The organism is Aeromonas sp. 97A (assembly GCF_051919185.1).
Classification (GTDB): Bacteria; Pseudomonadota; Gammaproteobacteria; order Enterobacterales; family Aeromonadaceae; genus Aeromonas; species Aeromonas veronii.
Genome location: NZ_JBQBFF010000001.1, coordinates 1209812 through 1267482, shown reverse-complemented (window position 1 = coordinate 1267482; position 57671 = coordinate 1209812). Strand labels below are relative to the sequence as shown.

The window sequence follows — 57671 nt, the reverse complement described above, 5'->3', positions numbered from 1 at the left end:
AGCGATGCCAATGCCCGCGCATCCGGCACCTGCGCCACCGCTGCAAGCCAGCGGGCCAGTCGCCTCGACAACAGGGGCACGCGACAGGCCGATTTGTGGGTATTACCCGTGCTGGCAGGCAGCTTGCCAAAACGCTCGGCGTAGACCTGAGCATCCCGCAGCGCCGAAAGCCGCCCGACCGAGCGCAGCAGACGCCGCTCCAGCTCGGGATGATAGGCGAGTGGTCGCCACAGGGCGAGCAGTGCCAGCAAGCGGCGCGCCGCGATACGGTAGCCATGCACGGCCGGTTCGCTGGCCTCTTCGCGCACCGCCCGCGCCGCCTCCTGATAACGGGCGACCCAGCTTGTTGCCTGAGTCAGCAACAGACCTTCCTTGTCCGCGTCCATCTCGTCTCCGCCCCTTCAGTTGGTGTGAAAGCCCTGACCGGTGGGCGGCAGCGCCTCTTCATACTCCATCCGGGTCACCCTAGCGGTGCGCGGGCCATGCTCCAGCCAGCCCAGCATCATCTGCACCCCCTGCGCGGGGCCGCTAATGAGGATCTCCACCGAGCCATCCTCCAGGTTGTAGGCATGGCCCCGCAAACCCAGTTGCAGCGCCCGCTCACGGGTGAAATAGCGAAATCCCACCCCCTGCACCTGCCCCCACACCCGAATGACAAACGATTGCTCTCCCATTTCTCACACCTTCTGCTTAAGAAAAAAATTCCCGAGACGATAATGTGCGCGACACTCTATATCTCTGCAGGATGCAGCTCCATTATGAAAGAAGTTAAATTCCGGTGGGTTGACCGCTATCTCATTCACCTCACCATCAGTGAAAAATTCCATATCGCGTTCTGGTTACCTCTCTTCATCATCGCCTTTCTCAGCTGGTATATGCTGGCGGCCAGCCATCAGCAGGAGATCTCCCTGCGGGTAGCACAGTTGCAGCAACGGGTCGAGACCACGGCGCAGCTGGTCAGCCAGCAGCCAACTCTGGTGTTGCCTGCTGATCTGCGTCTGACTCGACAAGGCAGCAGCGGGTTGCAGCAGCAAGGAGATCACTACCTCTTTAGCGCGCCAGCGGGTCAGGCAGGCTACGTCACCGGTGATCTCGACACCGGCAACCTCTCCATGTGGGAGGGTCAGGGCTCGACCCTGCTCCTGATCGGCGCGCTGGCCGCCCTGATGGCACTGGTGATCCACTACATGATGACCTTTGTCTCCGGAGCGCTCTACTCCACCAACAAGGCGCTGCAAACCGTGGCGGACGGCGATCTCACCTTCCGTCTCAACTTCTTCCCGGTGCGGGACGAGTTCTCCACCCTGGCGGGCAGCATCGACCGCTTTACCGACCGCCAGCACCAGATCGTCAAACTGGTGGAGGAGTCTGCAGAAGCGTTGACCATGGCAGCCGATGAGTTTCGTGACCATGCCCGCGAAGGCGAAAGCATGGCGCGGTCCCAGCGCCAGCACATGGATTCGCTGCCACCGCCATGGAACAGATGTCAGCTGCCATTCGCGAAGTGGCGCGCAATGCTAACGACACCCTGCAGCAGACCCGTCAATCGAGCGAAGAGGCGGCCAATGGCGCCAACCGGGTGGCTCGTACCATAGAGGCGATCCGCACTCTGGCCGACGAGATTGGCAATGCCTCCGGCGCGGTAGAGCGCCTGACCCACAATGCCAACCGCATCAACGAGGTGGTAAGCGTCATCAACGCCATCTCCCAGCAGACCAACCTCTTGGCCCTTAACGCCGCCATCGAAGCTGCCCGCGCCGGTGAGCAGGGACGCGGCTTTGCGGTGGTGGCCGACGAAGTGCGTACCCTCGCCAGCCGCACCCAGCAGGCAACGGTCGAGATCCAGAAGATGATCGAAGAGCTGCAAGCCGGCACCGGGGCGCTGAACGACATCATGGAGAAAACTGTGGGTCGCGCGGCCAGCAGCCAGCAACTCATCAGCGAGGTGGGGCTCGATATCGAGAAGCTGAGCAATCACAGCGATGCGGTGCTGGAGATGAGTACCCAGATCGCCACCTCGAGCGAAGAGCAGAGCTCGGTGGCCGCCGAGATCACCCACAATCTGGATCAGGTACGCCATGAAGCAGCGCAGGTGGAGGAGTCTGCCAGCGCCTCGGTGGCTGGCACGCAGGGGCTGAAAGCCACCGCCAGCGAGCTGACCCTGGCACTCAAGGGGATCCGGATCTGATCTGTCAGTCACATCCGGTTCGGGCACGCTGATGCACCGGGCCGTTTGAGTTTTACCTGCGGGCCACATAGAATGTGGCCCCTTTTCTTTTGACCATCTGGCAAACATCCATGAGCGCTTCCATCTATCTCGTCAAAGGCCGCGAAAAATCCCTGCTGCGTCGCCACCCCTGGATCTTCTCCAAAGGGATCGAGCGGGTTCAGGGCAACCCCATTGACGGCGATACCGTCGAGATCCTCACCCATGACGGCAAATGGCTCGCTCGTGGCGCCTGGTCGGGCAGCTCCCAGATCCGTGCCCGGGTCTGGACCTTCGACAAGGATGAGACCGTCGATCTCGACTTCTTTATCCGTCGTCTCAAATACGCACAAGAGTCCCGCGACGGGCTCATCAAGCGTCAGGGCCTCACCGGTTATCGCCTCTGCGCTGCCGAATCCGATGGTCTGCCGGGTCTGACCATCGACCGCTACGCCGATTTTCTGGTATGCCAAATTCTCTCCGCCGGTGCCGAGTTCCAGCGCGAGCTGATAACGCAGGCGCTGCGTACCCTCTACCCCGAGTGCAGCATCTATGAGCGCTCCGATGTGGCAGTGCGCAAGAAGGAAGGGCTGAAAGAGCGCACCGGCGTTATCTATGGCGAGACCCCGAACGAGCCGGTGGTCATCGAGGAGAATGGCGGCGTCAAGATCCTGGTGGATATTCGCAACGGCCACAAAACCGGTTTCTATCTGGATCAGCGGGACAACCGTCAGGCTGCCGCCAAGTACACCGAAGGCAAGCGGGTGCTCAACTGCTTCTGCTACACCGGTGGTTTTGGCGTCTATGCCCTCAAGGGCGGCGCCAAGGAAGTGGTCAACGTCGATCTCTCCCAGAATGCGCTGGATATTGCCCGCCAGAATGCCGAGCTGAACGGGCTGGATACCAGCAACACCCAGTTCGTCCGTCATGACGTGTTCAAGCTGCTGCGTGAATATCGCGAGAAGGGCGAGAAGTTCGACGTCATCGTGCTGGATCCACCCAAGTTCGCCGAGAGCAAGGCACAGCTGCTGGGTGCCTGCCGTGGCTACAAGGACATCAACATGCTGGCGTTCCAGCTGCTGGCGCCGGGTGGCGTGCTCTTGACCTACTCCTGCTCCGGCCTGATGGAGCAGAGCCTGTTCCAGAAGATCGTTGCCGATGCGGCGCTCGATGCCGGTCGCGATGCCCAGATCCTGGAGCTGCTCTCCCAGGCCTCCGATCACCCCATCGGTACCGCCTATCCGGAAGGCTTCTACCTCAAGGGTCTGGTGGTTCGCGCCCGCTGATCGGCAACCACCCTCCCCTTGTGATCAATCAGGCCCCTTGCGGGCCTGATTGTTTTGCCCGCGCCGTATAGGACTGAGCCTGACGCTCGCCCCGATGACCACCCTCTCTGCTTTATTCGCATTCCTTCTCCTCCTCTTTTGCTGCCAGCGCCCCACTTCTTCTCTGTTTAAATTACTTTGCACAATAACTGCACATTTATGATTTAAATCACATCCGTATGACTCTCTTTTCCGTAGTGTGATCCCGCCTGCAGCAGCCGAGCCGGGGCAACCGTCCCGTCAGGATTGATGGGCGGCACAACAACTAAATAGATGTCAGGCCAAGCTGAACATCACAAGGGATCCCGTTATGAATCAATCATTGCCGCTGTTAACGCCGCTGCGGGGCATCGCTGCCCTGATGGTGGTGCTGTTCCATGCCCGCTTGCTGCTCTTTCCCCAGTGGATGGAGTCGATCGCAGGCCACACCCAACTCATCGAGAACGGCTACCTCTGGGTCGACCTGTTCTTTATTTTGAGCGGCGTGGTGCTGGCCCATGTCTATGGGGAGGGTTTCACCCGCACTCCCCGCACTATCGGTTATAGCCGCTTTCTCTGGCTGCGGCTGACCCGCGTCTACCCCCTCTATCTGGTGACCCTGCTGCTGCTGGTCGGCTGGGAGCTTTACAAGGCGCAGCACGGGGTGGGTTTCTACGCCGGCCCCCTGTTCAAGATGTGGGAGTGGGAAGGGATGCCCCCCTTCGGCTCCCCCTTCACCCCGGCCGAGGCGTTGCCGAGCGCCTTTCTGCTGCTGCAGGTGGTGACCGATCACGGGCTGACCTGGAACTTCGCCGCCTGGTCCCTCAGCGTGGAGTGGATCAGCTACCTGCTGTTCCCGCTGCTGATTCCGCTCGCAGTCACCCGCAGTCGCTGGAGCCATCTCGCCCCCCTGCTGGCGCTGACGGTGCTGGCCTTTATCGTGCACAGTCGCGGCACCCTGGATGTCACCAGCGGCACGCTGGCGGTGGGGCGCGGGGTGAGTGAATTTGTGCTCGGCCTCTGGCTGCTGCCGAGGGTCAAGGCCGCGCAAGGCTTGCCCATGATGAAGCGAGATCTGCCGCTGCTGGTCGCCTTTGTGCTGCCCTTCGCGCTGATGCAGTTCACCATGACGCCACCACTGACACTGCTGCTGATCGGCTCCTACGTGCTTCTGATCTGGATTGCCGCCTGCCAGGGCAATCGCCAAAGCCCGCTGCTGCGCTTCCTGGATAACCGCTTCACCAACTGGCTGGGGGATCTCTCCTACTCTATCTACCTGCTCCACGCGCTGGTGCTGCTCACCGGCTGCGAGCTCATCCACTATCTGGCGCCGGGGATCACCGAGTGGTGGTATGGCCAGACCAACCCGCTGCTGGGGGTAGTGGCAACCTTGCTGATGCTGGCGGTGCTGATCGGATTCTCGGCGCTGAGCTACAACCTGCTGGAGCGGCCACTGCAACGGCGCCTGCGCCGCTGGGGCAAGGCTCGCCAGCCGGTGCTGGAGCAAGCCGGCTAACCCGTTTTCGCCAACTGATAGCCCCGCTGAGGTTAAACCAATCTCAGCGGGGCAAGTCCGCGAGTTCTCTTCACCCCTGCCGATAATTGAGTGGCTCAAGCCAGAGCCCTCCTCCCTAACCCTCCACCCGCCAATCCCCTTCGCTTTGTGTGAATTCCTGTTCGAACCGGAGGGGGCATTTGTGGCATAATGCCCTGTCCTGTGGCCCTTGGCGGGGCTGTGTTGGCGCATCTGTCGCCTCTTCTTCCCCGTCCTACCCGGCAGCCCTGCGTGACTGCCTGACATCACTGCTTCCAGAAGCAGCCAAGGCCACCTATTTTTGCGGCTCTTTACATGACGGTAGATGGCCGCGCATTGACCAAGATGGCTCCCACAGAGCCTCTGCACACGGTGCACAAACAAGGGGTAAGTATGTCTTCCATTCGTCTGACCCAATACAGCCACGGCGCTGGCTGTGGCTGCAAAATCTCTCCCAAGGTGCTCGACACCATTCTCAAGAGCCAGATCCCGGGCTTCAACGACCCGACCCTGATCGTTGGCAACAGCAGCAAGGATGACGCGGCCGTGGTCGATATCGGCAACGGTCAGGGCATTGTCTCCACCACCGATTTCTTCATGCCCATCGTCGATGACCCCTTCACCTTTGGCCGCATCGCCGCCACCAACGCCATCAGCGATATCTACGCCATGGGCGGCAAGCCCATCGTTGCCATCGCCATCCTCGGCTGGCCCATCAATACCCTGGCACCGGAAGTAGCCCAGCAGGTGATCGACGGCGGCCGTCAGGTGTGCCACGAAGCGGGGATTTCGCTGGCCGGTGGTCACAGTATCGATGCCCCCGAGCCCATCTTCGGCCTCGCGGTCACCGGTATCGTGCCTCTCGACGCCATCAAGCAGAACGACACCGCCAAGGTGGGTGACACCCTCTATCTGACCAAGCCCCTCGGTATCGGCATCCTCACCACCGCCCAGAAGAAGGGCAAGCTGAAGCCTGAACACGAGCAGCTGGCCCCCAATGCCATGTGCACCCTCAACAAGATCGGCCAGCGCTTTGCCGAGCTACCGGGTGTCCACGCCATGACCGACGTGACCGGTTTTGGTCTGGCGGGCCATCTGCTGGAGATGTGCGAAGGATCCAATGTCAGCGCCCGCCTCGACTTCAAGGCGCTGCCACTGCTGGACGAGGTGGATTACTACCTCGCCGAGGGCTGCGTCCCGGGCGGGACCCTGCGCAACCACGACTCCTACGGACACAAGCTCGATGCCATGGACGATCGCACCCGCAACATCATGTGCGACCCGCAAACCAGTGGCGGCCTGCTGGTCGCCGTGGGGAAAGAGAGCGAAGCCGAGCTGCTCGCCATCGCGCGCGAAGCTGGCCTTGCGCTCTCGCCCATCGGCCAGATCAAGCCCCTTGATGGCTCCCGCTTTATCGAGATTGTCCAATGAGTGAATTGCCACTGGCCACGGACTACGCCCAACTCTTTTTGGACGATGTGCCGTTGATTGATGTGCGCGCCCCCATCGAGTTCAAGGAGGGGGCCTTCCCCTGCTCGACCAATCTGCCCTTGATGACAGACGATGAGCGCGCCCAGGTGGGGACCTGCTTCAAGAAGCAGGGTCAGGCCGCCGCCATTGAGCTTGGACACAAGCTGGTGGGGGGAGCAGTACGTGCCGAGCGACTCGAAGGCTGGCTGGCGCAGTTGCGCCAGCAGCCCGATGCCGTGCTCTACTGCTTTCGCGGCGGCCTGCGCTCGCAAACCGTACAACAGTGGCTGGCTGATGCGGGGGTGACTCGCCCCCGCGTCGCCGGTGGCTACAAGGAGCTGCGCCGTTTTCTGATTGACACCCAGGACAAGGCCTCTGCCGAGTGTCACTGGAGTGTGCTGACCGGCATGACCGGCTCCGGCAAGACCCACATGCTCGATCAGGTGACCCAGGCGGTGGATCTGGAGGGGCATGCCCATCACAGGGGCTCCTCCTTCGGTCAGCTGCCCGGCGGCCAACCCAGCAACATCAACTTTGAAAACAACCTCGCCATCGAGCTGCTCAAGCGCCGCCATCGCGGCGAGCAGACCTTCGTGGTCGAGGATGAAAGCCGCCTGATCGGCCGCTGCTGCCTGCCCCTCTCCCTCCATGAGGCCATGAGTCAGGCACCGCTGGTGGTGGTGGATGTTCCGCAAATCGATCGGGCCGAGCAGATCCGTGAAGATTACGTGCACGATCTCTGGCTGCGCTATCAAGCCATGTATGGTCAGGAAGCCGGTTGGCCGCTGTTTGCCGCCTACCTCACCGATGCGCTGGCCCGCCTCAAGCGCCGTCTCGGCGATCAGGCCCACCGTGAGCTGGATGCCCTGATGCAAACCGCCCTCACCGAGCAGGAAAAGAGCGGCGATACCGCGCTGCATCTGGCCTGGATCACGTTGCTGCTGACCCGCTACTACGACCCCATGTATCTCTATCAGCTTGGCAACAAGCAGGAGCGCATCGTGTTTCGCGGTGACAAGCAGGCCTGCCTCGACTATTTCGCCGAGCAGCATGCCAGCGCGCTGCGCGGCTGACCCATCCCAAGCGAGGAACTCTATGTTGAAATTCGAGGTGATCCCGGTCACCCAGTTCGCCCAGAACTGCTCCCTCATCTGGTGTGACGAGACCCATCAGGCGGCCCTGATCGATCCGGGCGGCGAAGCGGACAAACTGCTGGCGGCCATCGCCAAGCGCGGCCTGACCCTGACCCACATCCTGCTGACCCACGGTCATCTGGATCATGTGGGTGCCGCCGCCGAGCTGCGGGAAAAAACCGGCGTCGCCATTACCGGCCCCCACAAGGAGGACGCCTTCTGGCTCGACATGCTGCCCCAGCAGAGCCAGATGTTCGGCTTCGCCCATACCCCCGCCTTCACGCCGGATCGCTGGCTTGAGCAGGGCGACAAGGTGCAGCTTGGCCAGTGCGAGCTGGATGTCTACTTCTGCCCCGGCCACACCCCGGGCCATATCGTGCTGCTCTCCCAAGCCGAGCAGCTCGCCTGGGTTGGCGACGTGCTCTTTGCCGGTAGCATCGGCCGCACCGACTTCCCCCGTGGCGATCACGGCACGCTTATCAAGTCGATCACCGAGACCCTGCTGCCGCTGGGTGACGAGATCGTCTTTATCCCGGGCCATGGCCCCAGCTCCACCTTCGGCCGCGAGAAGGCGAGCAACCCCTACCTGACCCAGCCGATCTGGTGATCAAAAAAGGCAGCGGTGTTCCGCTGCCTTTTCCTTTTTTCTGAAGTCCTCATTGCTATAGGTACAAGCGAGTCTTTATAATTCACCATGATTTGTCTCTGACCATCAAAACTTGGGAACAAAAATGTATCTTGCTTTAGCTATTGCCATATTGTTATTTATTTTTTTCCTGAAGAAGTCACGAGCCAGATATAGAATCAGAGATTACAAACGCCCAACAATCATTCATGGGATAATAATACTACTCGTTAATATTGCATTTGAAATAATATATAGAGCTGAGTTTGTCCCCATTCAGGCCAGTTACAGCAGCTTACTAACCTATGTACTGCCTCAAGTTATATACTACTTATTGTTGATCACCATTTTTTTAGTTATGGCATATAAATATGGTTTTTTCATATGGCCAGATGATAGAAATGCAATAAATAGACAGCATACAATCAATATCCCTATGTGCTTCTTGTTGACTACTTTTATAGTATGCCCATCTGCCATGCGAAATGGAATTATTGAAGCATCACCATATCTGCATGTTTGCAGTATTATTGGTAGCGGACTTACCTCTATCTATCTTGTAAGAATTTTCACTATTAAGTTCAATAAGACAATTAATGATATATAACTTTTTATTGCCATCACAGTCATGGAAAATAAGCGCGTTTATTTCTACCTCTTGTTCTTGAGCCACAATTATTTGATAAGCGACCGCAAGATATTCTGACATTTTAAATCATAAATATCCCCTGAAAATAAAAAATCCCCACCCGAGGGTGAGGATTGATTTATAGGTGCAACCGTCTGGTGGCTTATTGTGCCAGCAGGTGACCGACCAGCTCATGACGCCACCCTTGCAGCAGCATCGGCTTGTCGCTGCGGGCCCGCTCTTCGTCGTTCATCCGCCAGCTCCAGGTGAAGTACTGGTGAATGATCTTCTTGCTGGCGATCAGCTCGGGCGGGATATTGTTCGCCTTGGCCTTCTCTTCCACCATGGCCTTGATGCGCTTGAGCTCGGCCTTGTACTGGGGGAAGTCCACCAGTCGACGAATGGGCTCGGGCCAGCTGTCAGGATCGCTCTGCTGCGCGCGGGCGACGATATCGAGCATCCGCTTGCCATGGATCTTGATCTCGATAGGCGAGAGGCCGAGCTCGTTGAGATCCCGCAGGGAGGCAGGACGACGCTCCGCCACCTTGAACAGGTGCAGCTCTTTCACCACAAAATTGAGGGCCAGATCGCGGCGCACCGCCTCTTGCTGGCGCCAGGCGGCCAGCTCGCGCAGAATGGCGAGCTCGCGGCGACCCAGTTGCCAAGCGTTGACGATGTCAAGATATGCCTGACGGGGATCGCTGCCCTGGGTCTTGCGGGCGGAGTGGTTTTGGCACTCCTGCTCGAACCAGGCAAACTTGCCGCTTTCCCGCAGTTTGGCCATCACCTTCTCGTAGAGCGGCATCAGGTAGAAGACATCCGCTGCCGCGTATTCAAGCTGACGCGGCGTAAGCGGGCGGGCAAGCCAATCGGTGCGCGCCTGATCTTTTTCCAGCTCGACCCCAAGGAATTCGTTCACCAGCGCACCAAAGCCGACCGAGACGCCGTAACCGAGAAAGGCAGTAGCAAGCTGGGTATCGTGCATCTGATTGGGCAGGTGGCCCGCCTGATGCTGGATAAGCTCCAGATCTTCGCCAGAGGCGTGCAGGATGGCGATCTGCCCTTCCCGGCCCAGTCGCTGCCAGAGGGCGGAGAGATCCAGCGTCAGCGGATCCAGCAGCGCCAGATGCTCGCCGTCATAGATCTGGAACAGGCCAAGCTGGGGGTAGTAGGTACGGGTGCGAACGAATTCAGTATCGATAGCCAGGGGAACGTCGGCCAGAGAAGCGAGATACTGCTCAAGTTCGGCTTGCTGAGTGATAAGTTGATAGTGCATCTGTGCCTGCGCGGTTGATCAGGGCCAAAAAGAAAAAACCGTGGGATGACCCACGGTTCTGCATAACGACGGTGCTGGTTTGCAGAAAATTCTGCAGCTGCAGTCCGGTTATTGCTTGGCAATCTCCTCGTCGCGCAGTACGCGGCGCAGGATCTTGCCCACATTGGTCTTGGGAAGTTCGTCACGAAATTCTACCAGTTTCGGCACCTTATAGGCAGTCAGATGTTTGCGGCAGTGGGCAATAATCTCGTCCTCCTGCAATTTTGCATCTTTCTTGACCACAAAGATCTTCACCAACTCGCCGGAGACCTTGTGTGGCACACCGACAGCGGCCACTTCCAATACTTTCGGGTGCAGGGCAACGACATCTTCAATCTCGTTCGGATAGACGTTGAAACCGGAGACCAGGATCATGTCCTTCTTGCGGTCAACGATCTTGAAGAAGCCCTGCTCGTCGCACACGGCGATATCACCGGTACAGAGCCAGCCATCCTGCATCACTTCGGCAGTGGCCTCTGGGCGCTGCCAGTAGCCCACCATCACCTGCGGGCCACGAACCTGCATTTCGCCCGGGGTGCCGAGGGCGTGGATCACCTGACCGTTGTCATCCACCAGCCGGATCTCGGTAGAGCAGACCGGCAAACCGATGGAGCCGTTGTAATCGGTCAGATCGTAGGGGCAGACGCTCACCAGTGGCGAACACTCGGTCAGGCCATAGCCTTCCAGCAGCGGGGTGTCGGTCAGTGTCTTCCACTTCTCCGCAACCGCGCGCTGCACCGCCATGCCGCCGCCAATGGTCAGCTTGAGCTTGTCAAAGGCGATCCCCTGAAACTCTTCGTTGTTGACCAGCGCATTGAACAGGGTGTTAACCCCGGTAATGCAGGTAAAGGGGTACTTCTTGATCTCTTTGACAAAGCCCGGGATGTCGCGCGGGTTGCTGATCAACAGGTTGTAACCGCCGATACGCATAAAGAGCAGGCAGTTCACGGTCAGGGCGAAGACGTGGTAGAGCGGTAGCGCGGTGACCACGAACTCCTTGCCGCGTTCCAGCATGGGGCCGTAGACGCCGAGGCACTGCTCGACGTTGGCAATCATGTTGCGATGGGTCAGCATGGCCCCTTTGGAGAGGCCGGTGGTGCCACCGGTGTACTGCAGGAAGGCGAGATCGTCGTTGGTGATCTCCGGCTTGATGTACTGCAGGAAACGCCCCTTGGAGAGGGCCTGACGCATGGTAGTGGCGTGGGGCAGATTGTATTTCGGCACCAGCTTCTTGACGTATTTCACCACGAAGTTGACCAGGGTGCCCTTAGCCAGCCCCAGGTTGTCCCCCATCCGGGTCAGGATAACGTGCTTGATCGGGGTGTCGTAGACCACCTTTTCCAGGGTATGGGCGAAGTTGGAGACGAAGACGATGGCCTTGGCACCGGAGTCTTTGAGCTGATGCTCCAGCTCGCGCGGGGTATAGAGCGGGTTGACGTTGACCACGATCATGCCGGCGCGCAGGATGCCGAACACGGCGATGGGGTATTGCAGCAGGTTAGGCATCATCACCGCAACCCGATCCCCTTTCTCCAGCTTCAGCTCGTTTTGCAGGTAGGCAGCAAAGGCGCGGGACTGCTCTTCCAGTCGGCGGTAGGTGATGGTTTGGCCCATGTTGACGAAGGCGGGCTGATCGGCAAACTGGGTCACCGAGGATTCGAACATCTCGACCAGGGAGCTGTATTGGTCTGGATTGATCTCGGCGGGGACCCCTTCCGGATAACGTTTCAGCCAGACTTTTTCCACAAACTTCTCCTGCATAACTAGCACCTGTGCGCTCACTGTGTTGCCTCCGTCCCGGTTCACATCCATTTTAATCGGTTGTTTTAAGCTGATGCTCTAATGCCGCACATATTTACACAGCGCAACATCAATTAACAGCAAATTAACAACAGAAAAATGTGAGGGAGAAAACAAACCTAGAATTATTGAAAGCTGGCGATTCTACCGAACTTGACAAAACTTTACGATACAAACGGCCGTATCAACCGAATTTTCCATATGAAAATGGTGGTTTCCACCCAATATGACCCGCTCGATCTGCTGGAAGGCATCCTGACGGGCCTGCCATTGGGCTTCAAGCGCAGCAAAGCCCTGCTCCCCCTGAATCAACAGCACAGGACAACGGATAGCCGCCATCAATGCCCGGGCTTGTCCTTCGCTCATTCTCAGGGGCGACAGATCCCGCAAGCGGGGGTCGCTGCGCCAGTGCCAGCGCCCTGCCCTCATCTCAAGCTGCCGTTCACAGATAAGACGCGCCGCCTGCGGCGTGATATCCGCCACTTTGCAACGGGCGGCAACAGCCTCATCAATGGAAGCAAAGCCGTTGGCACTGCGCTCCCGGGTGCGGCTGCGGTTTAAAATTGCACGTCGCAGCTGAGCAGGTACCTCCTCATCGGGCTGGCTCAGCGGCCCCAGCCCCTCCAGCATGATCAACCGCTCCACCTGTTCGGGGAACACCCCGGCATAGGCGGAGGCGATCAGCGCCCCGAGGGAGTGACCTAGCAGAGTGAAACGCGACCACCCTGCAGCCTGCACGATCTGGTAGAGATCGTCCAGCCAGTCGACAAAGACATAAGGGGTGGCTTTGTGATCGGAATGACCATGCCCCGGCAGATCGACACAGATGAGGTGAAAATCCCCCAGATGCGGCGCCAGCGGCAAGAAGCTGGCACTGTTGTCGAGCCAGCCGTGCAGGGCAATCAGCAGGGGTTTGCCCTGCTGAGCCTGATCCGCGAGTTGATTCTCAAGCAGGGCCACCTGCCGACCATCTGCCAAGGTGAGCAGACGTTCGTGCAGAGTGCTTTTGATGCTCTTGATCATGGCAAGCCTTAGCGACGCAGCGGCCGTCTCGGCCAGAAGGGATCATAGAAGGGGTCGTAGAAGTAGGGGTCCATATAGCGCACCTCCACCTCCTTGACTGGCGGCCACAGCTTGCTGCCCGTCACATTGAGCACAGAGAAGCGGTACTTGTGCTCGCCAATCTGGCTATCAACCGGTTTGCCTATGGTGCCAAGCACCGTCAGGCTGCGCCCCTTGGCGTAGAGGGTCGGGTCGACAAAACCCTTCATGATGGCCAGAAAGCGACCCGGGCTCTGCTCGGTCTGCTCCGGTACACCGTTGGACTTGAGCGGCAGATAGACCACTTCAATAACGCTCTGATCCGCCTTGTTGTGCACCGCCGAGATAACGCCGCTCCAGCGGGCCGGTTTGCCCTCCATTCCGCCAAGGGCGGGCTGATAGGCCACCAGCTGGTTTTCTGGCTCATAGGCCAGCTCCTTGGGGACCGAGCTGCAGGCCCCGAGCAGCAGGGCCAGCGCCCCGACCACCATCCCGCGTTTCATCATGTCGCTTCTGCTATTACGCATCATGTCACTCTCCTGTTGCCGGCGTGGCCCGTCGGGCCATCCGCTTTTATTGCAGCTGATGAGCGGCAAGAGCGACATGACGTCAGTGCTCCTGCCCTTATTCGCGACCCGGCAGTTTTTTCCAGGTCACCTTGTCACGCAAATAGACCGGCGTCGCCTGCTCCACCGGCACAGCCTCCCCCGCCAGCCAGGCGGCGCGGGCCAGCGGCAGCATGTCCTCTGCTGCTGGGAAGCGCACCTGACTCTCCGCCAGCTCATCGGCCAGACCACTCAGGGTCTCGCCATAGGTTTCAAAACCGGTGCCGACGCAGGTCACAGGGCCCGCAAGCTTGCCACGGACGTCAACCAGTGCCGCGGGCTCGCTCACCACCTCGTCCCCCACCAGCTGCATGCGGCCATCAATTAGCTCATAGCGGCCGAAATAGACCTCGTTCATCCGCGCATCGATGGCGGTCAGCACCTGCTCGGCGCCATCCAGTCGATAGGCGCCTTGCGCCATGGCGGCCAGGGTCGAGATGCCAATCAGCGGCACACCTGCACCAAACGCCAGCCCCTGTGCCACACTGATGCAGATCCGCACGCCGGTAAAGGAGCCCGGACCACGGCCGAACGCGATGGCATCGAGGTCACTCAAACTTATCCCGGCATCCTCTAACACAGCCTGAACCATGGGCAGGATTTTTCGGGTGTGATCCCGTGGCGCCTCCTCCCAGCGGGAGAACAGCTTGTCACCCACCAGCAAGGCGGCGGAGCAGGCTTCGGTGGCGGTATCAACGGCCAGGATCTTCAACTCATTCATGCTTTCCAATCTCTATAAAATCAGTCAATTACATAACCGGCAAGCGAGATATGCTCACCCGTTGTTCAAATCTGTTAGCTGGCGGCACACTTGTTCACCGCGTTCAGTGCGATCGAAAAAACTCCCCAACGTACCCAACTCCCGGGTGCGAGGGATGGCGGGCAGACTCTTGATAAAGGTGGCGCCATAAGGCTTGTTGACCATGCGTGGATCACAGATCACCAGTACCCCGTGATCACTGCGATCACGAATAAGCCGCCCCACCCCCTGTTTGAGGGCAATCACCGCCTTGGGCAACTGCAGCTCGGCGAAGGGATCACCCCCCTTGAGCTTGCAATCATCCACCCGCGCCTTGAGCAGCGGATCATCAGGGCTGGCAAACGGCAGTTTGTCGATGATAACACACGACAACGCCGCCCCTCGCACGTCGATCCCCTCCCAGAAACTGCTGGTCGCCACCAGCACAGCGCGGCCATTCTCGACAAACTCCTTGAGCAGCCGCTGCTTGTTGTCCTCCCCCTGCAGCAAGACGGTACGGCCAATCTCCCGGCGCAGCACCTCGGCCACCTGACGCATCACCTGATGGCTGGTGCAGAGGAAGAAACAGCCCCCCGGCGTCTTGTTGATAAGCGGGATCATCAGATTGGCCAACTGCTCGCCACGACCAAAGGCGTTGGGCTCCGGCAGATAGCGGGGCACACAGAGCCGCGCCTGCTCGCCATAGTCGAACGGACTGTCGAGGATCAGCTCAGCGCTGCCCGCCAGCCCCAGCTCGGCTTTGAAGTGATCAAACCGCATATCCACCGTCAGGGTGGCGGAGGTGAAGACCCAGGCCACTTCCGGTCTTTGCACCTCGGCACTGAATCGCTCGGCCACCGATAGCGGCGTCAGATTGAGGGTGAAATGAAGCCGTGAGCAATCGTACCAGTAGGAGAAACCGGTCTGGTTGACCGCCAGCACTTCACCCAGGCGGGTGCGCAGTTCACTGATCCGTTCGAAGGCGTGATCCAGCTGCTCGCCCCGGCCGAGAGCGAGTTTCAGCACCTCGTAGCAGAGCCCGATGGCGTCGTTAAGACGAGCCAGAGCCTGCCCCCAGAGCGGCTGGCGCAGCATGTCGCGGGTATTACCGCGACCGCCATCCACCCCGAAGGCCAGACGCAGATCCTGACTGGCGATAGCGAGCCGGTCCGCCGCCTTGCCGAGCTGGGCCATGTCGTGGGCCTCGGCCCGATAGGCCAGCTGGATATCCTGCGCAAGATCCTGAATCGTTCGGCTGCCTACCGACTTGCCGAAGTAGTTGGTGGCGATCTCCGGCAGCTGGTGCGCCTCGTCAAACACATAGACTTGCGCCTCCGGCACCAACTCGCCAAATCCGGTGTCTTTCACCGCCATATCGGCGAAGAAGAGGTGATGATTGATCACCACCACCTGGGCATCCATGGCGCGGCGTCGAGCCACCACCAGATGGCAATCGTCGTAATAGGGGCAGTCGCGACCGAGGCAGTTGTCGTTGGTGCTGGTGACGTGGGCGAGGATCTCGGCGTTCTCCTGCAATCCCGGAATATCCCCCACATCGCCGTTATCGGTAGCGGTGGACCAGGATTTGACCTTCACCAGATCGTTCAGGATTTCAGGCTTTTGCAGATGGGATTCGCTCAAGAGCCGGTTCATACGCTCGATGCAGAGATAGTTGCTGCGCCCCTTGAGCAGGGCCACCGGCGGGGTGTAGGAGAGCGCCCCTGTGATGGTCGGGAGATCCCGATAGAAGAGCTGCTCCTGCAGGTTCTTGGAGCCGGTGCTGATCACCACCCGCTTGCCGGATTCCAGCGCAGGGACCAGATAGGCGTAGGTCTTGCCGGTACCGGTTCCTGCCTCCACCAGCAGACGGCCACCACTCTTGATGGCGCGCGCGACCGCTTCGGCCATCTCCAGTTGGGGAGCGCGGGCTTTGAAACCGTCGATATGGCTGGCCAGAGGGCCATCTGGCTTGAACAGGGTCTGGATGGTCAAAAGGGCGTCCCGCAGCAAAAGCGGCCATTATGCCAAAAGCGCGGCAAAAGCGGGACAGATAATCTGCCTAGACGAACAGATCGATCTGATGCTCGGGGTCCGGCTTGTGATCGCCCTCCTCCGCCTTGGGCTGATCACGCTTGGCGGGCGTGCTATACGCCTGCTGGCGCTGCTGGGAGTCACTGTTGTCAGTGCTGGTCTCGCGCAGCTGGTGCTTTTTGCTGATCTGATTCACTTCCCGCTTGATCTCTTCGCTGCCGGGCGCGGCAGGCGCCCGGGGCAAAATGGGGAACAACAGGTCCTGGCTGGGCATGATGGCGACTCCTGCAGGGGTTATTGTCTAGTTATCGACCAGAAAACCGTTTTCGCCACTTTAATCGATCAAATCACAATTTCGGGTTGCATTTTCTGTCAAGGCAGGTAGTTTAAATCAGGCGTCAATTACGACATCTTATTTTGTAAAGGATTGATTACATGAAGTTCACCACCCTGAAGACTCATCACCACCATCATCATCCCGACTAGTCTTTCAGGAGGTTGACTGCTGGAAGACACTTAACTGGTGACTTCCAAAAGGACCGCAAGATTCATAAACCCTCGGAAGCACACACTTCCGAGGGTTTTTCCGTTTTTGACTAGAAGGAAATCGAGCAATGGAAACACAACGTCTGCGTATCGCCATGCAAAAGTCCGGTCGTCTGAGCCAGGACTCCCAAGCCCTGTTCAAGAGCTGTGGCCTGAAAATCAACCTGCGCGAGCAGCGCCTTATCGCCCATGTCGAGAACATGCCCATCGATATCCTGCGGGTCCGCGATGACGACATCCCGGGTCTGGTGATGGAAGGGGTGGTCGACCTTGGCATCATCGGCGAGAACGTGCTGGAAGAGGTGCAGCTTATTCGCGCCTCCCAAGGCCTCCCCTTCGAGGTCAAAACCCTCAAGCAGCTGGACTTTGGTGGCTGCCGCCTCTCGCTGGCGGTGCCGGAAGATGTGACCTACACAGGGCCACAGAGTCTGGCCGGCAAGCGCATCGCCACCTCCTACCCCGGGCTGCTCAAGCGCTTCTTTGACGAAAAGGGGCTCGGCTTCAAGAGCGTGATGCTGGGCGGGTCGGTGGAAGTGGCACCCCGAGCGGGCTTGGCTGATGCCATCTGCGATCTGGTCTCCACTGGCGCGACCCTGGAGGCTAACGGCCTGAAAGAGGTGGAGGTGATCTACCGCTCCAAGGCGGTGCTGGTACAGGCCCCCAACCCCTTGTCCGATGCCAAGCAGAAGCTCATCGACAAACTGCTGCCCCGCATTCAGGGGATGCAGCAGGCCCGCGAGAGCAAGTACATCATGCTGCACGCCCCCAAAGACAAGCTCGATGCCATCACCGATCTGCTGCCGGGTGCCGAGCGCCCCACCATCATGCAACTGGCCGGTGACACCAATCAGGTGGCGCTGCACGTCGTCTCCAGCGAGACCCTGTTCTGGGAGACCATGGAGCAGCTCAAGGCCCTCGGTGCCAGCTCCATTCTGGTGCTGCCCATCGAAAAAATGATGGAATAAGGAAGGGACATCATGCAGACCCTGATCTGGAAGACCCTCTCCCCGCCCAGCAGGCCGACGTGCTGACCCGACCGGCCTTGAGTGACGAGGCCGATATCGGCGCAGTGGTGCGGGATATCATCTCCGCGGTGCGTAGCCGTGGCGATGAGGCCCTGCGCGAGCTGAGCCTGCGCTTCGAGCGCGCCCCCCGTGAGCAGTTGCGCGTCAGCGAGTCCGAGATTGAAGCTGCTTGCGCGCGGCTGGATGACGAGATAAAAAGCGCCATCGAAGCGGCCATTGCCAATATTCGCACCTTCCACGCCGCGCAAGTGCAGCCACTGGTACGGGTAGAAACCCAGCCCGGGGTGGTGTGCGAGCTGCGCACCCAACCCATCAGTCGGGTCGGCCTCTATGTGCCGGGGGGTAGCGCGCCGCTCCCCTCCACCGTGATGATGCTGGCCATTCCGGCGGCTATCGCCGGTTGCCGTGAAGTGGTGCTCTGCACCCCGTCCCCCGCCAGCGACGAGATCCTGTTTGCCGCCCGCGCCTGCGGCGTCGAGAAGGTGTTCGCCATCGGCGGTGCCCAGGCCATCGCCGCCATGGCTTACGGCACCGAGAGCATCCCCAAGGTGGACAAGATCTTCGGCCCGGGCAACGCCTATGTGACCGAAGCCAAGGGACAGGTATCCCGCGACTGGCGCGGCGCCGCCATCGATATGCCCGCTGGCCCCTCCGAGGTGCTGGTGATTGCCGACGAGAGCGCCAACCCCGCCTTCGTGGCAGCAGATCTGCTCTCCCAGGCCGAGCACGGCCACGACAGCCAGGTGGTGCTGGTGACTACCTCGCCCCTGTTGGCCGATGCCATCGCTGGCGAAATCAAGAGCCAGCTGGCCAAACTGAGCCGCCGCGATATCGCCGCCCAGGCGCTCGGCAGCAGTCTGGTGATCCTCTGTGACGATCTGGCCGAGGCGTGTGCCATCTCCAACGCCTACGCGCCGGAGCACCTGATCGTGCAGACCCGCGCCACGCGCGATCTGCTGGATAAACTCGAGAACGCCGGTTCCATCTTTCTGGGAGCATGGACCCCCGAATCAGTCGGCGATTACGCCAGCGGCACCAACCACACCCTGCCCACCTATGGCTATGCCCGTACCTGCTCCAGCCTTGGCCTCGCCGATTATCAGCGCCGCTATACGGTGCAGGAGCTGAGCGAGCGCGGCATTCAGGGCCTTGGCCCTATCGTCGAGCGCATTGCTCAGGCCGAAGGGCTCGATGGCCACAAAAATGCCGTGACGCTGAGATTGAACGCCCTGGCCGCCGCGCCCCAACCAACAGCACAGCAGAAGGATTTGTCATGAGCATTGCCAATCTGGCGCGCCGCGTGGTGCGGGCCCTCACCCCCTATCAATCCGCCCGCCGCATCGGCGGCAAGGGCCACGTCTGGCTCAACGCCAACGAGGCACCGCAGGCCTATCCCTTCACCATCGAGGGGAGCCGCCTCAACCGCTACCCCGAGTGCCAACCGGCCGAGGTGGTGAACGGCTATGCCGCCTATGCCGGGGTTAATCCCGATCAGGTGCTGGTGAGCCGCGGCGCCGACGAGGCCATCGAGCTCTTGATCCGCACCTTCTGCGAATCGGGTGAAGATCAGATCCTCATCTGCCCGCCCACCTACGGCATGTACGCCATCAGCGCCGAGATCTGTGGCGTGGGGATTGTTGAGCAGCCGCTGACCGCCAGCCGCCAACCTGACTGGCCCGCCATCGCCGATCGCCTCAGTGACGTGAAGCTGGTGTTTCTCTGCTCCCCCAACAACCCCACCGGGGATCTGGTGGGACGTGACGGTCTCATCGCTTTGCTGGAGAAAGCCCGGGATCGCGCCATCGTGGTGGTGGACGAGGCCTATATCGAGTTCTGCCCCGAGGCATCCGTGGTGGACCTGCTGGCCCGCTTCCCCAATCTGGTGGTGACCCGCACCCTCTCCAAAGCCTTTGCCCTGGCGGGGATCCGCTGCGGCTTTACGCTGGCGAGCCCCGAAGTGATCGCCATGCTGGCCAAGGTGATCGCCCCCTATCCCATCCCCGAGCCCATCGCCCAGATCGCGGCGCAGGCCCTCTCCCCCATGGGACTGGAGCTGATGCGCGAGCGAGTGGTAGAGCTCAACAAGCAAAAAGCCGCTTTCAAGGCAGAGCTGGCAAAGCTTGCCTGCGTAAGGGAAGTGTTCGAAGACAAGGGCAACTTCGTGCTGGTGCGCTTTGTGGATGGCGCCGCCGTCTTTGCTGCCATGAAGGCCGCCGGCATCATACTGCGGGATTTCTCGACCAAACCCGGCCTTGATAACAGCATTCGCGTCACAATCGGCTATCAGGGCGAGATGGATGCCGTGCTGGCCGTGCTGCGTGATCTGCCCTCTCCCACTTTGTAAGACAAGGATGTAGCGATGAAGACCCCGTTTTTGTTTATCGACCGTGACGGCACCCTGATTGAAGAGCCGGTGACCGACAAGCAGGTGGATAGCCTTGCCAAGCTGCGCTTCGAGCCCATGGTCATTCCGGTGCTGCGCGAGTTGCAGGCCGCCGGCTATGTGCTGGTGATGGTGACCAATCAGGATGGGCTGGGCACCGCCAGCCTGCCGCTGGAGAACTTCCAGCCCCCTCACGACCTGATGATGCACCTGTTTGAATCGCAAGGGGTGAAGTGGGAACAGGTGCTGATCTGCCCGCACTTCCCCACCGACGGTTGCAGCTGCCGCAAGCCCCACCTCGGGCTGGTAAAGGAGTATCTCGCCTCCGGTTGCATCGACTTTGCCAACTCCTTCGTGATTGGTGACAGACAGACCGATCTGCAGCTGGCCGAGAATATGGGCATTGGCGGTATTCGCTACCACCCGCAGGATTACGACTGGCTCGCCATCCGTGATCAGCTGTTATCCAAGGGGCGCGTAGCCTTGGTGGAACGCTACACCAAGGAGACCCGTATTAAGGTGGCGCTGGATTTGGACCCTTCTGCCACAAACAAGAGCGGCGGCAACCAGATCGCCACCGGTATCGGCTTCTTTGATCACATGCTGGATCAAATTGCCACCCACGCCGGTTTCCAGCTCAAGCTGAACGTCAGTGGCGATCTGCATATCGACGATCACCACACGGTAGAGGATGTGGGGCTGGCGCTGGGTCAGGCACTGCGTCAGGCCCTTGGCAACAAGCGCGGCATCGGCCGTTTCGGCTTCGTGCTGGCGATGGACGAGGTACAGGCGGTGATCGATGCGCGTCCGCTGACCGAGCAGGAAGTGAGCACAGCACTGGATCTCAGCGGTCGCCCCTACTTCGTGTTTGACTGCCCGAGCGGCTTTGGCCGCGACAAGGTGGGCGAGATGGCCACCGAGATGGTGCCCCACTTCTTCCGCTCGCTGTCGGACGCCATGGCCATCACATTGCAGATGAAGGTGGGCAGCGGCAACACCCACCATCAAGTGGAAGCACTGTTCAAAGGCTTTGGCCGCGCCCTGCGTCAGGCCATTCGGGTGGAAGGGAGCGAGCTTCCCTCCAGCAAGGGAGTGCTGTGATGGATGTGAGCAAGCAGAAGCTGGTCATTATCGATACCGGCTGCGCCAATCTGGCCTCGGTCAGGATGGCCTTCGAGCGCCTCGGCGTACAGCCGCGGGTCTCCCGTGAGGCTGCCGATATCGAGCAGGCGGACAAGCTGATCCTGCCCGGCGTCGGCACCGCAGTAGCCGCCATGAAAAACCTCAACGAGCGCGGGCTGGTTCCCCTTATTCGCACCGCCAAACAGCCGCTGCTGGGCTTTTGCCTCGGCATGCAGATGCTGGCGGAGGCCTCCGAAGAGAGCATGGGTACGGATGACTCGTCAGAGCGGCTTATCGACTGCCTTGGCATAGTGCCGGGCAAGATCCGGCTGATGGAAGTGGGTAACCTGCGCCTGCCCCATATGGGCTGGAACCAGATTGAGCATGACGAGACCCATCCTCTGCTCAAGGGGATCCCGAGCGGCAGCTACTTCTACTTCGTCCACTCCTATGCGCTGGAGGTGACCGAAGCGACGCTGGCGACCTGCGACTACGGCAAGCCGTTTACCGCCATCGTCGGTGGGGTTGCAGAGCACAGCAACTTCTTTGGCGCCCAATTCCACCCGGAGCGCTCAGGCGCAGCCGGTGCCCGTTTGCTGCAAAATTTTCTGGAGCTGTGACTAGCATGATCATTCCCGCAATTGACCTTATCAATGGTCAGGTAGTTCGCCTCTATCAGGGGGACTACGAGCAGAAGACCGAATACAGCAGCAGCCCGCAGGCCCGCTTCGACGAATATGTCTCCCAGGGGGCGGTGCAGCTCCATCTGGTGGATCTGGACGGAGCTAAAGACGCCAAAGCGCGCCAGCTGCCCTTGCTGACCCAACTGCTGTCGGCCACCGAAGCGCCGGTGCAAGTCGGCGGCGGCGTGCGCACGGAGCAGGATGTGGCAGATCTGCTGGCCGCCGGTGCCAGCCGGGTGGTGATTGGCTCCACCGCCGTCAAATCCCCGGATCTGGTGGCGAGCTGGATGGAGAAATATGGCCCCGAGCAGATCGTGCTGGCGCTGGACGTCAATATCGATGAGCAGGGCAATCGCCATATCGCGGTGGCAGGCTGGCAGGAGAACAGCGGAGTGACCATCGAGGCACTGATCGAGCGCTTCCTCCCCGCCGGGCTCAAACATGTGCTCTGCACCGACATCAGCCGTGACGGCACCCTGGCTGGCACCAATGTCGAGCTCTATCGGGATCTCTGCGCCCGCTACCCGAGCGTCGCCTTTCAGGCCTCCGGCGGCATTGGCGGCATCGCGGATATCGAGGCGCTCAAGGGCTCCGGCGTCAAGGGGATCATCCTTGGCCGCGCCCTGCTGGAAGGCAAATTCTCGGTGGGTGACGCCATCGCCTGCTGGCAAGCCCCCGCAGCCGATACCACAGGAGGCAACTGATGCTGGCAAGACGCATTATCCCCTGCCTCGACGTGAAAGATGGCGTGGTGGTCAAAGGGGTGCAATTTCGCAACCACGAGGTGATGGGCGGCATTGTCGAGCTGGCGCGCCGCTACGCCGAAGAGGGCGCTGACGAGCTGGTGTTCTATGACATCACCGCCTCCAGCGATGCCCGGGTGGTAGACAAGAGCTGGGTGAGCCGGGTAGCGGAGGTGATCGACATCCCCTTCTGCGTCGCCGGTGGCATCAAAAGCGTCGAAGATGCCCGCCAGATCCTCGAATTTGGCGCCGACAAGGTCTCCATCAACTCTCCGGCGCTGGCCGATCCGACTCTCATCAGCCGACTGGCCGAGCGCTTTGGCGTGCAGTGCGTGGTGGTGGGCATTGACTCCTACTTCGACGCCGACACGGGCCACTATCAGGTCAAACAGTTTACCGGTGACGAGAGCCGCACCCGCACTACCGCCTGGCACACCCTCGATTGGGTGCAGGAGGTGCAAAAGCGCGGCGCGGGCGAAATCGTGCTGAACGTGATGAATCAGGACGGCATGCGCCAGGGTTATGATCTCGACCAGCTCAAGCTGGTTCGCAGCGTCTGCAAGGTGCCCCTCATCGCCTCCGGCGGCGCCGGGGCCATGGTGCACTTTCGCGATGCCTTTACCCTCGCTGATGTGGACGGGGCGCTGGCCGCCTCTGTGTTCCACAAGGGCCTTATCCCCATTTCCGAATTGAAACGCTGGCTGAAAACCGAAGGAGTCGCCATCCGTGAATAACTTCTCAGATAACACACAAACAACCGCCAGCGCGCGCCCCCTTGCCGAGCAGCTCGACTGGGAAAAATGCGACGGCATGATCCCCGCCATCGTCCAGCACGCCGCCAGCGGCGAGGTGCTGATGCAGGGCTTTATGACCCGTGAAGCGCTGGAAAAGACCCAGACTACCGGTCAGGTCACCTTCTTTAGCCGCAGCAAACAGCGGCTTTGGACCAAGGGCGAAAGCTCGGGCAATGTGCTCCAGCTCGTGGCCATCAGCACCGACTGCGATCAGGACTCTCTGCTGATTGCCGCCAATCCCGTCGGCCCCACCTGCCACAAAGGGACAACCTCCTGCTTCCATGGTCACCCGCTGCCACCACTCGGTTTTCTGGCAGAGCTGGAACAGGTGCTGGCAGCCCGCAAAGGGGCCGATCCGGCCACCAGCTACACCGCCAGCCTCTATGGGAAGGGCACCAAGCGCATCGCCCAGAAAGTCGGTGAGGAAGGTGTCGAAGTGGCGCTGGCCGCCATGGCCAAGGATCGGGAGGAGCTCATTAACGAATCCGCCGATCTGCTCTACCACCTCACCGTGCTGCTGCAAAACGAGGGGCTGGGATTACAGGATGTCGTACAGCGGCTTTATGAGCGGCATAATAAATAAACGGATAATAAAGCCGGGTTACCCCGGCTTTATTTAGTCGAGATGGACAGCCAGCTCAACTAGATTTTTATATACTGTTAATCGTCTCTCCAACTGTAATAACTCTTTCTCTGCCAAAAAAGCATTTTCCTCTATTGTTAAGTTTCGAGGCCGATAAGAAAAGTCTTTAACTAAATTCACAAGCTTAATCGGATAGTTATTATTTAGATTAAAACTCAGCATTTTTTGGTATGATACCAACAAAATATTTCTCAATGAAACATTGTATTCTTTATCTTCAAAAAAATTCTTGTATCGCCCATCACCTACAATTTCTACATAATCACCCATAGAACTATTCGCTTTAATAAAAAAAGAAAAACACTGATCTCCATGTTCATTTATTAAGTCGTTGAAGTCCTTCGATTTTGAAAGACCATCAGAATCAGGCATTTTACCATTAGAGACAGCCAGATAATCTTCATGGTACTTTTCACACAGAGAAAACAAATAGACAAGAAAAACTAAATTTAAACTATCACCATTGTGATTCAAAATGGATGCTATCGTTCTATCCAATACTTGCTCGGTTTTTCTTAAACTCAATGAGAAGTAATCACAGATAGCAGTCAATATATTGACCAATACTTGGCCATCAGTGATCTCTGGCCATACATTGACATTCTCAAAATGCAATTTTTTATCTAAAATTTCCTGCTGAATAAACTCTCGCCTAGAGATACTGCCTAACGTAAATCGTCTATGAAAAAATCTTCCAAGATAGCTTTCTGCATCAAAACCATCGCCATAAATGACCTTGATAGCATGCTGTAGCTGCTCGGTATCGGTTGCAAGTACAAACACCACGCCGGGAATATCAAAAATATGTTTGATGGTCTCCAGCATTTCTACCGCATAGGAGGGGCGACAGCGATCCAGCTCATCTATCAAAATAAATGCGGGATAATCCAGTTCACCTTCACTTAAACCAACAGCCCCTTCCACCCATTGCCGGATCTCTTGTTTAAGATACTGGATAGATTCATAACGCTCTTTGTGATTGCTACAAAGCGTATCAACCAGCTTATCTGCATCTTCGCCTTCCACAGAAAAGTCACTATCTTCCCATCCAGCTTTTTTAATGGCTGACTTGAGCACCAATTTCCCGCCCACTTTGAGTAAACCCAATAGTTTGGACTTGATGCCATCAGGTATTGCAACCTTATTTCCTGTTGCATCTCTCAATTGATCGATAATCGATGAAATCACCGTTAATAAGGGATCATCGGAAAAGTCTTGCTGCCAGGCATCGATATAGACGGTGGGATAGTGCGCTTTCAGCTCCATATACCAGCGCTTGATAAACCAGGTTTTTCCCGCCCCCCATTCGGCATTGAGGTTGAGCACATAGTTGCGCTGCGTGCCTTCGGCAGCTAGGTAGTTGGTCAGAAACTCGGCATAGCGAGCGCGTTCCAACCGATCGGCACTCAAGATCTCTTCGCTACCCGCAATGGCCCCCGGCCCGTCCCACTGAACTGCGTCATCCCAATTAAACGGTGCCACTGCCATCTCGTATCTCTCCATATTGCGTTGCTGAGGATGATATCAAGAACCCAGTGAAAATAGTTTGATTAAAGACCTGTTTGTTGCCCTTTCTGCCGCTCGGGGTGGCGTATTTGACTGCCTTGCAATTTCTTTGCTGCTGGCCCACGAAGCTGGGCCGATATGAGTGGGACAGTTATCTGAATAGTCACGGACTCAGTTGATTTCCTTTGGCCACACCAACGATGACAATCGTGTGACATGGCGCAGATCCTGCGGAAATAAACGCGAAATATGGCCTGTGAAGTGCTTAATTTAAACCGTTGGTACATATATTCACGCTGTATACAACGACGCCCTTAACCAAGGATGGTTAACTCCATGAAGGATGAACCCTTCTCCATTCGATTACAGCATGAGCTGGATCACCTCAAAGCCATCTTCAACGAGACGGACGCCTACATGTTCACCAAGGATCTGGCGGGCCGTTACACCTATGCCAATCAGGCGGTGCTGGATCTCTTTGGTTGCACCCTAGCCGAGTTGCAGGGGCAGGATGATCGGGCCTTTTTTGATCTCGAATTCTCGGATGCGATTCAGCGCAACGACCAACTGGTACTGGAGCAGCAGCTTGCCCTCGCCCAGGAGGAGGTCAACTACCTCAAAACCACCGGGGAAAAGCGCTGCTACTGGACTGTCAAAAAGCCCATGTATGACAGGGATGGCAACCTGATCGGCCTGTGCGGCATCTCCACCGATATCACCGAACACAAGCTGATTGAAGCGCGGCTGGCGGAGCAGCATCAGCTGCTGGAGCTCATCCTCGCCAACGTGGATGCCCATATCTATATGAAGGACAGCCTGCACCGCTTTCTCTACGTCAACCAAAAGGTCGCCGATCTGCTAGGCCTTCCTGCCGAGCAGATCATCAACCGGCGCGATGATGAGGTGTTCCCGGCTGCCAGCGCCTGCCAGCTGTGGCTGCTGGATAACCGGGTATTCGAAACCGGCGAGCTGCAAGCCGGAGAAGAGACGCTGACCGATATCGAGGGCAATCAGCACTACTACTGGTCGGTCAAGGTACCCTTTCTGCTTGGGGATGGCACCCCGACCCTGATCGGTATCTCCTCCGATATCACCGAACTGCACCAGCTCAAGGAGCAGTTGCACCAGCAGTCGGTGCGCGATGGCCTCACCGGCCTCTACAACCGCCGCTTCTTTTTCGAGATGTGCGAGAAGAACCTCAGTCTGGACATGCGCCACCACCTCACCTCGGTGCTGATGGTGCTGGATGTGGATCAGTTCAAGTGCATCAACGATCGCTTCGGCCATCCCCTGGGGGACAGGGCACTAGTTCATCTGGGCAGGGTGATGCAATCGGTGCTACGCAGCGAAGATGTGCTGGCTCGTATCGGTGGCGACGAGTTCGCCATTTTACTGCCCAACACTACCCTCCAGGCCGCCGCATCCCTGGCCGAGCGGCTGCGCCTGCAGGTGATGCAAAGCCCGCTACCCCTGCCCGATGGGGATAAACTGGTTATCACCATCAGCGCCGGACTGGTGGAAAATGGCGAGGGGGAGCTGATGGAGAGCCTCTACGCCCGCGCCGATCAAATGCTCTATCAGGCCAAACAGAGCGGCCGCAACTGCGTCGCCTGCAAGGCTCCCTAGCCACACAATGGGAGGGCCAGCAGCCCTCCAGCTCCCTCGTATCTCCCTCCTATGAAAGTCTGTGCTGGTTCCTTACGAACAGGCGGCTACCCCAGCTGTTTGCGCAGCACAAATTTTTGCACCTTGCCGGTCGAGGTCTTGGGCAACGGGGTGAAGATGATGCGTTTGGGGGCCTTGAAGTGGGCCATCTGCTCACGGCAAAAGGCGATAAGATCCGCCTGAGTAGTCTCTCGCCCCTCTTTCAGTTTCACGAAGGCGCAGGGCACCTCCCCCCACTTCTCATCGGGCATGGCGATCACCGCCGCTTCGTCCACATCGGGATGGCGATAGAGCACATCTTCCACCTCCAGACTGGAGATATTCTCCCCGCCGGAGATGATGATGTCCTTGGATCTGTCCTTGATCTCCACATAACCATCCGGGTGCCATACAGCCAGATCGCCACTGCGAAACCACCCCTCCGCCATCGCCTCGGCGCTGGCATCCGGGTTCTTGAGATAACCCTTCATCACCACATTGCCGCGCAGCACTATCTCCCCCATGGTTTTGCCATCTTTGGCCACCGGCTCGCCGCTGACCGGGTTGATGACCCGCATCTCTCCCTGCAGCGGGGATGCCACCCCCTGGCGCGCCTTGAGGCGGGAGAGCGTGGTGGCATCCTGACCTTGCCAGCTTCTTTGCGGCTCGCACAACACGCAGGGACCATAGGTTTCGGTCAGGCCATAGACGTGGGTCACGGCGATCCCCATCGCTTCCATACCGGCGATCACGGTGGCGGGGGGCGCAGCGCCAGCGGTCATCACCTTGATGGGGTGATCCAGCCCCCGCTTGAGCGCCTGTTCAGCATTGTTGAGCATATTGAGCACGATGGGCGCCGCGCAGAAGTGGCTCACCTTGTGCTCGTGCAGCGCCTCATAAATGGCGGCCGCCTGCACATGGCGCAGGCAGACGCTCACCCCGGCGGTGGCCGCCAGCGTCCAGGGGAAACACCAGCCGTTGCAGTGAAACATCGGCAAGGTCCAGAGATAGACGGGATGTTTGGGCAGCTCCCAGGAGAGCACGTTGTTGATGGCGTTGAGGTGGGCGCCGCGATGGTGATAGACCACCCCCTTGGGATTGCCGGTAGTGCCGGAGGTGTAGTTAAGGGAGATAGCCTGCCACTCATCTTGGGGCAGCCAGCCGGGCTCATCGCCGTTACCAGTGGCAATAAAGGCCTCATAGGTCAGTTCACTGACAAGCGCCCCTTCCCGGTAGAGGGGATCGTCGATGGCGATAACCAGCGGTTGGCGCTCCAGCAGATCCAGTGCCTTGCGCACCACGGCACCAAACTCCCTGTCCACCAGCACCACCTTGCTCTGGGCATGCTGGAAGATAAAAGCCATCGACTCGGCATCGAGCCGGGTATTGATGGTGTTGAGCACAGCGCCGCTCATGGGCACCCCGAAGTGGGCTTCAAACATCGCCGGGATATTGGGCGCAACGATGGAGACGGTATCCCCCTCCCCAATACCGCGAAGCCGCAGGGCCGAGGCCAGCTGGCGGCAACGGCGGGCAGTCTCGCCCCAGCTCTGGCGCAGCGGGCCGTGGATCAGCGCCGGATAGTCGGGATAGACCCGCTCCGCCCGCCCCAGAAAGCTGATGGGGGTCAGGGCCTCGAAATTGGCGGCGGTTTTGGCAAGGTCGCGCTCATAGATGTTCTGCACTGTCATCGGATTCCTTCCTCACAGGTGGCACAAAACGGGCAGTTTCGGGATGATTCAGAGATCAGACAGCGACATAGGCATCCTGCCCGTCACTGGTCTCTTATGGGGATGACAGCCTAACAGTGAGCCTGTGGCGGCAGGTATTAGCAAAACGTCTTAGAGGAAGAGCGGAAAAGGTATTCGGTGCGAGTTCGGCAAGCCAGCCCCCGCCAATGGCGAAGGCTTTACCTCAATCATCGTTAGTGGCGCACCCGCCCCTGCTGGCGGAAGCAGTAGAGTTTAAGGCTGATGTCGGCGATATCGGCGGGAAGCTCCTCTCCCTGCTCGGCCAGGGGTCGGTAGAGGGATGAGAGCAGACGTTCGGCCTGCTGCACCGTGATGATGTTGGCCTGGATGGCCGGGGTGATCCAGCTGGGTAACATTGACATATCTCCCCCTCGTTGATCCGGTGATCTCGGGTGAACATCTTCATATCAGGTCTTACGCAGTTGTCTGCCGACCCGTTCACCCTCAGCTTCACCCAATCAAAGCAAAATGCTTGCCGTGATCTCTTATCGGCCAACATCCGATGGGGCTGGAGCCATTTATCAACCACTTGCGTGGCCATCTCAACGAACAGAGCCCTTGTTCAAGATCTCCCTTGACCTGCCCCCGTCAGCACTTTGCCACTCTGGCATTCTGCTCACCGCCCGCCTTGCAAATTGCGACTCGAATTGCTCCTTATCACACTGGCAAAGCCCGCCATGCGACGGAAACTGGTCACTTTTAGTCCGTTGTCGCCAAAGCCAGACACTTTTTCATGGTGGCTATTTTTTGACCTTGCCAGCGCCTGTCGCAGGCCCATCCCCCTCGCCTTGTCCGGCCAACCGGTTGTGACAAGATGGCGCCAGATTGGAACAGCCCGTATGGGTATGCAGGAGAACCATAAGATGAACAGATCCATGATGGCAGGTATCGGTATTGGCATCGCCTCGGCCCTGGCACTCTCGGCGGCGGCCAGCGGCTCCCTCTTTACACCCCAACCCACCTTTGCCGAGGTGATCACCAGCAAGCCGATCACCGAGACCATCAAGACTCCCCGCCAGGAGTGTCGCAACGTCACCGTGACCCACCGCAAGCCGGTACAGGATGAGCACAAGATCCTCGGCACAGTGGTTGGCGCGGCGCTGGGTGGCGTGGTCGGCCACCAGTTTGGCGGCGGCAGCGGCAAGAAGGTGGCCACTGCTGCAGGGGCCGTCGCGGGGGGTTATGCCGGTAATCAGGTGCAGGGCAATATGCAGGCGGGCGATACCTACACCACCACCGAGCAGCGCTGCAAGACCGTGCAGGATACGAGCGTCAACACCATAGGTTATGACGTGACCTATCGCCTCGCAGGTCAGGAGGGGGTGATCCGCATGAAGCAAGCCCCGGGCGCCACCATTCCGGTCAAAGATGGCAAATTGGTGATCGACCAGCCAAAAGTGTGATTTCTCCTGACCCCACTCAGCAGCAGGCCCGCCTCTTTCGAGGCGGGCCTGTGTTTTTGGGCGGCTTGATTTCCTTTTTTCAAATAACGGCACGCACCACTCACGGCACCCGAACTATCACCCTTTGCAACACTTCTTCACCGCCCGTACCACGTTCTGATAACCGGTACATCGGCAGAGGTTGCCCGACAGCCCGCGGCGGATCTCCGCATCGGTCAGCGGACGGCGCTCGGTCTTGTCGAGCAGGGCGGCGCTCGCCATCACAAGACCAGGCGTGCAAAAACCGCACTGTACCGCCCCCTCGTCGATAAAGGCCTGCTGCACGTCGGAGAGCTCATTGCCTTTGCGCTCCCCCTCCACGGTGCGAATGGATTTGCCATCGGCCCAGACCGCCAGATAGAGGCAGCTGTCGATGGCAGTGCCATTCACCCGCACGGTACAGGCGCCGCACTCACCGACACTGCACCCCTCTTTCACACTGATCAGCCCCTGCCCGCGCAGGAAGTGGAGCAGCGACATGGTGGGCGGCACAGCATAGGAGTAAGGCTTGCCGTTGATCTCGCACTGGATCTCCACGGCGGGACAGCTTTGCGGTTGCATCATAGGATCTTGCCTCCGGCACGTTCGACTGCGCAGGCGACCACCCGCTGCGCCAGGGTTTTGATAAGGTGCAGACGAAACTCCTTTTCCGCCCGCCAGGAGGATCGCGGCGCCACATCGGCCACCACAGCCTCGGCAATCGCTGCCAGTGTGGCGCGAGTCAGGGGTTGCCCTTCGGCCGCCGCTTCCGCGTGAGGCGTGCGCACCGGGGTCGGGGCCGCCACCCCATAGGCCAGCCGCAGCCCCTTGAAGTGGCCATTCTCAATCTGGCAGTAGGCGGCGCAGCCGATGGTGGCGATATCCATGGCATCGCGCATGGCGTATTTGAAGTAGTGGGAGCCCACATGGGGGTGCGAGTCCGGCGCAAAGTGAAACGCCACCAGAATTTCCGCCGGTTGCAGCGCCACCTTGCCGGGGCCGGTGTGAAAACCGGCGATGGGGATGCGGCGCGTACCGTTAGGGCCAGCAATCTCAAGCTCGGCCTCGAGCGCGACGGTCGGCGCCGCCGAGTCGGCACTGGTGGCGCCGTTGCAAATATTGCCGCCATAGGTGGCGACGTTGCGGATCTGCGGGCCGGCGATAGTGGCGGCCGCCTCGGCCAGCATCGGCAGGCGGCACTGCACCAGTTCGTTCTCGATGATCTCGGTAAAGGTGGTGCCGGAGCCGATGCGGATCGACCCATCAGGCAACTCGCACACCCCTTTGAGTTCGGGCAAGTCGTGAATATCGACGATATGTCGATAGGCGGCGTTGAGGTGATGCAGCTGGATCATCACATCAGTGCCGCCAGCCAGGAGACGCGCCTCAGGGTCGGCCTGACGCAGAGTGACCGCCTCGGCCACGCTGTGAGCCTTGTAGTAACGGGCAATATCAAACATGGTGTTGCTCCTCCCCTGATCCCTCGCCAATCAAACCCGCTGCGACAAACTCCCGGAACAGGGTTTTGGGGGTGATGGGCAGCTCGTTGATGGCCACCCCGGTCGCCATTCGAATGGCGTTACGGATAGCGGGGCCCGGCGAGATGATGGGCGGTTCCCCCAGGGATTTGTGGCCATAGACAGACTGGGGCTCGTAGGTCTGCACGAAGTCGCATTCCAGCTCGGGCAAATCCAGCATGGTGGGGAACTTGTAGTCGAGCAGGTTGGGGTTGCGCACCACGCCGCTCTTGGCGTCGATGATCATCTCCTCGAACAGGGACCAGCCGATCCCCATCCCCATGCCACCATGCACCTGCCCCTCTGCCAGCTGCGGATTGAGGATCTTGCCTGCATCGTGCAGGTTGATGATGCGATTGATGGTTACCTTGCAGAGATCGATATCGACGCTGAGATCGACAAAGGTGCAACCAAAGCTCGGCGGATTGGTGGTGGTCTTGTGGGAGACCTCGGAGGTGATCTGGCCACCGATAGTGAGGTGGTAGTAGGCGTTGACCGACACCTCGGCGACGCTGATCAGCACCTTGTCCGGCGCACCGGCCAGCACCACGTAGCCGTCGATCAGGGTGAGCGACCCCACATCCTGATGGCAGAGCTGGGCTGCCAGCGACAAAATTCGGGCCCGCAGTTGCAGCGCCGCCTGATGGATGGCTGGAGCCGCCACATAGCTCTGGCGCGAGGCAAACGAGCCCGGATCGTAGGCGGTAATATCGGTATCCTGAGTCGAAATGACCCGGATCTGCTCAAACGGAATGCCCAACGTCTGGGCCGCCATCTGGGCAAAGACGGTATCCGATCCCTGCCCTATCTCGGTGGCGCCGATCTGCAGATTGACGGTGCCATCCTGATTGAGCAGCATGCGGGCGCCCGCAATTTCGACCCCCACCGGATAGGTGTTGGAGCCGTAGCTAAAGCATGCGACCCCGATGCCACGCCGCACCCGGCTTGCCGGATCCTGCGCCAGACACTCGGCCTTGAGCCGATCCCACTCGAACATCTCGCGACCACGCAGCAGGCAGTCCGGCAACCCGGCGCTGTAGATGGTCTTCTGGTTGACCTGATTGACATCCCCTTCCCGCGCCACGTTGGCGATACGCACATCGAGCGGATCCAGCCCCAGTTCGGCGCAGGCGTCATCCAGCATGCATTCGAGGGCAAAAATCACCTGCGGTGCGCCGTAACCGCGCATGGCACCGGCGGTGGGCAGGTTGCTGTAGAAGGTTTTGGCGTCATAGCCAAAGGCGCTGCGCGGATAGAGGTAGCTGATCTTGTTGCCACCGGCGCTGGCGATGGAGTGGCCGTGAGAGGCATAGCCGCCGGTGTTGGAGAGCACGTCGAGCTGATAGCCCTTGAGGGTGCCGTCGCGGTTGAGGCCAATCTTGCCATCGATGGCAAAGCCGTGGCGGGTGCGGGAGGCAAAAAAGCACTCCTCCCGGCTCAAGGTCACCTTGACCGGCACACCGTCAAGCTTGTAGCTCAGAAACGCCGCCATCGGCTCTTCCAGCACGTCCTGCTTGTTGCCAAAACCGCCGCCCATATAGGGCTTGATCACCCGCACGCTCGACCAGGGCAGGCCGAGGGACTTGGCCACCCGGCTGCGCACTATCTGGGGGATCTGGGTGCTGCTGACGACGATGATGTGGTCCGGTTGATCCATGTAGGCGTAGCAGGTCACCGTCTCCAGATGGCAGTGCTGCACCACCGGCGTCCGGTAGTGCGCCTGAAATTGCAGGTCAGCGGAGGCAATGGCCTGCTCCGGGTCATTGGCGCGAAGCTGGCTTTGGCGTAGCAGATTGCCGCTCGGGTGGATGGGATAGGCATCGTCGGCCAGCGCGCTCTCGGCATCCGTCATCACCGGCAGCGGTTCGTAGGTCACCTTGACCAGGGCGGCAGCCTTCTCGGCCACCAGCGGATCGCGCGCCACGACTATGGCGACCCCATCGCCGAAGTGGCGTACATGGTCGGTGAGCAGACGCCGGTCTTTCACATCCCGTTTCGCCTCATCGAGAGACCAGGCGTGACCGGCGGTGCGAAAACAGGTGGTGGGGACATCTTCATGGGTAAACACGGCTTCGACCCCTTGCAGGGCCAGCGCTTCGGTCGCATCGATGGCAAGCACCTTGCCGTGGGCAATATTGCTTCGCACGTACTTGGCGTGGCGCATCCCGAGCATGATGTTGTCATCGGTATAGCGAGCGCTGCCGGTCACCTTGGCCTCGGCATCCACCCGCTTGAGCGGTAATCCTATGGACATATGCAAGTCCTTTTTCGAATGGAAAAATCTGGAACCGGCATAAAAAACAGCAAGATATGCGCCTGTTTCCCGCCATCGTCAGGAGAATGGGGAGAAGTGTGAAGGGGATCCCATCTAGCCTGCTTTTGTTGGCTCGCAGCGACAAGCCAAGGGCAGCCCCTGAGAAAACGGGGCCCGTCGGCGGTGAAAAAAACGGCAAAGCGAGGAGAGCAAGGGTGGAAGCCTATCAATCTGGTAGGATGATTTATCAAAATGGTATCGCGATGCCCCCCCCAACTTCGGAAACGGCCTAGGCGTGATGCCTGCGTGGGCGGGCTAAAAATAACAGGTATAAAAATGGGGCCGCCAGTGCGGCCCCAAACGGGCGGGTTATCCCTAAATAGCCCACCCCCCAGCATAAAAGAGCACCAGTGCCAGGGCGATGACCACGGTGCCGACGTTGAGCTTGTGCCACTCCTTCGAGCAGATGCGGCCGATCACCAGCGAGCTGAAGCCAAGCATGATGCCGGTGACAATATTGCAGGTGAGCACGATAAAGACCGCACACACTAGCCCGGACATGGCCCCGACGAAGTCACTGAAATCGAGTTTGGTGACGTTGCTCAGCATCAAGAGCCCCACATACATCAGGGCCGGTGCGGTGGCATAGGCGGGCACCAGATAGGAGAGCGGCGAGAGGAACAGCATCAGCAGGAACAGGCCGCCGACCACGGTCGCGGTGAGGCCGGTTTTACCCCCCGCCGCCGTGCCCGCGGCCGATTCGATATAGACGGCAGCCGGGGCCGCCCCCACCAGACTGGAGAAGATGCTGCTGACCGAGTCGGCACTGAGCGCCTTGCCGCTGTTGATGATATGACCATCCTTATCGAGCAGGTTGGCCTGCCCCGCCACGGCGCGGATGGTGCCGGTGGCATCGAATACCGCTGTCATCACCAGCGCCAGCACGCTGGGCAGCACCAGCGGCGAGAGGGCCCCCATGATATCCAGACTGAAGATGAGGGACTTGCCTTGATCGTCCGAGAGGCTCGGCAGGGCGAACAGTCCCTGATACTTCACCGCCGGATCGAAGATAAGGCCGAAGATGGAGATGGCGATAATCACCAGCAAGATCCCCCCCGGTACTCTCAGCTTCTCCAGCCCGAAGATCACCGCAAGGCCGATCAGGGACATAATGACCGGCATCGAGGTAAAAGCCCCCAGCGCCACCGGCAGCCCCTCGAGCGGGTTCTTGATCACCAGCCCCACCCCGTTGGCGGCGATAAGCAGCAAGAAGAGACCAATCCCGATGCCGGTGCCGTGGGCAATCCCCATCGGCAGGTTGTCGAGGATCCAGCTACGCACCCCGGTCACCGAGATGGCGGTAAACAGCACCCCCATCAGGAAGACGGCCCCCAGCGCCACCGGAATGGGGATTTGCTGCCCCAGCACCAGACTGAATGCGGTAAACGCCGTGAGGGAAATAGCGCAACCGATGGCCATCGGCAACTTGGCCCAGAGCCCCATCAAGAGCGAACCGAATCCCGCCACCAGACAGGTGGCGACAAACACTGCGCCGGGGGGAAAGCCTGCCTTGCCGAGCATGCTCGGCACCACGATCACCGAGTAGACCATGGCAAGGAAGGTGGTGAGGCCCGCCAGCACCTCCTGTCTGACGTTGCTGCCCCGCTCGCTGATCATAAAGTAGCGATCAAGTGCCGTGAGCGGCTGTTGCTTTGCTGCGCTCTGGCTGGCGTCATCATTGGCCAGCTGTTCCACGCTGTTTGTCCTGCTGTTTGCTTGGGTCATACCCAACTCCTTCACACGCGCCTGAATGTTCCATGACGAAATGGCGACAGGATCTGCGGGTCTGCCTCGCGCCAGTTTGATAAAAAAACAGGCGATGGCGGCAGAGGATGCGACAGACAGACCAGGGCAGGCAGCCTTGACTCAAACGTTTGCCTTGCTGGTCAAAAAAACCGGGCCATTTCACGTTCTATGCGGGGAGATCCCCTGTGGTGCGGCAAGACTGGCGCCCCTGTGGGGCACGCCAGCCACCGTATTCGTCGGGGCTGCGCCGCGGCAGCCCACTCCAGCCCCTACCCCCGTTCATGCACCAGTTGGCCATCCACATAGGTGCGGTAGATGGATCTGTCATCCCCTAGGGTCAACAGCACAAAAAGCTTGTCGCGCAGGGTGGTGGAGTTGTCATAACGCAGCTGCTGCAGCGGGGTGGCGACCGGGTCGAGCACCACGAAATCCGCCTCCTTGCCCACCGCAAAGCTGCCGATCTTCTCGTCCAGCCCCAGCGAATGGGCGCCGCCCAGGGTGGCCAGATAGAAGGCCTGATAAGCCGAGAGCCGCTCGCCCTGCAACTGCATCACCTTGTAGGCCTCGTTGAGGGTCTGCAGCATGTTGAAGGTGGTACCGGCGCCGATGTCGGTGCCCATCCCCACCTTCACCTGCTTGCGCCACGCCTTGTGCAGCTTGAAGAGACCGCTGCCGAGATAAAGATTCGAGGTGGGACAAAACGCGATGGTGGAGCCGGTCTCCTTCAGGCAATCCCACTCCTGCTCTTCCAGATGGACGCAGTGGGCAAACACGCAGTTGTGGCCGGTCAGCCCATGCTGGTGATAGACATCGAGATAACCCTTGTGCGCCGGGAAGAGGGATTTTACCCAGGCGATCTCGTCCTTGTTCTCGCACAGATGGGTGTGCAGATAGGTGGTGGGAAACTCTTCGCGCAGTCGCCGCGCCATCGCCAGCTGCTCGGGTGTCGAGGTGGGTGCAAATCGTGGTGTGATGGCATAGAGCAGGCGACCATTGCCGTGCCAGCGCTCGATAAGCTGCTTGCTCTGCACATAGCTGCTCTCGGCGGTGTCGAGCAGATAGTCGGGCGCATTGCGATCCATCATTACCTTGCCCGCGATCATCCGCATATTGATGCGGCTAGCCGCCTCGAACAGGGCGTCTACCGACTCGGGGTGAACGGTGCCGAACACCAGCGCCGTGGTGGTACCGTTGCGCAGCAGTTGCTTGATAAAGAAGGTGGACATCTCGCGGGCATATTCGAGATCGTTGTAGCGCCGCTCGGCCGGGAAGGTGTGGCGGTTGAGCCACTCCAGCAGCTGCTCGCCATAGGCCCCCACCATCTCGCTCTGGGGATAGTGAATGTGGGTATCGACAAAGCCCGGCACTATCATCTTGCCGCGATAATCCCGCACCCGCACCTCGGCCGGAATACGCGCCTTCCCCTCCTCCCACTCACCGAACCAGTCGATGCAGCCGTTGCGAATGATCAGCAGACCATCCTCGATAAGGCGGGCGTTGGACTCAATCTCCTCGGGCTGATCCACCACCCGGGTGATATCGAAGAAGCTGCCGCGTACCGCTTTGACAGAGTTGTCGTTTTTCATAACCGTTTCCCTGTTTTTCTTGTTCTGTTGACGTTTTTTGCCGGTTTAACCGTCAGATCCGTTCCACTTGTGGCGCCACCGCCTGCCCGGGCACTGGCTCTGGTGAACCCTCCCCCTTGCTGGCCGATGACAGGCCCGCACTGCGGGCGGTAAAGATCACATCCGGCTTGTCGCTCAGCTGGATCACTTCAACCGCCTCTGCATCCCTGACGGCCGCCTTGCGTTTGCGGCTTTGCGGCAACACCAGATTCATGATGATGGCGGTGATGCCGCCGGCGCAGATGGGGTTCTCCACCAGCATGTAGATACCGGCAGGCAGCACCTTGAAGACGTTCGGGTCATAGGAGACACCGAGCCCAAGACCCAGCGAGGTGGCGACAATCAGGGTCTCCCGCCGATCGAAACCGTGGCTGATGATGATGCGACCACCGGCGATGGCGATCATCGAGAACATGATGACCATGGCGCCCCCCATCACAGGTGACGGTATGGTGGTAAAGAAGCGCCCCACAACCGGGAAGAGCCCCAGCAGCACCAGAATGACGGCGATAAACTTACCCACATGGCGTGACGCCACCCCGGTCATCTGGATGACGCCGTTGTTCTGGGCAAAGGTGGTGAGTGGCAAAGAGCCGAGGGCCGAGGCGATCACCGATACCAGACCGTCCGCCAGCACGCCGCCGGAGAGCCGCTTTTGAAACTCGGGGCCCTGAATATCCCGGTGAGAGACCATGGCGGTGGCGGTGATGTCCCCCACCGCCTCCAGCACGCTCAACAGATAGATGGTGCCCGCCAACATAAAGGCGTGAAAATCGAAGGAGAAACCGTACTTGAACGGGATCGGCACCGTAATAAGCGGCAGGTCCTCAAGGGCGGAGAAATCCACCATGCCAAGCATCAGGGCCACCGCATAGCCCACCATCAGGCCGATGGCGATGCCGCTCATCCGCAGCAGCGGGCTTCGGCTGCAGTTGAAGGCGACGATGACGCAGAGCACCAAGAGCCCCAGCCCGATGTTCTCATATTTGCCAAAGGTGCCGCTGCTCATGGCGGAGAAGCCGCCGCCAAAGTCGATGATCCCCACCTTGATAAGGCTCAGGCCAATCATCAGCACCACCACACCGCTCACGGTCGGGGTGATCACCCGCTTGAGGTAGGGCAGCACAAAGGAGGAGCCCATCACCAGAAAGGCACCGACAAAGGAGACCCCGAGCAGGGTCGAGACGATCAGCTCCTCATGGATGCCATCTTTTTTCATGGCGCCGCCGAGCGCGATCATCACGGTGACGAAGGAAAAGTTGACCGACTGGATGGAGAGCAGCCCCGAACCGATGGGGCCATAACGGTTCACCTGCAACCAGGTGCCGATACCGGAGGCGATCATCGCCATGGAGACCAGATAGGCGGTGGTCTCGGTGGAGAGGCCCAGCGCGCCGCCGACAATCAACGCCGGGGTCACCATGGGAACAAAAATCGCCAGCAGATGGGTCACTGCACCCATCAAGGTTTGATAAAACGGGGGTTTGTCTTCCAGCTCGTAAATAAGATCAGAGTGCTTGCGTGTTGTTTTAGACATCGTGTTTGTCCCATCACACAGAATGGAGGCGGAGTACTCATTCCGCCGTCAGGCGCTGGGGGCGAGCTTTCACCCGCCCCTCACCTTTTCTTTTGTTATGCCGACACTTTTTGCTCCAGCTTGCCCAGTTCGCGCAGGATCTGTTCCGGCGTGAAGTGCCACTTGCGCAGCCAGACACCGCAGGCGTCGTGGATGGCGGTGGCGATGGCGGGCGCGGCCCCGTTCACCCCGATCTCCGAGATGGACTTGGCGCCATAGGGGCCAACCTTGTCGTCACTCGGCACCAGGAAGGCCCGAAAATCGCGCGGAATGTCGCCAATCTTGGGCGCGCCATAGCTCTTGAGATCCCGGGTCAGCGGGATGCCCTTGCTGTCGTAGCAGATCTCCTCGCTCATGGTGTGGCCGATGGCCCGCATGGTCGCCCCGTAGATCTGGCCGAGGGCCAGTTCCGGGTTGATGGGGGTGCCGCAGTCGAGCAGGGCGTAGAACTTGTCGAGGCGGATCTCGCCGGTTCTGACGTTGACCGCCACCTCGGCGAAGTTGGCCCCATACGGGAAGGCAAGCTCAGAGGTGATGTAGCTGGCGGTGCCCACGAGGATACCGAAGCCGGTACCGGTCTCCGCCTTGTGGGCCAGCTTGGCGAGGCTCACCTCCCCCTGCTTGCCGCGCACTATGCCCGGGTGAACCAGCTCCACATCCTCCACCGGCTCGCCCAGCATGGCAGCGCCGTGGAACAGGATCTTAGCCTTGAGGTTCTCGGCCGCCATCTTGGCCGCGTTGCCGGAGAAGCAGGTACCTGACGAGGCGTAAGCCCCCTTGTCGAATAGCGCATGGTCAGTATCGCCAGAGATGACGTGCACATCGCTGAGCGGGCAACCGAGCACCTCGGCGGTCAGCTTGGCCACCACGGTATCGAGGCCGGTGCCGATATCGGCGCCACCGGAGTGGACGATAAAGGTGCCGTCAGATTCCAGCTTGACCATGCAGTTGGCCTGATCGATGTCCGGGATCCCCGATTTTTGCATGATGATGGCGACACCACGGCCGATGCGCCAATCCCCGTCAGCGGGTTTGGGGCTATCCCAGGCAATCAGTTCGCGACCCTGTTTGAGGATGGGCTCGAGGGCGCAGCTGGCGGCGTGGGGCACAGAGGTAGGCATCTTGCCCTCGCCGATGGCACCGAGCACCTTGAGGATATCCCCTTCGTGCACCCGGTTGTGCTCCACCATGTCGAGCTGATCAATACCCAGTTTTTCGGCAAGTTCGGCAATGGCCATGGTCAGCGCGAAGTTGCCCTTGGGCGCGCCGTAGCCCTGATAGGCGCCGGTCGGGCAGATGTTGCTGTAGTAGGTATTGACGGTAAAGCGCACGTTGTCGCACGGATAGAGCGGCAGGGAGAGCGCCGGGCCGTTGCTTGGCACCGTCAATGAGTGGTTGCCGTAAGGGCCGGTGTTGGCGCGAAAATCCATCTCGATGGCGGTGATGGTGCCATCTTTTTTGGCCCCCACTTTCACCTTTACCTTGGCCACGTGGCGAGAGGTATTGCTGATGAACTCCTCTTCACGGGTGTAGCGGAAGGTAACGGGACGGCCGGTCACCTTGGTCGCCCAGGCGCACACCTCTTCCAGCAGGATGTCCTGCTTGGAGCCAAAACCGCCCCCTACCCGCTCCTTGATCACGTGCACCTGATGTTGCTTGAGGCCGACGATGCGCGCTACCTGACGGCGCACGTGCCACGGCACCTGAGTAGAGGCGTGAATGACCAGACGCTCCCCATCCATGTAGGTGAAGCAGATGTGCGGCTCGGTCGGGCACTGCTGGGCCTGGGTCGATTCGTAAGTACGTTCGACGATCTCGTCCGCCTCGGCAAACCCTTTGGCCACATCACCGATCTGGCCATGGACGCTGGCGGCCAGGTTCTCGTGCGGGCGGGAGCCGATGGGGAAGTTGATGATCATGTGCTCGTCGCCACGGCGTACCGAGCAGGCGTTCTGCTGCTCGAGATCCGCCGGCGCACCGGCCATGTAGACGATGGGCTCGTCGTGGACCAGCGGCGCATTGGGGGCCATCGCCTCGTCAATGCTCATGACCGCCGGCAACACCTGATACTCGACCTCGATGAGTTTGAGCGCCGCCAAAGCGATGGCTTCGCTCTCGGCCACCACGGCGGCGACCCTGTCACCTACGTGGCGCACCTTGCAGCTGAACATACGGCGATCGAGGGGTGACGGCTCGGGCGCACTCTGGCCACCCGGGGTGTAAAACACATCCGGGCAGTTGAGGTGGGTAATGACATGCACCACCCCCGGCAGCGCCTCGGCGCGGCTCACATCGAGTTTGGTGATCACCGCATGGGGATGGGGGCTTCGCAGCATCTTGATGATCAGCGCATCCTCGGTAACACGATCCTCCACATAGCAGGGCTTGGCCTGCACCATCTTGGCGGCATCCAATTTCGGACAGCTCTTGCCGATATGGCGCAAATCGTCGCGAAACTCGGGGGCGATCTGGCACAGGTAATCGGGATCCTTCATCCGTGAGCAGGCAAGCTCGATGGCCTGATAAAACTGCTGATAACCGCCGTCCCGGTGAAACAGGCCCGAGAGGGCATCGTCGATTTGATCACGGGTGGGCTCGGGGTGGCGATCAAGCAGGTCGGTAACGATGAGCGCGGCGGCCGGATCGTTGTAGCCGGACTGCACCACGCCCACATCCACCATCGCCTGCTGCACCAGACTGAGCTGGTTCCAGCTGCCCAGCGACTCGGCGGTGCGCACGTCGGATCCATCCAGCTGGGCGGCGATCAGCAGGGAGGCGTTGATCACCTTGCCGTTGAAGAGAATGGCGTCGGAGCCGGCGAAGCCGAAGCCGTCGTCGCTGTTGCGCACCGAGTGCATCCGGCACTGGTTGAACAGCACCCGCTGGGCATTGTCACCAGCCTTGCAGATGACGGTGCGCAGGGCACCGTTCAGGGTAAAGTTGAGTTCCATCATGCTTGCACCTCCTGCTGCTGGCAATCCACCAGCAGATCCGCCACTACCACGCCGGTGATATACCGCTTGTAACTCACGCTGCCCGCCAGATCCTCACGGGGCGCAATCAGCTCGCTTACGGCGGCCTCCAGCGCGGCATCGTGCAGTTCGCGGCGCTCCAGATCACGCAGGCGCATCGGCTGCGGGGTGACGCCAGCGACGGCCACCCGCATCTCGCCAATGCTGTCGAGGGCCACGGCTGCGGTCATCACCGCCAAGCCATCGGCATTGCGGCTGATGCGGCGAGTGGCGCAGCGCAGTTCGGGCTCCGGCAGCACAACGCCCAGCACCAGGGCATTGCGCTGACCCGCCAGGTAGGCGTCGATGGGTTGCAGCAGGTTGTTCTCCAGCACCACCACGGCTTCGAGCACCAGCAACACCGGCAGTAAGGGGGAGTCCTGTTGCTGGCAGGCAAGTTCTCCGCCAATGGTGGCCTGATTACGCAGATGGCGGGAGTAGACAAACCCCAGCGCGTCGCACAGGGCGGCCGGGGTACGGGGATCATCTTTCAGGGTCTGCAGGGTGACGGTGGCGCCGATATGGAGCTGGCCGTGCTGCTGCTCAATCTGGTTCAGTCCCAGCTTGTCCAGCGAGATGGCGACCTTCTTGTCGGTGCGGGTCGGAGCGGCGTTAAGCTTGCTGCCGCCCCCCATGTAGACGGCGTCGTTGCCGAAGCTGGCCTTGAGTTCCAAAGCCTGACCCAGTTGCTCGGGTCGGAAGAATTGCTCAATCATGTGTCGTCCTTACTCTTGCAGCCCGCCGCCAGGGAGATCCACAGGGCGGGCAATCCGGTCCAAAACTGTGGAAGGTGGCCTTAGGCCAGCTGATCCATCCGTTGCCACAGGCGGCTCGCCACCTTGCTGGCCTGCTCATAAATGGGCGCGACATCGAACGGGAACTCGCGATCCTGATAGACCATGCGCCCCTCCACCATCACGCTGTTGACGCTGTTCGATCCCATGCCGAAGGCGAGATGGCCACCGAGGTTGCGCGGCGCCAGCGGGGTCGGTGCATCGTAGTCGCAAATGGTGAGGTCGGCCTTGTAGCCCGGCTCCAGGCGGCCAAATTTGGCGCCGAAGTTGCGCTCCAGCAGGGTGTTGCCGTTCCAGAGGAAGCGGGCAAAGCTGTCGGGCCAGAGCGCGCCACCGGCATCCTTGTGCTTGAAGTAGGCGAACTTGAGCTCTTCGAGCATGTCGGAGCCGATACCATCGGTGCCAAGTGCCAGATTGCGATACTCCGGCAGGTGCATGTTGTAGCCCACGTGGTTGTTCATGTTGGAGCGGGCGTTATGTACCAGGAAGGCATCGCGGCTGTTGAGCAGCTCGATGTCGGCCGGGCTTAAGTAGATGCCGTGGGCGATCAGGGTCTTGCTGTCGATAAGGCCAAACTCGTCCAGCCGGGCGATGGGCTCCTTGCCGTAGTGGTGGTGACCGTGGGTCATGTCGTAGCGGTCTTCCGCCACATGGATATGCAGACCACGACCGGTGACCTGCACCGCTTCGCGCAGCATGGCCAGCCCCTCGTCAGGTACGGTGAAGGGGGCGTGAGCGCCGATATGGGCCTCCACCAGATAGGGCTCGCTCCCCTTGACTTTGGCCGCATCGATCTGTTGGGCGAACAGGATGTTCTCCTCCACCCCGGCCTGCAGCTCGGCGAGGCCGCTATTGCGATCCGTGGTCTCGAAGCAGGTCATGCCGCGCAGACCCACCTCCACAAACCCTTTGCGCAGCACATTCAGGGAGCCCTTGATGAAGTTGGGCGAGGCGTGGTGGTCGATCACCGCGCTGCAACCGCTCTTGATCGCCTCCAGCGAGCAGATGAGACCGCTGTAGTAGAGGGACTCCTCATCGAGCGCCCGATCGAGCCGCCACCAGAGGTTTTTCAGGGTGGAGATAAAGTCCGGGCAGGGGGCGATGTTGGCCATGATCCCCCGTGACAGGCCTGAGTAGAAGTGGTTGTGGGCACAGACAATGCCCGGCATCACCAGCTTGCCCCCCATCTCCCGATAGTTGGCCTCCGGGTAGAGGGCCCGCAGATTGGGCCCCACCGCTTTGATAAGGGTGCCTTCGATGGCGATATCCACCCCTTCCAGCACCCGGGTCGGCTCCAGCTGGACAGCGGTGACGTTCTTCAGAATAAACATGGTTTGCTCCTTCGCTTATTCGTGGTTCGCTCAGGCCTCGACGGCCCCCAGCAGGTAGTGGTGATGAGCATGGACATGGCTGATGATCCGGCACATGTCGCCAAGGGCTGCTGGCGCATCCTTGATCCGGCTCTGGGCGTCTATGGTCAGGCGATAGGTCTCGCCATCCTGACGCACCCGCAGTTCGCCACCGTCAGCCAGATAGAACCCGGGGTTGCGGCTGTTGTCGAAGTCCTCGGGCAGGCTGAAGATGGTGACCTTGTCCTGATAGGGCTTGCCCTGCCACGGGCAGAACTGGGCGCAGTTGCCACATTCGTTGCAGTAGGCATCCAGGTGCAGGGTCTGGAACTGGTCTTTGAAGCCCGGCACCGCGATGGCGACGTTGGCTCGGTTGGGGCAGACATCCACGCACTTGCTGCAGAGGTAGTTGCACTCGAGGCAACGGTGCGCCTCTTGCGCCACGAAGGCATCACGCTCGTTCTTGTCGACCATGGTGACGGCGATGCTCCCCTTGCGGCGGTAGATCTCATCCTTGCCAGACGGCTGGATGGCTACGTCACTCTGCTGGCTGGCGATATGCTCGCGAGAGAGCACCAGATCCGCGGCGCGGCGGGCACCACTGATGGCACCGACGATGGAGGACGGGCCACTCTGCACGTCACCGATGAGGAAAACGTTGCGACGGCTGGTTTCGCCGGTCTGGCCATCCACCTCGGGCCAGCCATCGCTGCCAAGGGGAATCCCCATCGCTTTGAGCACCTCGCAGTCAGGCTGCTCGCCGATGGCGGTGATCAGGGCATCCATCTGCATCACTTCGGTCTGCTCGGTGGGCACCGGACGGCGGCGGCCCTGCTCGTCAGGATCCCCCAGCGCCATCATCCGCACCGTGAGCTTGCCATCTTTCTCAAAGCGCTCCGGATTGGTGAGGAAGCAGAAACTCACCCCATCCTCCACCGCTTCCAGATACTCCTCGCGATAGGCGGGCATCTCTTTTTCGCTGCGGCGGTAGATAACGGTCACATCGCTGACACCCGGCACCTTGAGGGCGGCGCGGGCGCAGTCCATGGCGGTGTTACCGGCGCCGATCACCGCCACATGGCGGCCGAGCGGCAGCGGTTTGCCCTGATTGAAGCTGCGCAGGAAGTTGAAGGACTTGTAGACCCGATCATGTCCACCTTCGAGGCGCATGCCGCCATTCTTGTCGGCGCCGATGCCGACGAAGACATAGGTAAAGCCCTGGGCGTGCAGCTTGTCGACGGTGAGCGCCGGATCGCAACCAAACTCGAACTTGACCCCGTGGGCGGCGACAAAGTCGATGTCGTGCTGGATAAGCTCGGCCGGGATGCGGAACTCGGGGATAATGTGTTTGACCACGCCACCGGCATCCGCTTCGCGCTCGAACACGGTGACCGGGTGGCCGGCGCGGGCCAGGAAGTAACCGGCGGAGAGACCTGCCGGGCCTGCACCTATTACGGCAACCGGGTGCTTGTCACCGCTGCCTGCCGGTTTGTGCCAGCGGGCCTTGTACCCTTCCCAGCCGCGCTCCAGCGCCACTTTTTTCAGCTCACGGATATTGAGCGGACTGTCGTAGTCGAGACGGGTGCAGTTGTACTGGCACTGGTGATCGCAGATATGGCCGGTGATGGCGGGCAAGGCGTTGCGCTGATAGATCAGCTCTAGCGCAGCGACATACTCCCCCTCGCCCATCAGGCGAATGTACTCGGGGATATCCTGATGCACGGCGCAGGCAGTGACGCAGGGCGCCACGTAGCAGTCGGTCAGCGGCAGGCCACCACCCACTTCGATGCGATCCTCGGACTTCCACTCCTTCTGGGTGTAATCCATGGTGAGCGCCTTGGCGGCAAGCGCTTCCAGCCTGGCCACATCCACCTGACTCATGCCCCAGCTGTCAGAGGCGTCGATCTCTTTGAGGCACTCGATCTGGCGCAGATAGCCACCCGGTTTCAGCAGGTCGGTGGCCATGGTGATGGGACGGATACCGGTCTCGAAGATCTCGGCGATGTTGAACTTGCTGGCACCACCGGAGTAAGAGATGGGCAGCTTGCCATCGAAGGCGCGGGACAGCACGGCGGCCACGTTGATGGAGAGCGGGAACAGCGCACGGCCGGACATATACATCTCATCCCCCGGCAGCGCCCCTTTGCGGTTGATGGTGCCTAGGGTGTTGGTGAGCTTGACCCCGAAGGTGAGCCCCTTCTCGGCGCCCAGCGCCATCAAGCGGGTCAGCATCGCCTTGGCCTGATCCAGCTTGAGGTCGTGATCGAACGACTCTTCGCTCAGACCAATGTAATCAAAGCCGCAGGTATCGAGGATCTCGCGCACCCGCGGGTAGCCCAGCAGGGTCGGGTTCAGTTTGACGAAGGTGTTGAGTCCCTTCTCTTCCAGCATGTAGCGGCAGATGGCCTCAATCTCGTTGGGCGGGCAGCCGTGCATGGTGGAGAGGGTGACGCCGTGCACCAGATTGGCCGGGATGCGATCCACCAGCTGTTGCAGGCGATCGCGCCGCGCCCCCAGTCCCAGCTCGGCGATAAACTGCTCGTCGGCCACCAGCTCGCGCAGCACCTGCTGGTACTCGGCAAATTTCGGACTTTGCCTTGCATCCATCAGACTGTGGATGAACTGCTGCATCGGTGGCTGTTTGATGCCATCGAGGTTGTACCCCACGCTCATGTTGAAGATGAAGGACTTGGCCTCTCCGTCGAGGCGCGGGTCGAACACCTCTTCTAACAGGTAGAGGGCAAACCAGGCTTTAAGATACTCGTCAAACGCCTTGGGCAGGGTGAACTCGGTGGACCACTCGGTGTTGAAGCACTCATCCTCGGCATCGATACAGGGCTTTTCCAGTTCGAGACGGTCCAGGATCTGCACCGTCTTGAGCTCGATAAAGCGCCCGCCGGTCAGCCAGGAGGTGACGATGTTCTGGGCCAACTGGGTATGGGGGCCAGCTGCCGGGCCGATGGGGGTCTCGCAGGTTTCACCGAACACCTTGATCTTGCGCTCGTCCTGCTTGCGATAGAATTGCGCGGCGGGAATACCGAAAATGCTCTGACTCTCTTTATATTCCGCAAAAATACGGGTCAGCAGGTTCTTGAACGGAACGGGTCGCATAATATCGCCCATGGCTATCTCCTTGCAGCTGTTCTGCCCATTGGCAGCATGAATAAATGGGGTATCCCGCACGGGTGTTCCCCCTTGGCAAGGAGAAGAGCAACTATCAGGCCACTCCATCGGCAAAACTATTTTTTAGGGTAAAAGCGTGAGATGGCTCGAATTAATGAAGGCGGTTTGGCATGTTGCCATTATGATTAATGAGAGTGGTTCTCACTCACTTGAAATTTTATTCAAGGCAATGCCAGAGAAAAATGAAAAGTATCAAATCGGCAGCGATAAATATCACTTTGATAGGGTAAAAATCATCCAGCATTATCGCAAGCAAACCCCGGCGAATATGGCCGGGGCTGGCTTAAAAGTCACTGCCATATAAAAGGCGGTTGTCGCTATTTCGGTTTATCCAAAGGCTGCGAGATGACTCGGCGTTACCGCCCCGCTGGCTGCCATTGCACGCAGAGGGAGGTGGGCCCCAACGATGCGACTCAGCCCTGCTCGGTCGTAAACTCGTCGGCAGAACGCAGCTCCAGTTCGCCGCGGATCAGCGCCTGATAGCGCTCGGGGGTATCGATATCAAAGAGGATGGCAGGACTCTCGACCGGTATGGTGCGATAGGGGCGTTGCAGCAGCCAGCGGCGCACCGAACCCTGTGCCGGCGCGGCAGCCAGCGCTCTTGCGAGGGATTTTGGCAGCAAGACCGGATGACCCGCCTCCCCCTCAAAGCTCGGGAACAGGGCGAGCTCTCCGCGCTCCTGCCACAACTGTTGATAGACCTCGCGCGGGATACAGGGCAGATCCCCGTGGCTAATAAAGAGGTAGTCAGCATCGCTGGCCGCCAGGGCGCAGCGGATGGAACTGCCCAGCCCCAACTCATAGTCATGGTTGTGGACGATGAGAATGTCGGGGCGCTTCCCATAACAGGCAGCGAGCTCGGCCCCGCGATGGCCCACGACCAAAATAATCCGGGAACAGAAGGCCAGGGCATTTTTGAGACTTGCATCAAGAATTGTCCCCGAGCCATAAGGTAGCATCATTTTCCATGCCCCCATGCGGGATGACAAACCTGCTGCGGTAATTATACAGTCACACTGTTCACGCCCCCGAGCCTGCACCTTTTCATTCACCTCGCTATTTATTTCGGTCATTGCCATGTCCTTGCCACACTCTGTTATTCACGCGTTTCCGGATATTGGTTCGCTTTTAAATCCACTGCTTGAAAATAGTGACAACCATACCACGCTAATTAGCCTTTGTGGTGCCGGCGGAAAAACCAGCACCCTGTTCTGGCTGGCGGAATATTTTTATCAACAGGGTAAAAGGGTGCTAATTACCACCACCACCCGAATGTTTCTGCCAGCCCCATCACACTATCGGGAATTGATTATCGAGACGGATCCCGTTCGTCAACTTACCCGCTGTCAGACGCTACCGGATGGCCCGGCGCTGGTTGCCCTGTTCAGCCATCTCGACGAGCGCACCGGAAAGGTGGCGGGCCCCACGCCCCAGCAGATTGATCTCATCAAGGGACAGCAGCGCTTCGATCTGATCCTGGTCGAAGCGGATGGCGCCCATCACAAGTTATTGAAAGTGCCCGCTTTGCACGAACCTTGCATTCCCCAAAGCAGTGATTGGGTGATCGCCCTGACGGGCGGCGCCATGGTGGGGGCCAAGGCCGACCCGCAGCAGATCCACCGCTGGGCAGAGCTTCAGGCCCTGTGCGGGATAGAGGCCGGTGACCCCCTCGACTGGGCCCTGTTTCACCAGCTGCTCTCCCACCCCGAGGGGCTGTTCAAGGGCACCCCGGCCAAGGCGCGCCGGATCTGGTTTATCAATGGGGATTATCAAAATGAGGCGTCATGGCTCGATGAATTGATAAAGCTGCATAGCCGCCACCCCGAGATCCATGCCATCTGGCAGGGGGCGGTTCGCGAGCCACAGCCCATTCGCCACGCACTCGGTTACTTCGCTCAGGATGAGGCTCAGCCGCCTCGCCCATGATGGTTTAAGGATAAGAAGAGGTACCTTATGAATCTGTTTTCACACGCAGCCCGACTGGAACAGGAGAACACTCCCTTTGCCATGGCCCAGATCATCGAGAGCCGTGGCTCCACCCCCCGCCATCAGGCCCAGATGCTGGTGATGGCCGATGGCCAGATCCTCGGCACCATCGGCGGCGGCATGATCGAGCGGCTGGTGATCGAGGAAGCGATGGCCGCCATTGCCGAGCGCAAGCCGCGCATCTTCCACGGCCGGATGGCACGCAACGGTGAGCATGCGGTCGGATCGGATTGCGGTGGTGCCATGTCGGTCTATATCGATGTCTATGGTCTGCGACCACGGCTGGTGCTCATTGGTGCCGGCCACGTCAACCGGGCTGTGGCCCATACTGCGGCGCCGCTCGGCTTTGATGTCCATGTAGGGGATTGCTTCGAGGGGAGCCTCAACCCTGACCTCTTCCCCGCCGGTACCCATCTGGTGCAGGCCGATACCATCAGCGCGGTGATCGATAAACTGGCCATCGAGCCCGCCAACTTCGTCATCATCGCCACCAACCATCAGGACAAGGAGGCGCTGGATCGCCTCATCAGCCGTCCCCTCGCCTATCTGGGGCTGCTCGCCAGCAAGCGCAAGGTACAGACCTTCACACAGGCGCTGCGCCAGCAAGGGGTGAGTCAGGAGCAGTTGCAGCGGCTGCACGCCCCCATCGGTTACAACATCGGAGCCGAAACCCCCGAGGAGATCGCCATCAGCATCCTCGCCGAACTGCTGCAAGTGAAAAACGGCAAATCGGGTGGGCTAATGCAGGATGACGTGCGCCTCAAGCGGGATCAGCTGGTGGTGATGCGTGGCTCCGGCGATATCGCCACCGGCGTCGCGTTGCGCCTGCACAATGCCGGCTTCAAGGTGGTGATGCTGGATCTCGACAAGCCCACGGTGATCCGCCGCACCGTCGCCTTCGCTCAAGGGATGTTTGATGGCGAAACCAGTGTCGAGGGTGTGCGCGCCAAGCGGGTCGAGAGCGTTGAGCAAGCGTTCGAGCAGCTGGATAGGGGCATCATTCCGCTGCTGGTTGACCCCGACTGCGCCACCCTCGCCGAGTTCAAGCCCCGCTATCTGGTGGATGCCATCCTCGCCAAGCAGAACCTAGGCACCCACAAGGAGATGGCCCCCATTACGGTAGCCCTCGGCCCGGGGTTTGAGGCGGGGCGCGACTGCGATGCGGTGATCGAGACCAACCGCGGTCACCATCTGGGGCGGGTCATCTATCAGGGCCCCGCCCAGCCCAATACCGGCATTCCCGGGGTGATCGAGGGGCACTCCGCCCGCCGGGTGGTGCGCGCCCCCGCCCCCGGGGTGATGAAGAGCCTGATCAAGCTCGGCGATCTGGTACAGGAAGGGGATGTGATCGCCCATGTAGGTGATACCCCCATTATCGCGCCGCTCTCCGGCATGGTGCGAGGTCTGCTCAGCGATGACATCGAGGTGACCGTCGGCTTCAAGATCGGTGACATCGACCCGCGTGGCGAGCGCGCCGATGCCACCACCGTCTCTGACAAGGCACGCGCCATCGGCGGCGCCGTATTGGAAGCCATGATGCATCTGGCCCAGCGCAGATAAGAGAGTGTTCTTAAAACCAGAAGGGCCCGCCATGATGGCGGGCCTTTTTATATCTCTTCGCTGACAATCGGCTCAGCCGTGCTTGATACGGGTCTCCCCCGCCACCGATACCACGGAGCGCTTGCCCTTGCGGCTAATCACCAACAGCGCCAGTACGATAAGGGCGATGCCGCTCCCCTCCACCGGCCCCGGGTTTTCTCCCAGCAGCCACCAGGAGAGCAGCACGCCGGTTACCGGCACCGCCAGGGTGCTGAGGCTGGCAATCCCCGCCGGCAGCTTTTTCAGCACAAACAGCCAGAGACTCCAGGCGATGGCGGTGGCGAAGATGGCGCTGTAGGCGAGCGCACCAAACACATAGGGCTGCCAGTCGATAGGTCGCTCCGGCACCAGCGCCGCCACCAGTGCCATCACCATGGTGGCGTAGATCATCTGCCAGGTGGTGAGGGACATCAGATCCACCGCGGGGTGGCGGGCATACATCCGCTTGGCGATGATGGCGCTGATCCCCCAGCAGATACCGGAGGCAATCCCCAGCAGCGCACTCTTCATGGAATCCAGGTGCAGTTGCCAGGGCTCGATCACCAGCAGTAGGCCGCAGGCAGCCACCCCGACCCCAGATAATGTAGCTTGCGCATCCGCTCGCCGAGAAAGAGCGCCGCGAAGATCACCACCCAGAACGGCATGGTGTAGCTCAGAATAGCCACCTTGCCCGCCCCGCCGCTGATCAGCGCCCACTGTGCCAACCCCACCATGCCGCAGGTCTGGAACAGGGCGATGGCGAGGGTATAGCGAAACGGGGTGGGTTTGAGATAACGGCGACCGCGCATGGCCAATACCAACAACAAGACCAGAGATCCGCACATGCAGCGCAGGGCGGTGAACTCGAAGGCTCCCGCGTAGAGCATCACCTGCTTCATCACGATCCAGCTGTAACTCCAGATGGCGGTGAGCAGGATCAATCCCACCAGCGCCGCCATATTGATCTTTGTGCTCATTACTCTGCCTTTTTGGCGCCTGTGCGCCTGCATGCCGGGCTAGCCAGCCCCGAAAAGGACCATCTTACTCTTGTGGGGGCCGACAGCCCAAACGTGCACGCCCCCTGAAGAGGGGCGTTGGCGAAGAACCTTGCCAAGGTGGGCCTCGAACGACCAACACGCTATATACGTCCCTTATGTGACCCTTGGTAAAATCGATTGCTATGATTAAACGCAAATGCTAATACTTCTCACCCCAAAATCCGTTCAAGGTTTTCACAAGATGTTTCGTCACCCCCTGGCAAAGTTGCTGCTGCTCGGTCAGCTCGCTCTGATGAGCTGGATGGCGCAGGCAAATCCCCCGATTGAAGTAGAAGATGTGATGGGCCGCAAGGTCTCCCTCAGCCTGCCGGCCAGCCGTATCGTGCTCGGTTTCTATCCCGAGGATTATCTGGCCGTGGCCGGTGAAGGCGGCGCCGATCGGCTGGTGGGCATGTCCCGTGGCTGGTTCGTCAAGTCCCGCCCTGCCATCTGGTCGCTCTATGTCGCCAGCCTGCCGCAACTGGCCAAGGTGCCAGACCTTGGCAATGTGCAGGATCAGAGCTTCTCCATCGAGAAGACCCTGGCGGTCAAGCCCGATCTGGTGATCCTGGCGAAGTGGCAATATGAGGCTCTCGGCCCGGATCTGCCACGCTTCGAACAGGCCGGGATCCCGGTGGTGGTCATCGACTACAACGCCCAGACCCTGGAGCGCCACATGGCGAGCACCTTGCTGCTGGGCAAGGTGACAGGTCAGGAAGCTCGTGCCCAACAGATGGCCGACGAATACAAGACCAAGATTGACATCATCACCTCCCGCGTTGCCAACGCGAAGCGCCAGCCCCCTCGGGTCTATATCGAGCTGGGTGACAAGGGCCCGGCCGAGTACAGCTACACCTATGGCAAGGACATGTGGGGCGCGATGGCCCTGCTGGCCGGGGGTGACAACGTCGCGGCTCCCTTCGTCGAGCGCTGGGGCCCCATCCATCCTGAGCAACTGCTGGCGAGCAAACCCGAGGTCATCCTGATGGCGGGCTACGAGAGCGTGAGCAGCGCAGAGGCGATGCAGGTCGGACAGGAAGTGTCGGCAGAGACCGTGCGCCAGCGCCTACAGGGCTTTGCCGCCCGCCCGGGCTGGAGCGAGTTGCCCGCAGTGCAGCAGGGTCGCCTCTATGCGGTCTATCACGGTGCCACCCGCAGCATCATGGATGCCGCGCTCATCGAGTTCATGGCCAAGGCCCTCTACCCGGATCTGTTCCAGGATCTCGATCCACTGGCCACCTATCAGGGCTTCTACCAGCGCTATCTGCCCATCCGCCCCCAAGGCACCTTTATGCTGGGCATCAGGCAGGGGGACGCAAACTGAATCCGGTCGTTCGTGCTTTGCCTGTCTAGGCAAAGCCCTCTTAATCCCTCTTTCACCCTTGTGGGCGCCTCTCATGGCGCCCGTTTCAGGATTGTCATCATGAATGATTTGGCTGCCCTGCAGCAGACCCTCGCCCGCCAGCGGCAACGGGAGCGCCGTCGCGGGCACTGGCTCCTGCTGCTCACCCTGGTGCTGTGCATTACCCTGGTGCTCGACATCGCCACCGGCCCCTCTCTGCTGCCACTGGGCGAAGTGGTCGATGCCCTGCTCGCCCCCGTCCAGGCCGATCCCATGACCCGCACCATAGTCCATGACATGCGCCTGCCCATCGCCCTGATGGCGCTGGTGGTCGGTGCGGCGCTGGGCCTTGGCGGCGTCCAGATGCAGACTCTGCTGGATAACCCGCTGGCCAGCCCCTACACCCTGGGGCTCGCTGCCGCAGCGGGGCTCGGTGCCGCACTGGCACTCTATACCGGCGGTCTTGGGCTCCCTCCCCTTGTGGCCATTCCGGCTGGCGCCTTCATCCTCTGTATGTTTGCTGCGAGCCTTTTGTTTGGCCTGGCCATGATGCGCCATGTCAGCAGCCAGACCCTGATCCTGGCGGGCATCGCCCTGCTGTTCCTGTTCCAGTCCCTGCTCTCCCTGCTGCAGTTTCTCTCTTCCCCGAGCTCAACCAGCAGATCCTGTTCTGGCTGTTTGGCAGCCTGATGCGCACCACCTGGGACTCCCTGATCATCACCGCCGCCGTTACCCTGATCTGCACCCTGCTCATCTACCGGGATGCCTGGGCCCTCACCAGCCTGCGTTTGGGGGAAGCCCGCGCCCGCAGCCTCGGGGTCAACGTGGACAGGTTGCGCATGAAGACTCTGGTACTGGTCGCCCTGCTCACCGCCACTGCCACCAGTTTCGTCGGTGTCATCGGCTTCGTTGGCCTAGTTGCGCCCCATATCGCTCGCATGTTGGTGGGGGAGGATCAGCGCTTTTTGATCCCGCTCTCGGCCTTGTGCGGCGCCTGCATGCTCTCGGCGGCCTCGGTGCTCTCCAAGTCCATTATTCCGGGGGCTCTCTTTCCCATCGGCATCGTCACCGCCCTGATTGGCGTGCCCTTCTTCATCTGGTTAATCCTCGGCAGAGGGCGTAAACGTGCTTGAAATATCCCGACTCTCCCTTTCCCTCGGCCAGCAGACCCTGCTGCGAGACCTCAGCCTCACCCTGCATCCGGGTCAGGTCCACGTGATCATCGGTCCGAACGGGACCGGCAAGACCTCATTGATGCGCGCCCTGTTTGGTGAACTGACCCCGGATGGCGGCGATATCCGGCTGGGGGGCCAGAGTGCCCGCCAGATGACGCAGGCCAAGTGGCGCCAGCAGTTTGGCTACATGCCCCAGAACATCCAGCTGGAGCTGGACTTGAGCGTCATCGAAGTGGTGGTACTCGGTCGCCTCGACAGCCTCTCCATGCGTCTGGCGGACGAGGACATCCTGGCGGCGGGTCGCGCCCTGCAGGCGCTCGGCATCGCCCATCTGGCTGATCGCCCCCTCTACTCCTTAAGCGGCGGCCAGCGGCAGATGGTACTGTTCGCCCAGGTGCTGCTGCGCGATCCCCGCATCATGATGTTGGACGAGCCGGTCAGCGCCCTGGATCTTCACCACCAGATGCAACTGATGGAGCACCTGTGCCAACAGACCCGCGAGCAGCAGTGGATCACCCTGGTGGTGCTGCACGATCTCAACCTCGCCGCCCAGTTTGCCGATCAGCTGATCGTGCTGGCAGGGGGCGATCTGCTAGCCTTCGGCCCCCCCGCCCGGGTGCTCGACGCGGCCCTCATCGAGCGCCTCTACCATGTGCCGGTGGAGATAAGCCACGATCAGAGCGGCATCCCCTTCCTCAGAACCGTGCGAAAGGCGTCATGACAGAGCGCAGCACAACCCCGGCGGCACCCTCCCGACATGCTAGCGTGAGACGAACATGAACGGCGCCTCCTACTGGCGGGACTGGCAGGGCATGAGCCCGGCGGCCCGCCTGCTTATCACTAACGGGCTGGCCTTCAACCTCGGCTTCTACATGATGATGCCCTTCCTCGCCCAGCACATGGGTAGCGGACTGGGTCTCGCCGGTTGGGCCTGTGGCCTGGTCATGGGGATGCGGGTCTTCAGCCAGCAGGGGCTCTTTCTCTTGGGGGGCACCCTTGGGGATCGCATCGGCTATCACCCCGCCATCGTCTGGGGCTGCCTGGTACGCTCCATAGGCTTCGTGCTGCTCGGCTGGGCCGAGTCCCTGCCCATCCTGCTGCTGGCCGCCGCCCTCACCGGCTTTGCGGGGGCCCTGTTCACCCCTTGCGCCCAGGCGTATCTTGCCAGCGAATGCCACAACCCGAGCCAGCGTCAGCGCGCCTTTGCCCTGCACAATCTCGCCAGCGAGGCGGGCATGCTGCTCGGGCCCCTGGTCGGACTGACACTGACCCAGCAGAGCTATACACTGACCGGCTTGTTGGCGGCGAGTCTGTTCGCCCTGCTCGGCGTGCTGCAATACCGGGTGCTGCCCAAACGCCCGGTGAGCCACCAGAGTCCGCGTGGCGCCATTTTGCGCCAATGGAGAGAGATAGTGCGCCAGCGCCCATTTATCGTGTTTACCCTGCTGGCGGGCAGCTACCAGATCCTGTTCCACCAACTCTATCTCGCCCTGCCCGCCCATATCCAGAGTCTGCCGGACGCCACCCACCTGCTCGGCGGCGTCTTTACCCTCTCGGCGGTGATCGGCGTCCTGCTCCAGCTACCTGCCTCCCGTCTGGTAGAGAGGCGCCTGGGAGTGCCGCTCGCCATGGGGTTGGGTATCGGGATGATGGGCTTGAGCTACCTGGCTCTACCGCTGCTGGCACCTTGGCCGACGGCAGGCGTGTTGACGCAGGTGGCCCTGCTTTCCTTGGGTTCCATCCTCTGCTTCCCGCTCTTTGCCGCCCAACTGCCCCGCTACGCCCCTCCCGAGCAGCTCGGCAGCTACTACGGCTTCTATGCCAGCGCTGGCGGCTGCATGGCGCTCTTTGGCAACCTGTTCATCGGTTTTATGTTGGGGGATGCGGGCAGCCGCCCCGCCACAGCCATCTGGCTGCTGCTGGCGGTGGTTGGTTTGCTCGCCGGTATCGGCCTCTACAGGTTTCTGCCAGCCACAAAACCCGGTCGCCACTCCAACTAGCCCTATTGCCACTCGCACAGCGCGGCTCCTCTGGCCTGCAGAGCACGATCGACAGTGATGATCCGTCATAGCCATCCCAATAAAACTGAGTGTGGAGCCAAGGATCCACACTCTATCAGGGGCCGGATGCCCCTGTGGGTCAGTACGCATGATTACAGGCTGATCACGGTACCGGTCTTGCCAGCGATCCCCTCGGCGGCCTTCTCCAGCAAGGTGATCAGGGATTTTCGTCCCGGCATGGAGGTCGCGAACGAGAGCGCGGCCTCCACCTTGGGCAGCATGGAGCCCTTGGCAAACTGCCCCTGTGCAATAAAGCTGTTGGCATCGGCGACGCTCAGCTGATCAAGCCACTGCACCTCGGGCTTGCCGAAGTTGATGGCGACTTTCTCTACCGCGGTAAGGATGATCAGCATGTCGGCGTCGATAAGCTCCGCCAGCTTGGCACTGGCCCAATCCTTGTCGATCACCGCACTGGCACCGCGCAGGTGATTGCCCTCGCGCAGCACCGGAATGCCGCCGCCACCGACGGTGATCACCACCTGACCGGCAGCCAGCATGGCAGAGACGGTCTCCTTCTCGATGATATCTACGGGTTTGGGGGATGCCACTACCCGGCGATAGCCGCGACCGGCATCCTCTTTGAGCCGCTCCCCCTTGGCCATCAATGCTTCGGCCTCCTCCTTGCTGAAGAAACCGCCGATGGGTTTGCTCGGGTCGAGGAAGGCGGGATCGTTTTTATCCACCTC

44 protein-coding genes, 4 pseudogenes and 1 other annotated feature (2 of these 49 running past the window's edge) are annotated in these 57671 nt (G+C 60.2%); of the genes and pseudogenes, 23 read left to right on the top strand and 25 right to left on the bottom strand.

Going from position 1 to position 57671, the window contains the following annotated elements; all coding sequences use genetic code 11:
* On the bottom strand, window positions 1-386 hold the start of the coding sequence (locus ACTG27_RS05735; RefSeq protein WP_439979276.1) for a CHAD domain-containing protein. It extends 481 nt beyond the left edge of the window; 386 of the gene's 867 nt are visible here — the first part of the coding sequence; the start codon lies at window positions 384-386; the stop codon falls past the left edge of the window.
* 15 nt (window positions 387-401) lie between these two features.
* Window positions 402-674, bottom strand: coding sequence for an acylphosphatase (locus ACTG27_RS05730; protein ID WP_005345583.1), 273 nt, complete (start codon window positions 672-674; stop codon window positions 402-404).
* Window positions 675-758: 84 nt separating this feature from the next.
* Here ACTG27_RS05730 and ACTG27_RS05725 point away from each other — a divergent pair.
* From ACTG27_RS05725 to ACTG27_RS05700, 6 genes and pseudogenes are all read left to right on the top strand, one after another.
* Window positions 759-2188: pseudogene (locus ACTG27_RS05725) on the top strand (methyl-accepting chemotaxis protein).
* Window positions 2189-2298: 110 nt separating this feature from the next.
* On the top strand, window positions 2299-3492 hold the full coding sequence (locus ACTG27_RS05720; protein ID WP_025201720.1) for a class I SAM-dependent methyltransferase: 1194 nt from the start codon (window positions 2299-2301) through the stop codon (window positions 3490-3492).
* A gap of 349 nt (window positions 3493-3841) precedes the next feature.
* Window positions 3842-5026, top strand: coding sequence for an acyltransferase family protein (locus tag ACTG27_RS05715; RefSeq protein WP_439979275.1), 1185 nt, complete (start codon window positions 3842-3844; stop codon window positions 5024-5026).
* A gap of 411 nt (window positions 5027-5437) precedes the next feature.
* Complete coding sequence (selD, locus tag ACTG27_RS05710; RefSeq protein WP_439979274.1) at window positions 5438-6475, top strand: selenide, water dikinase SelD; 1038 nt, start codon at window positions 5438-5440, stop codon at window positions 6473-6475.
* Window positions 6472-7587, top strand: a complete 1116-nt coding sequence (gene mnmH, locus ACTG27_RS05705) for a tRNA 2-selenouridine(34) synthase MnmH (RefSeq protein ID WP_335861433.1) — start codon at window positions 6472-6474, stop codon at window positions 7585-7587. Before selD ends, mnmH begins: the two co-directional genes overlap by 4 nt.
* 22 nt (window positions 7588-7609) lie before the next feature.
* A complete protein-coding gene (locus tag ACTG27_RS05700; RefSeq protein ID WP_042030935.1) occupies window positions 7610-8254 on the top strand; it encodes an MBL fold metallo-hydrolase in 645 nt (214 codons plus the stop codon).
* A gap of 809 nt (window positions 8255-9063) precedes the next feature.
* Here the strand turns inward: ACTG27_RS05700 and rnd are convergent.
* From rnd to ACTG27_RS05665, 7 genes are all read right to left on the bottom strand, one after another.
* Window positions 9064-10176 (bottom strand): ribonuclease D, encoded by a 1113-nt coding sequence (gene rnd / locus ACTG27_RS05695; RefSeq protein ID WP_335853807.1) that lies wholly within the window; start codon window positions 10174-10176, stop codon window positions 9064-9066.
* A 108-nt stretch (window positions 10177-10284) separates the two neighbouring features.
* Window positions 10285-11961 carry a long-chain-fatty-acid--CoA ligase FadD gene (gene fadD, locus ACTG27_RS05690; protein WP_439980500.1) on the bottom strand — a complete coding sequence of 559 codons (1677 nt, stop codon included), beginning with the start codon at window positions 11959-11961 and terminating at the stop codon, window positions 10285-10287.
* Window positions 11962-12159: 198 nt separating this feature from the next.
* Window positions 12160-13038, bottom strand: coding sequence for an alpha/beta fold hydrolase (locus ACTG27_RS05685; protein ID WP_439979273.1), 879 nt, complete (start codon window positions 13036-13038; stop codon window positions 12160-12162).
* Between the two features lie 8 nt (window positions 13039-13046).
* A complete protein-coding gene (locus ACTG27_RS05680; protein WP_041202708.1) occupies window positions 13047-13562 on the bottom strand; it encodes a Slp family lipoprotein in 516 nt (171 codons plus the stop codon).
* Window positions 13563-13680: 118 nt separating this feature from the next.
* Window positions 13681-14382, bottom strand: coding sequence for a tRNA (adenosine(37)-N6)-threonylcarbamoyltransferase complex dimerization subunit type 1 TsaB (tsaB, locus tag ACTG27_RS05675; protein ID WP_439979272.1), 702 nt, complete (start codon window positions 14380-14382; stop codon window positions 13681-13683).
* A 54-nt stretch (window positions 14383-14436) separates the two neighbouring features.
* Complete coding sequence (locus ACTG27_RS05670; protein ID WP_088869088.1) at window positions 14437-16392, bottom strand: ATP-dependent DNA helicase; 1956 nt, start codon at window positions 16390-16392, stop codon at window positions 14437-14439.
* Between the two features lie 67 nt (window positions 16393-16459).
* Entirely contained in the window at window positions 16460-16705 is a 246-nt protein-coding gene (locus ACTG27_RS05665) for a hypothetical protein (RefSeq protein WP_439979271.1), read from the bottom strand.
* Window positions 16706-16892: 187 nt separating this feature from the next.
* Window positions 16893-17021 (top strand) — a sequence feature (His leader region).
* A 24-nt stretch (window positions 17022-17045) separates the two neighbouring features.
* Between ACTG27_RS05665 and hisG the strand changes: the two genes are divergently transcribed.
* From hisG to hisIE, 8 genes and pseudogenes are all read left to right on the top strand, one after another.
* On the top strand, window positions 17046-17942 hold the full coding sequence (hisG, locus tag ACTG27_RS05660; protein WP_005352174.1) for an ATP phosphoribosyltransferase: 897 nt from the start codon (window positions 17046-17048) through the stop codon (window positions 17940-17942).
* Window positions 17943-17954: 12 nt separating this feature from the next.
* A pseudogene (gene hisD, locus ACTG27_RS05655) lies at window positions 17955-19279 on the top strand (histidinol dehydrogenase).
* The gene (gene hisC / locus ACTG27_RS05650; protein WP_439979269.1) at window positions 19276-20346 is read left to right on the top strand and encodes a histidinol-phosphate transaminase; all 1071 of its coding nucleotides are present in this window, start codon (window positions 19276-19278) and stop codon (window positions 20344-20346) included. Before hisD ends, hisC begins: the two are co-directional and overlap by 4 nt.
* 15 nt (window positions 20347-20361) lie before the next feature.
* Window positions 20362-21486, top strand: coding sequence for a bifunctional histidinol-phosphatase/imidazoleglycerol-phosphate dehydratase HisB (gene hisB / locus ACTG27_RS05645; protein WP_439979268.1), 1125 nt, complete (start codon window positions 20362-20364; stop codon window positions 21484-21486).
* Entirely contained in the window at window positions 21486-22127 is a 642-nt protein-coding gene (hisH, locus tag ACTG27_RS05640) for an imidazole glycerol phosphate synthase subunit HisH (RefSeq protein WP_279490856.1), read from the top strand. The genes hisB and hisH overlap by 1 nt, the downstream gene beginning before the upstream one ends.
* 5 nt (window positions 22128-22132) lie before the next feature.
* Window positions 22133-22894, top strand: coding sequence for a 1-(5-phosphoribosyl)-5-[(5-phosphoribosylamino)methylideneamino]imidazole-4-carboxamide isomerase (hisA, locus tag ACTG27_RS05635; RefSeq protein WP_042030922.1), 762 nt, complete (start codon window positions 22133-22135; stop codon window positions 22892-22894).
* Window positions 22894-23667 carry an imidazole glycerol phosphate synthase subunit HisF gene (hisF, locus tag ACTG27_RS05630; RefSeq protein ID WP_439979267.1) on the top strand — a complete coding sequence of 258 codons (774 nt, stop codon included), beginning with the start codon at window positions 22894-22896 and terminating at the stop codon, window positions 23665-23667. Before hisA ends, hisF begins: the two co-directional genes overlap by 1 nt.
* Window positions 23660-24310, top strand: coding sequence for a bifunctional phosphoribosyl-AMP cyclohydrolase/phosphoribosyl-ATP diphosphatase HisIE (gene hisIE / locus ACTG27_RS05625; protein WP_439979266.1), 651 nt, complete (start codon window positions 23660-23662; stop codon window positions 24308-24310). Before hisF ends, hisIE begins: the two co-directional genes overlap by 8 nt.
* Before the next feature lie 33 nt (window positions 24311-24343).
* Here hisIE and ACTG27_RS05620 read toward each other — a convergent pair whose 3' ends face one another.
* Window positions 24344-25858, bottom strand: a complete 1515-nt coding sequence (locus ACTG27_RS05620) for a KAP family P-loop NTPase fold protein (RefSeq protein ID WP_439979264.1) — start codon at window positions 25856-25858, stop codon at window positions 24344-24346.
* A 354-nt stretch (window positions 25859-26212) separates the two neighbouring features.
* On the opposite strand from ACTG27_RS05620, the gene ACTG27_RS05615 reads away from it, so the two are divergent.
* The gene (locus ACTG27_RS05615) at window positions 26213-27502 is read left to right on the top strand and encodes a sensor domain-containing diguanylate cyclase (RefSeq protein ID WP_421339259.1); all 1290 of its coding nucleotides are present in this window, start codon (window positions 26213-26215) and stop codon (window positions 27500-27502) included.
* A gap of 86 nt (window positions 27503-27588) precedes the next feature.
* On the opposite strand, the gene ACTG27_RS05610 is transcribed toward ACTG27_RS05615, so the two are convergent.
* The gene (locus ACTG27_RS05610) at window positions 27589-29211 is read right to left on the bottom strand and encodes an acyl-CoA synthetase (protein WP_439979262.1); all 1623 of its coding nucleotides are present in this window, start codon (window positions 29209-29211) and stop codon (window positions 27589-27591) included.
* Between the two features lie 233 nt (window positions 29212-29444).
* A complete protein-coding gene (locus ACTG27_RS05605) occupies window positions 29445-29633 on the bottom strand; it encodes a hypothetical protein (protein WP_005345660.1) in 189 nt (62 codons plus the stop codon).
* Window positions 29634-30134: 501 nt separating this feature from the next.
* Between ACTG27_RS05605 and ACTG27_RS05600 the strand changes: the two genes are divergently transcribed.
* Window positions 30135-30674, top strand: a complete 540-nt coding sequence (locus ACTG27_RS05600) for a glycine zipper 2TM domain-containing protein (protein WP_439979261.1) — start codon at window positions 30135-30137, stop codon at window positions 30672-30674.
* A 117-nt stretch (window positions 30675-30791) separates the two neighbouring features.
* Here the strand turns inward: ACTG27_RS05600 and xdhC are convergent, their stop codons facing one another.
* The 10 genes from xdhC to ygfK all read right to left on the bottom strand — a co-directional run bounded on the left by xdhC (window position 30792) and on the right by ygfK (window position 47747).
* Entirely contained in the window at window positions 30792-31277 is a 486-nt protein-coding gene (gene xdhC / locus ACTG27_RS05595) for a xanthine dehydrogenase iron sulfur-binding subunit XdhC (protein ID WP_021230037.1), read from the bottom strand.
* Window positions 31274-32152: a xanthine dehydrogenase FAD-binding subunit XdhB gene (gene xdhB / locus ACTG27_RS05590; protein WP_439979259.1), complete on the bottom strand. Its 879-nt coding sequence runs from the start codon at window positions 32150-32152 to the stop codon at window positions 31274-31276. Before xdhB ends, xdhC begins: the two co-directional genes overlap by 4 nt.
* The gene (gene xdhA / locus ACTG27_RS05585; protein ID WP_439979258.1) at window positions 32145-34463 is read right to left on the bottom strand and encodes a xanthine dehydrogenase molybdenum-binding subunit XdhA; all 2319 of its coding nucleotides are present in this window, start codon (window positions 34461-34463) and stop codon (window positions 32145-32147) included. The genes xdhB and xdhA overlap by 8 nt, the downstream gene beginning before the upstream one ends.
* Window positions 34464-34838: 375 nt before the next feature.
* Window positions 34839-36140, bottom strand: coding sequence for an NCS2 family permease (locus ACTG27_RS05580; RefSeq protein WP_439980499.1), 1302 nt, complete (start codon window positions 36138-36140; stop codon window positions 34839-34841).
* A gap of 398 nt (window positions 36141-36538) precedes the next feature.
* Window positions 36539-37855 carry a guanine deaminase gene (guaD, locus tag ACTG27_RS05575; RefSeq protein WP_040069820.1) on the bottom strand — a complete coding sequence of 439 codons (1317 nt, stop codon included), beginning with the start codon at window positions 37853-37855 and terminating at the stop codon, window positions 36539-36541.
* A gap of 52 nt (window positions 37856-37907) precedes the next feature.
* Complete coding sequence (locus ACTG27_RS05570) at window positions 37908-39431, bottom strand: nucleobase:cation symporter-2 family protein (RefSeq protein ID WP_439973962.1); 1524 nt, start codon at window positions 39429-39431, stop codon at window positions 37908-37910.
* A 95-nt stretch (window positions 39432-39526) separates the two neighbouring features.
* Window positions 39527-42424, bottom strand: a complete 2898-nt coding sequence (locus ACTG27_RS05565; protein ID WP_439979257.1) for a molybdopterin-dependent oxidoreductase Mo/Fe-S-binding subunit — start codon at window positions 42422-42424, stop codon at window positions 39527-39529.
* Window positions 42421-43197 (bottom strand): molybdopterin-dependent oxidoreductase FAD-binding subunit, encoded by a 777-nt coding sequence (ygfM, locus tag ACTG27_RS05560; RefSeq protein WP_193859224.1) that lies wholly within the window; start codon window positions 43195-43197, stop codon window positions 42421-42423. The genes ACTG27_RS05565 and ygfM overlap by 4 nt, the downstream gene beginning before the upstream one ends.
* A gap of 80 nt (window positions 43198-43277) precedes the next feature.
* Window positions 43278-44606, bottom strand: coding sequence for a putative aminohydrolase SsnA (gene ssnA, locus ACTG27_RS05555; RefSeq protein ID WP_439979256.1), 1329 nt, complete (start codon window positions 44604-44606; stop codon window positions 43278-43280).
* A 30-nt stretch (window positions 44607-44636) separates the two neighbouring features.
* Complete coding sequence (gene ygfK, locus ACTG27_RS05550) at window positions 44637-47747, bottom strand: putative selenate reductase subunit YgfK (protein WP_439979255.1); 3111 nt, start codon at window positions 47745-47747, stop codon at window positions 44637-44639.
* A 136-nt stretch (window positions 47748-47883) separates the two neighbouring features.
* On the opposite strand from ygfK, the gene ACTG27_RS05545 reads away from it, so the two are divergent.
* Window positions 47884-48111 carry a hypothetical protein gene (locus tag ACTG27_RS05545; RefSeq protein ID WP_152598294.1) on the top strand — a complete coding sequence of 76 codons (228 nt, stop codon included), beginning with the start codon at window positions 47884-47886 and terminating at the stop codon, window positions 48109-48111.
* Between the two features lie 109 nt (window positions 48112-48220).
* On the opposite strand, the gene mocA is transcribed toward ACTG27_RS05545, so the two are convergent.
* Window positions 48221-48880, bottom strand: coding sequence for a molybdenum cofactor cytidylyltransferase (gene mocA, locus ACTG27_RS05540; RefSeq protein WP_439979253.1), 660 nt, complete (start codon window positions 48878-48880; stop codon window positions 48221-48223).
* Between the two features lie 4 nt (window positions 48881-48884).
* Here mocA and yqeC point away from each other — a divergent pair, with 4 nt between their 5' ends.
* Together yqeC and yqeB are read left to right on the top strand one after the other, a co-directional pair.
* Window positions 48885-49733 carry a selenium cofactor biosynthesis protein YqeC gene (yqeC, locus tag ACTG27_RS05535; RefSeq protein ID WP_139408273.1) on the top strand — a complete coding sequence of 283 codons (849 nt, stop codon included), beginning with the start codon at window positions 48885-48887 and terminating at the stop codon, window positions 49731-49733.
* A gap of 27 nt (window positions 49734-49760) precedes the next feature.
* Window positions 49761-51353 (top strand): selenium-dependent molybdenum cofactor biosynthesis protein YqeB, encoded by a 1593-nt coding sequence (gene yqeB, locus ACTG27_RS05530; protein WP_439979251.1) that lies wholly within the window; start codon window positions 49761-49763, stop codon window positions 51351-51353.
* Window positions 51354-51425: 72 nt separating this feature from the next.
* Here yqeB and ACTG27_RS05525 read toward each other — a convergent pair.
* A pseudogene (locus ACTG27_RS05525) lies at window positions 51426-52348 on the bottom strand (DMT family transporter).
* A gap of 262 nt (window positions 52349-52610) precedes the next feature.
* Here ACTG27_RS05525 and ACTG27_RS05520 point away from each other — a divergent pair.
* From ACTG27_RS05520 to ACTG27_RS05505, 4 genes and pseudogenes are all read left to right on the top strand, one after another.
* The gene (locus ACTG27_RS05520; RefSeq protein WP_439979250.1) at window positions 52611-53732 is read left to right on the top strand and encodes an ABC transporter substrate-binding protein; all 1122 of its coding nucleotides are present in this window, start codon (window positions 52611-52613) and stop codon (window positions 53730-53732) included.
* A 99-nt stretch (window positions 53733-53831) separates the two neighbouring features.
* Window positions 53832-54883, top strand: a pseudogene (locus ACTG27_RS05515) (FecCD family ABC transporter permease).
* Window positions 54876-55646, top strand: coding sequence for an ABC transporter ATP-binding protein (locus ACTG27_RS05510; protein WP_439979249.1), 771 nt, complete (start codon window positions 54876-54878; stop codon window positions 55644-55646). The pseudogene ACTG27_RS05515 and the gene ACTG27_RS05510 overlap by 8 nt, the downstream one beginning before the upstream one ends.
* A gap of 55 nt (window positions 55647-55701) precedes the next feature.
* Window positions 55702-56925, top strand: a complete 1224-nt coding sequence (locus ACTG27_RS05505) for an MFS transporter (protein ID WP_439979248.1) — start codon at window positions 55702-55704, stop codon at window positions 56923-56925.
* Window positions 56926-57077: 152 nt separating this feature from the next.
* On the opposite strand, the gene arcC is transcribed toward ACTG27_RS05505, so the two are convergent.
* Window positions 57078-57671, bottom strand: partial view of a carbamate kinase gene (gene arcC, locus ACTG27_RS05500; RefSeq protein WP_439979247.1) — the 3' portion only. Its footprint extends 339 nt past the window's final position; only the last 594 of its 933 coding nucleotides appear in the window; the start codon falls outside the window, past its right edge; it ends in the stop codon at window positions 57078-57080.

Bases quoted from the DNA above. Each gene is read 5' to 3' on its own strand.
- ACTG27_RS05730 (WP_005345583.1), bottom strand. From the start codon at position 674: ATGGGAGAGCAATCGTTTGTCATTCGGGTGTGGGGGCAGGTGCAGGGG.
- ACTG27_RS05720 (WP_025201720.1), top strand. From the start codon at position 2,299: ATGAGCGCTTCCATCTATCTCGTCAAAGGCCGCGAAAAATCCCTGCTG.
- ACTG27_RS05715 (WP_439979275.1), top strand. From the start codon at position 3,842: ATGAATCAATCATTGCCGCTGTTAACGCCGCTGCGGGGCATCGCTGCC.
- selD (WP_439979274.1), top strand. From the start codon at position 5,438: ATGTCTTCCATTCGTCTGACCCAATACAGCCACGGCGCTGGCTGTGGC.
- mnmH (WP_335861433.1), top strand. From the start codon at position 6,472: ATGAGTGAATTGCCACTGGCCACGGACTACGCCCAACTCTTTTTGGAC.
- ACTG27_RS05700 (WP_042030935.1), top strand. From the start codon at position 7,610: ATGTTGAAATTCGAGGTGATCCCGGTCACCCAGTTCGCCCAGAACTGC.
- rnd (WP_335853807.1), bottom strand. From the start codon at position 10,176: ATGCACTATCAACTTATCACTCAGCAAGCCGAACTTGAGCAGTATCTC.
- ACTG27_RS05685 (WP_439979273.1), bottom strand. From the start codon at position 13,038: ATGATCAAGAGCATCAAAAGCACTCTGCACGAACGTCTGCTCACCTTG.
- ACTG27_RS05680 (WP_041202708.1), bottom strand. From the start codon at position 13,562: ATGATGAAACGCGGGATGGTGGTCGGGGCGCTGGCCCTGCTGCTCGGG.
- tsaB (WP_439979272.1), bottom strand. From the start codon at position 14,382: ATGAATGAGTTGAAGATCCTGGCCGTTGATACCGCCACCGAAGCCTGC.
- ACTG27_RS05665 (WP_439979271.1), bottom strand. From the start codon at position 16,705: ATGCCCAGCCAGGACCTGTTGTTCCCCATTTTGCCCCGGGCGCCTGCC.
- hisG (WP_005352174.1), top strand. From the start codon at position 17,046: ATGGAAACACAACGTCTGCGTATCGCCATGCAAAAGTCCGGTCGTCTG.
- hisC (WP_439979269.1), top strand. From the start codon at position 19,276: ATGAGCATTGCCAATCTGGCGCGCCGCGTGGTGCGGGCCCTCACCCCC.
- hisB (WP_439979268.1), top strand. From the start codon at position 20,362: ATGAAGACCCCGTTTTTGTTTATCGACCGTGACGGCACCCTGATTGAA.
- hisH (WP_279490856.1), top strand. From the start codon at position 21,486: ATGGATGTGAGCAAGCAGAAGCTGGTCATTATCGATACCGGCTGCGCC.
- hisA (WP_042030922.1), top strand. From the start codon at position 22,133: ATGATCATTCCCGCAATTGACCTTATCAATGGTCAGGTAGTTCGCCTC.
- hisF (WP_439979267.1), top strand. From the start codon at position 22,894: ATGCTGGCAAGACGCATTATCCCCTGCCTCGACGTGAAAGATGGCGTG.
- ACTG27_RS05620 (WP_439979264.1), bottom strand. From the start codon at position 25,858: ATGGCAGTGGCACCGTTTAATTGGGATGACGCAGTTCAGTGGGACGGG.
- ACTG27_RS05615 (WP_421339259.1), top strand. From the start codon at position 26,213: ATGAAGGATGAACCCTTCTCCATTCGATTACAGCATGAGCTGGATCAC.
- ACTG27_RS05610 (WP_439979262.1), bottom strand. From the start codon at position 29,211: ATGACAGTGCAGAACATCTATGAGCGCGACCTTGCCAAAACCGCCGCC.
- ACTG27_RS05605 (WP_005345660.1), bottom strand. From the start codon at position 29,633: ATGTCAATGTTACCCAGCTGGATCACCCCGGCCATCCAGGCCAACATC.
- ACTG27_RS05600 (WP_439979261.1), top strand. From the start codon at position 30,135: ATGAACAGATCCATGATGGCAGGTATCGGTATTGGCATCGCCTCGGCC.
- xdhC (WP_021230037.1), bottom strand. From the start codon at position 31,277: ATGATGCAACCGCAAAGCTGTCCCGCCGTGGAGATCCAGTGCGAGATC.
- xdhB (WP_439979259.1), bottom strand. From the start codon at position 32,152: ATGTTTGATATTGCCCGTTACTACAAGGCTCACAGCGTGGCCGAGGCG.
- xdhA (WP_439979258.1), bottom strand. From the start codon at position 34,463: ATGTCCATAGGATTACCGCTCAAGCGGGTGGATGCCGAGGCCAAGGTG.
- ACTG27_RS05580 (WP_439980499.1), bottom strand. From the start codon at position 36,140: ATGATCAGCGAGCGGGGCAGCAACGTCAGACAGGAGGTGCTGGCGGGC.
- guaD (WP_040069820.1), bottom strand. From the start codon at position 37,855: ATGAAAAACGACAACTCTGTCAAAGCGGTACGCGGCAGCTTCTTCGAT.
- ACTG27_RS05570 (WP_439973962.1), bottom strand. From the start codon at position 39,431: ATGTCTAAAACAACACGCAAGCACTCTGATCTTATTTACGAGCTGGAA.
- ACTG27_RS05565 (WP_439979257.1), bottom strand. From the start codon at position 42,424: ATGATGGAACTCAACTTTACCCTGAACGGTGCCCTGCGCACCGTCATC.
- ygfM (WP_193859224.1), bottom strand. From the start codon at position 43,197: ATGATTGAGCAATTCTTCCGACCCGAGCAACTGGGTCAGGCTTTGGAA.
- ssnA (WP_439979256.1), bottom strand. From the start codon at position 44,606: ATGTTTATTCTGAAGAACGTCACCGCTGTCCAGCTGGAGCCGACCCGG.
- ygfK (WP_439979255.1), bottom strand. From the start codon at position 47,747: ATGGGCGATATTATGCGACCCGTTCCGTTCAAGAACCTGCTGACCCGT.
- mocA (WP_439979253.1), bottom strand. From the start codon at position 48,880: ATGACCGAAATAAATAGCGAGGTGAATGAAAAGGTGCAGGCTCGGGGG.
- yqeC (WP_139408273.1), top strand. From the start codon at position 48,885: ATGTCCTTGCCACACTCTGTTATTCACGCGTTTCCGGATATTGGTTCG.
- yqeB (WP_439979251.1), top strand. From the start codon at position 49,761: ATGAATCTGTTTTCACACGCAGCCCGACTGGAACAGGAGAACACTCCC.
- ACTG27_RS05520 (WP_439979250.1), top strand. From the start codon at position 52,611: ATGTTTCGTCACCCCCTGGCAAAGTTGCTGCTGCTCGGTCAGCTCGCT.
- ACTG27_RS05505 (WP_439979248.1), top strand. From the start codon at position 55,702: ATGAACGGCGCCTCCTACTGGCGGGACTGGCAGGGCATGAGCCCGGCG.